This is a genomic window from Sporomusa sphaeroides DSM 2875, from assembly GCF_001941975.2.
Taxonomy (GTDB): Bacteria; Bacillota; Negativicutes; order Sporomusales; family Sporomusaceae; genus Sporomusa; species Sporomusa sphaeroides.
Map to the genome: position 1 here is coordinate 1 of NZ_CP146992.1, position 55921 is coordinate 55921.

Annotated in this window: 75 protein-coding genes (1 of these 75 cut by a window edge); 43 read left to right on the top strand and 32 right to left on the bottom strand. The window is 37.8% G+C overall.

The window, feature by feature from the left end; all coding sequences use genetic code 11:
- From SPSPH_RS23065 to SPSPH_RS23220, 32 genes are all read left to right on the top strand, one after another.
- Complete coding sequence (locus tag SPSPH_RS23065) at positions 1-780, top strand: ParA family protein (RefSeq protein ID WP_075758141.1); 780 nt, start codon at positions 1-3, stop codon at positions 778-780.
- A complete protein-coding gene (locus tag SPSPH_RS23070; RefSeq protein WP_075758142.1) occupies positions 773-1111 on the top strand; it encodes a hypothetical protein in 339 nt (112 codons plus the stop codon). The genes SPSPH_RS23065 and SPSPH_RS23070 overlap by 8 nt, the downstream gene beginning before the upstream one ends.
- Positions 1112-1133: 22 nt before the next feature.
- Positions 1134-1691, top strand: coding sequence for a lytic transglycosylase domain-containing protein (locus tag SPSPH_RS23075; RefSeq protein ID WP_158027122.1), 558 nt, complete (start codon positions 1134-1136; stop codon positions 1689-1691).
- A 445-nt stretch (positions 1692-2136) separates the two neighbouring features.
- Positions 2137-2634 (top strand): DnaJ domain-containing protein, encoded by a 498-nt coding sequence (locus SPSPH_RS23080; RefSeq protein WP_075758144.1) that lies wholly within the window; start codon positions 2137-2139, stop codon positions 2632-2634.
- 58 nt (positions 2635-2692) lie between these two features.
- Positions 2693-2959 (top strand): hypothetical protein, encoded by a 267-nt coding sequence (locus SPSPH_RS23085; RefSeq protein WP_075758145.1) that lies wholly within the window; start codon positions 2693-2695, stop codon positions 2957-2959.
- 18 nt (positions 2960-2977) lie between these two features.
- Positions 2978-3169, top strand: a complete 192-nt coding sequence (locus SPSPH_RS23090) for a hypothetical protein (RefSeq protein ID WP_075758146.1) — start codon at positions 2978-2980, stop codon at positions 3167-3169.
- Positions 3170-3195: 26 nt separating this feature from the next.
- Positions 3196-3456, top strand: a complete 261-nt coding sequence (locus tag SPSPH_RS23095) for a hypothetical protein (protein ID WP_075758147.1) — start codon at positions 3196-3198, stop codon at positions 3454-3456.
- A gap of 115 nt (positions 3457-3571) precedes the next feature.
- The gene (locus SPSPH_RS23100) at positions 3572-3742 is read left to right on the top strand and encodes a hypothetical protein (protein ID WP_181382957.1); all 171 of its coding nucleotides are present in this window, start codon (positions 3572-3574) and stop codon (positions 3740-3742) included.
- A complete protein-coding gene (locus SPSPH_RS23105) occupies positions 3706-3906 on the top strand; it encodes a type II toxin-antitoxin system RelE/ParE family toxin (RefSeq protein WP_338738346.1) in 201 nt (66 codons plus the stop codon). The genes SPSPH_RS23100 and SPSPH_RS23105 overlap by 37 nt, the downstream gene beginning before the upstream one ends.
- Positions 3907-4092: 186 nt before the next feature.
- Positions 4093-4455: a DUF6573 family protein gene (locus tag SPSPH_RS23110; protein WP_075758148.1), complete on the top strand. Its 363-nt coding sequence runs from the start codon at positions 4093-4095 to the stop codon at positions 4453-4455.
- A gap of 47 nt (positions 4456-4502) precedes the next feature.
- The gene (locus SPSPH_RS23115) at positions 4503-4883 is read left to right on the top strand and encodes a hypothetical protein (protein WP_075758149.1); all 381 of its coding nucleotides are present in this window, start codon (positions 4503-4505) and stop codon (positions 4881-4883) included.
- A gap of 201 nt (positions 4884-5084) precedes the next feature.
- Positions 5085-5426, top strand: a complete 342-nt coding sequence (locus tag SPSPH_RS23120) for a hypothetical protein (protein ID WP_075758150.1) — start codon at positions 5085-5087, stop codon at positions 5424-5426.
- Between the two features lie 414 nt (positions 5427-5840).
- Positions 5841-6359 carry a hypothetical protein gene (locus tag SPSPH_RS23125; protein ID WP_075758151.1) on the top strand — a complete coding sequence of 173 codons (519 nt, stop codon included), beginning with the start codon at positions 5841-5843 and terminating at the stop codon, positions 6357-6359.
- Between the two features lie 404 nt (positions 6360-6763).
- Positions 6764-6979: a hypothetical protein gene (locus SPSPH_RS23130; protein WP_075758152.1), complete on the top strand. Its 216-nt coding sequence runs from the start codon at positions 6764-6766 to the stop codon at positions 6977-6979.
- 670 nt (positions 6980-7649) lie between these two features.
- Positions 7650-8012 (top strand): hypothetical protein, encoded by a 363-nt coding sequence (locus SPSPH_RS23135; RefSeq protein ID WP_075758153.1) that lies wholly within the window; start codon positions 7650-7652, stop codon positions 8010-8012.
- A gap of 63 nt (positions 8013-8075) precedes the next feature.
- Positions 8076-8318 (top strand): hypothetical protein, encoded by a 243-nt coding sequence (locus SPSPH_RS23140; protein ID WP_075758154.1) that lies wholly within the window; start codon positions 8076-8078, stop codon positions 8316-8318.
- 35 nt (positions 8319-8353) lie between these two features.
- On the top strand, positions 8354-8596 hold the full coding sequence (locus tag SPSPH_RS23145) for a hypothetical protein (RefSeq protein WP_075758155.1): 243 nt from the start codon (positions 8354-8356) through the stop codon (positions 8594-8596).
- A gap of 72 nt (positions 8597-8668) precedes the next feature.
- Complete coding sequence (locus tag SPSPH_RS23150) at positions 8669-8905, top strand: hypothetical protein (protein ID WP_075758156.1); 237 nt, start codon at positions 8669-8671, stop codon at positions 8903-8905.
- A 279-nt stretch (positions 8906-9184) separates the two neighbouring features.
- The gene (locus SPSPH_RS23155) at positions 9185-9445 is read left to right on the top strand and encodes a hypothetical protein (RefSeq protein WP_143559051.1); all 261 of its coding nucleotides are present in this window, start codon (positions 9185-9187) and stop codon (positions 9443-9445) included.
- Positions 9442-9582, top strand: coding sequence for a hypothetical protein (locus SPSPH_RS23160; RefSeq protein ID WP_158027123.1), 141 nt, complete (start codon positions 9442-9444; stop codon positions 9580-9582). The genes SPSPH_RS23155 and SPSPH_RS23160 overlap by 4 nt, the downstream gene beginning before the upstream one ends.
- A gap of 94 nt (positions 9583-9676) precedes the next feature.
- Positions 9677-10189 carry an acyltransferase gene (locus SPSPH_RS23650; RefSeq protein WP_083945762.1) on the top strand — a complete coding sequence of 171 codons (513 nt, stop codon included), beginning with the start codon at positions 9677-9679 and terminating at the stop codon, positions 10187-10189.
- 275 nt (positions 10190-10464) lie between these two features.
- Positions 10465-11745, top strand: coding sequence for an IS110 family transposase (locus tag SPSPH_RS23170; protein WP_075758159.1), 1281 nt, complete (start codon positions 10465-10467; stop codon positions 11743-11745).
- A 392-nt stretch (positions 11746-12137) separates the two neighbouring features.
- Positions 12138-12404 carry a hypothetical protein gene (locus tag SPSPH_RS23175; protein WP_075758160.1) on the top strand — a complete coding sequence of 89 codons (267 nt, stop codon included), beginning with the start codon at positions 12138-12140 and terminating at the stop codon, positions 12402-12404.
- A gap of 113 nt (positions 12405-12517) precedes the next feature.
- Positions 12518-12784, top strand: coding sequence for a hypothetical protein (locus SPSPH_RS23180; protein ID WP_075758161.1), 267 nt, complete (start codon positions 12518-12520; stop codon positions 12782-12784).
- A 20-nt stretch (positions 12785-12804) separates the two neighbouring features.
- Positions 12805-12990, top strand: coding sequence for a hypothetical protein (locus SPSPH_RS23185; protein WP_075758162.1), 186 nt, complete (start codon positions 12805-12807; stop codon positions 12988-12990).
- Positions 12991-13013: 23 nt separating this feature from the next.
- Entirely contained in the window at positions 13014-13235 is a 222-nt protein-coding gene (locus tag SPSPH_RS23190; RefSeq protein WP_075758163.1) for a hypothetical protein, read from the top strand.
- A gap of 430 nt (positions 13236-13665) precedes the next feature.
- Positions 13666-13956, top strand: coding sequence for a hypothetical protein (locus tag SPSPH_RS23195; protein WP_075758164.1), 291 nt, complete (start codon positions 13666-13668; stop codon positions 13954-13956).
- Positions 13957-14121: 165 nt separating this feature from the next.
- The gene (locus SPSPH_RS23200; protein ID WP_075758165.1) at positions 14122-14460 is read left to right on the top strand and encodes a hypothetical protein; all 339 of its coding nucleotides are present in this window, start codon (positions 14122-14124) and stop codon (positions 14458-14460) included.
- A gap of 89 nt (positions 14461-14549) precedes the next feature.
- Positions 14550-15131 carry a hypothetical protein gene (locus tag SPSPH_RS23205; RefSeq protein ID WP_075758166.1) on the top strand — a complete coding sequence of 194 codons (582 nt, stop codon included), beginning with the start codon at positions 14550-14552 and terminating at the stop codon, positions 15129-15131.
- A gap of 683 nt (positions 15132-15814) precedes the next feature.
- Entirely contained in the window at positions 15815-16285 is a 471-nt protein-coding gene (locus tag SPSPH_RS23210; RefSeq protein ID WP_075758167.1) for a hypothetical protein, read from the top strand.
- 57 nt (positions 16286-16342) lie between these two features.
- Complete coding sequence (locus tag SPSPH_RS23215; RefSeq protein ID WP_075758168.1) at positions 16343-17011, top strand: SprT-like domain-containing protein; 669 nt, start codon at positions 16343-16345, stop codon at positions 17009-17011.
- Between the two features lie 220 nt (positions 17012-17231).
- On the top strand, positions 17232-17807 hold the full coding sequence (locus SPSPH_RS23220; RefSeq protein ID WP_075758169.1) for a site-specific integrase: 576 nt from the start codon (positions 17232-17234) through the stop codon (positions 17805-17807).
- Between the two features lie 378 nt (positions 17808-18185).
- Here the strand turns inward: SPSPH_RS23220 and SPSPH_RS23225 are convergent, their stop codons facing one another.
- From SPSPH_RS23225 to SPSPH_RS23255, 7 genes are read right to left on the bottom strand one after another with little or no spacing between them, the layout of a single operon-like run.
- A complete protein-coding gene (locus SPSPH_RS23225) occupies positions 18186-18665 on the bottom strand; it encodes an ATP-binding protein (protein WP_075758170.1) in 480 nt (159 codons plus the stop codon).
- Positions 18658-18990, bottom strand: a complete 333-nt coding sequence (locus tag SPSPH_RS23230; protein ID WP_075758171.1) for an STAS domain-containing protein — start codon at positions 18988-18990, stop codon at positions 18658-18660. The genes SPSPH_RS23225 and SPSPH_RS23230 overlap by 8 nt, the downstream gene beginning before the upstream one ends.
- Positions 18983-19705, bottom strand: a complete 723-nt coding sequence (locus tag SPSPH_RS23235) for a PP2C family protein-serine/threonine phosphatase (protein ID WP_075758172.1) — start codon at positions 19703-19705, stop codon at positions 18983-18985. Before SPSPH_RS23235 ends, SPSPH_RS23230 begins: the two co-directional genes overlap by 8 nt.
- A complete protein-coding gene (locus SPSPH_RS23240; RefSeq protein ID WP_075758173.1) occupies positions 19674-20612 on the bottom strand; it encodes an HD-GYP domain-containing protein in 939 nt (312 codons plus the stop codon). Before SPSPH_RS23240 ends, SPSPH_RS23235 begins: the two co-directional genes overlap by 32 nt.
- Positions 20613-20628: 16 nt before the next feature.
- Complete coding sequence (locus SPSPH_RS23245; RefSeq protein ID WP_075758174.1) at positions 20629-21243, bottom strand: prepilin peptidase; 615 nt, start codon at positions 21241-21243, stop codon at positions 20629-20631.
- Positions 21244-21253: 10 nt separating this feature from the next.
- A complete protein-coding gene (locus tag SPSPH_RS23250) occupies positions 21254-21637 on the bottom strand; it encodes a hypothetical protein (RefSeq protein WP_075758175.1) in 384 nt (127 codons plus the stop codon).
- Positions 21638-21646: 9 nt separating this feature from the next.
- A complete protein-coding gene (locus SPSPH_RS23255; RefSeq protein WP_075758176.1) occupies positions 21647-22000 on the bottom strand; it encodes a hypothetical protein in 354 nt (117 codons plus the stop codon).
- Between the two features lie 92 nt (positions 22001-22092).
- Between SPSPH_RS23255 and SPSPH_RS23260 the strand changes: the two genes are divergently transcribed.
- Positions 22093-23202 (top strand): tyrosine-type recombinase/integrase, encoded by a 1110-nt coding sequence (locus SPSPH_RS23260; protein ID WP_075758177.1) that lies wholly within the window; start codon positions 22093-22095, stop codon positions 23200-23202.
- Positions 23203-23446: 244 nt separating this feature from the next.
- Here the strand turns inward: SPSPH_RS23260 and istB are convergent, their stop codons facing one another.
- Both istB and istA read right to left on the bottom strand, forming a co-directional pair.
- Positions 23447-24244: an IS21-like element helper ATPase IstB gene (gene istB / locus SPSPH_RS23265; RefSeq protein WP_075758178.1), complete on the bottom strand. Its 798-nt coding sequence runs from the start codon at positions 24242-24244 to the stop codon at positions 23447-23449.
- Positions 24244-25461 (bottom strand): IS21 family transposase, encoded by a 1218-nt coding sequence (istA, locus tag SPSPH_RS23270; protein WP_075758179.1) that lies wholly within the window; start codon positions 25459-25461, stop codon positions 24244-24246. The genes istB and istA overlap by 1 nt, the downstream gene beginning before the upstream one ends.
- A 152-nt stretch (positions 25462-25613) precedes the next feature.
- Between istA and SPSPH_RS23275 the strand changes: the two genes are divergently transcribed.
- The 3 genes from SPSPH_RS23275 to SPSPH_RS23285 all read left to right on the top strand — a co-directional run bounded on the left by SPSPH_RS23275 (position 25614) and on the right by SPSPH_RS23285 (position 27217).
- Complete coding sequence (locus tag SPSPH_RS23275; RefSeq protein ID WP_422397045.1) at positions 25614-25994, top strand: glycine-rich domain-containing protein; 381 nt, start codon at positions 25614-25616, stop codon at positions 25992-25994.
- A gap of 375 nt (positions 25995-26369) precedes the next feature.
- Positions 26370-26801, top strand: a complete 432-nt coding sequence (locus tag SPSPH_RS23280) for a phage tail protein (protein WP_269147963.1) — start codon at positions 26370-26372, stop codon at positions 26799-26801.
- 41 nt (positions 26802-26842) lie between these two features.
- Complete coding sequence (locus tag SPSPH_RS23285; RefSeq protein ID WP_143559053.1) at positions 26843-27217, top strand: phage baseplate protein; 375 nt, start codon at positions 26843-26845, stop codon at positions 27215-27217.
- An 869-nt stretch (positions 27218-28086) separates the two neighbouring features.
- Here SPSPH_RS23285 and SPSPH_RS23290 read toward each other — a convergent pair.
- The 21 genes from SPSPH_RS23290 to SPSPH_RS23390 all read right to left on the bottom strand — a co-directional run bounded on the left by SPSPH_RS23290 (position 28087) and on the right by SPSPH_RS23390 (position 46795).
- Positions 28087-28563 carry a hypothetical protein gene (locus SPSPH_RS23290; RefSeq protein ID WP_338738342.1) on the bottom strand — a complete coding sequence of 159 codons (477 nt, stop codon included), beginning with the start codon at positions 28561-28563 and terminating at the stop codon, positions 28087-28089.
- 18 nt (positions 28564-28581) lie between these two features.
- Positions 28582-29013, bottom strand: coding sequence for a hypothetical protein (locus SPSPH_RS23295; protein ID WP_075758107.1), 432 nt, complete (start codon positions 29011-29013; stop codon positions 28582-28584).
- A gap of 20 nt (positions 29014-29033) precedes the next feature.
- Positions 29034-29492 carry a type II secretion system protein GspG gene (locus SPSPH_RS23300; protein ID WP_075758108.1) on the bottom strand — a complete coding sequence of 153 codons (459 nt, stop codon included), beginning with the start codon at positions 29490-29492 and terminating at the stop codon, positions 29034-29036.
- 16 nt (positions 29493-29508) lie between these two features.
- Complete coding sequence (locus tag SPSPH_RS23305; protein ID WP_075758109.1) at positions 29509-30624, bottom strand: type II secretion system F family protein; 1116 nt, start codon at positions 30622-30624, stop codon at positions 29509-29511.
- A 3-nt stretch (positions 30625-30627) separates the two neighbouring features.
- On the bottom strand, positions 30628-32262 hold the full coding sequence (locus SPSPH_RS23310) for a GspE/PulE family protein (protein ID WP_075758110.1): 1635 nt from the start codon (positions 32260-32262) through the stop codon (positions 30628-30630).
- 13 nt (positions 32263-32275) lie between these two features.
- Positions 32276-33511 carry a type II secretion system protein GspD gene (locus tag SPSPH_RS23315; protein ID WP_075758111.1) on the bottom strand — a complete coding sequence of 412 codons (1236 nt, stop codon included), beginning with the start codon at positions 33509-33511 and terminating at the stop codon, positions 32276-32278.
- 14 nt (positions 33512-33525) lie between these two features.
- A complete protein-coding gene (locus SPSPH_RS23320; RefSeq protein WP_075758112.1) occupies positions 33526-34110 on the bottom strand; it encodes a hypothetical protein in 585 nt (194 codons plus the stop codon).
- A 15-nt stretch (positions 34111-34125) separates the two neighbouring features.
- Positions 34126-34686, bottom strand: a complete 561-nt coding sequence (locus tag SPSPH_RS23325; RefSeq protein ID WP_075758113.1) for a hypothetical protein — start codon at positions 34684-34686, stop codon at positions 34126-34128.
- Positions 34687-34697: 11 nt separating this feature from the next.
- Positions 34698-35225 carry a hypothetical protein gene (locus tag SPSPH_RS23330; RefSeq protein ID WP_075758114.1) on the bottom strand — a complete coding sequence of 176 codons (528 nt, stop codon included), beginning with the start codon at positions 35223-35225 and terminating at the stop codon, positions 34698-34700.
- Positions 35188-36111: a hypothetical protein gene (locus SPSPH_RS23335; protein ID WP_075758115.1), complete on the bottom strand. Its 924-nt coding sequence runs from the start codon at positions 36109-36111 to the stop codon at positions 35188-35190. Before SPSPH_RS23335 ends, SPSPH_RS23330 begins: the two co-directional genes overlap by 38 nt.
- Positions 36112-36540, bottom strand: coding sequence for a M23 family metallopeptidase (locus SPSPH_RS23340; protein ID WP_075758116.1), 429 nt, complete (start codon positions 36538-36540; stop codon positions 36112-36114). It abuts the gene before it with no gap.
- Between the two features lie 350 nt (positions 36541-36890).
- On the bottom strand, positions 36891-38306 hold the full coding sequence (gene trbG / locus SPSPH_RS23345; protein ID WP_075758117.1) for a P-type conjugative transfer protein TrbG: 1416 nt from the start codon (positions 38304-38306) through the stop codon (positions 36891-36893).
- A 12-nt stretch (positions 38307-38318) separates the two neighbouring features.
- Positions 38319-39302, bottom strand: coding sequence for a type IV secretion system protein (locus tag SPSPH_RS23350; protein WP_075758118.1), 984 nt, complete (start codon positions 39300-39302; stop codon positions 38319-38321).
- 320 nt (positions 39303-39622) lie between these two features.
- On the bottom strand, positions 39623-40351 hold the full coding sequence (locus SPSPH_RS23355) for a hypothetical protein (RefSeq protein WP_075758120.1): 729 nt from the start codon (positions 40349-40351) through the stop codon (positions 39623-39625).
- Positions 40344-42869 carry a hypothetical protein gene (locus SPSPH_RS23360; RefSeq protein ID WP_083945757.1) on the bottom strand — a complete coding sequence of 842 codons (2526 nt, stop codon included), beginning with the start codon at positions 42867-42869 and terminating at the stop codon, positions 40344-40346. Before SPSPH_RS23360 ends, SPSPH_RS23355 begins: the two co-directional genes overlap by 8 nt.
- A gap of 19 nt (positions 42870-42888) precedes the next feature.
- On the bottom strand, positions 42889-43146 hold the full coding sequence (locus SPSPH_RS23365; RefSeq protein WP_075758121.1) for a VirB3 family type IV secretion system protein: 258 nt from the start codon (positions 43144-43146) through the stop codon (positions 42889-42891).
- A 14-nt stretch (positions 43147-43160) separates the two neighbouring features.
- Entirely contained in the window at positions 43161-44102 is a 942-nt protein-coding gene (gene trbB, locus SPSPH_RS23370) for a P-type conjugative transfer ATPase TrbB (RefSeq protein WP_075758122.1), read from the bottom strand.
- An 11-nt stretch (positions 44103-44113) separates the two neighbouring features.
- Complete coding sequence (locus tag SPSPH_RS23375) at positions 44114-45505, bottom strand: TrbI/VirB10 family protein (protein WP_075758123.1); 1392 nt, start codon at positions 45503-45505, stop codon at positions 44114-44116.
- A gap of 11 nt (positions 45506-45516) precedes the next feature.
- Complete coding sequence (locus SPSPH_RS23380) at positions 45517-46215, bottom strand: VirB8/TrbF family protein (protein WP_075758124.1); 699 nt, start codon at positions 46213-46215, stop codon at positions 45517-45519.
- A gap of 17 nt (positions 46216-46232) precedes the next feature.
- Positions 46233-46556, bottom strand: a complete 324-nt coding sequence (locus tag SPSPH_RS23385) for a TrbC/VirB2 family protein (RefSeq protein ID WP_083945758.1) — start codon at positions 46554-46556, stop codon at positions 46233-46235.
- Between the two features lie 2 nt (positions 46557-46558).
- Positions 46559-46795 (bottom strand): helix-turn-helix domain-containing protein, encoded by a 237-nt coding sequence (locus tag SPSPH_RS23390; RefSeq protein WP_075758125.1) that lies wholly within the window; start codon positions 46793-46795, stop codon positions 46559-46561.
- Positions 46796-46956: 161 nt separating this feature from the next.
- Here SPSPH_RS23390 and SPSPH_RS23395 point away from each other — a divergent pair, with 161 nt between their 5' ends.
- Entirely contained in the window at positions 46957-47262 is a 306-nt protein-coding gene (locus tag SPSPH_RS23395) for a helix-turn-helix domain-containing protein (RefSeq protein ID WP_075758126.1), read from the top strand.
- A gap of 68 nt (positions 47263-47330) precedes the next feature.
- On the opposite strand, the gene SPSPH_RS23400 is transcribed toward SPSPH_RS23395, so the two are convergent.
- Both SPSPH_RS23400 and SPSPH_RS23405 read right to left on the bottom strand, forming a co-directional pair.
- A complete protein-coding gene (locus SPSPH_RS23400; RefSeq protein ID WP_075758127.1) occupies positions 47331-47714 on the bottom strand; it encodes a hypothetical protein in 384 nt (127 codons plus the stop codon).
- Positions 47715-47909: 195 nt separating this feature from the next.
- Positions 47910-48218, bottom strand: coding sequence for a helix-turn-helix domain-containing protein (locus tag SPSPH_RS23405; protein WP_075758128.1), 309 nt, complete (start codon positions 48216-48218; stop codon positions 47910-47912).
- 316 nt (positions 48219-48534) lie between these two features.
- On the opposite strand from SPSPH_RS23405, the gene SPSPH_RS23410 reads away from it, so the two are divergent.
- From SPSPH_RS23410 to SPSPH_RS23435, 6 genes are all read left to right on the top strand, one after another.
- Positions 48535-48810 (top strand): hypothetical protein, encoded by a 276-nt coding sequence (locus SPSPH_RS23410; protein WP_075758129.1) that lies wholly within the window; start codon positions 48535-48537, stop codon positions 48808-48810.
- Between the two features lie 290 nt (positions 48811-49100).
- The gene (locus tag SPSPH_RS23415; RefSeq protein ID WP_075758130.1) at positions 49101-49958 is read left to right on the top strand and encodes a replication protein RepA; all 858 of its coding nucleotides are present in this window, start codon (positions 49101-49103) and stop codon (positions 49956-49958) included.
- Positions 49959-52024: 2066 nt separating this feature from the next.
- Positions 52025-52738: a hypothetical protein gene (locus tag SPSPH_RS23420; RefSeq protein ID WP_075758132.1), complete on the top strand. Its 714-nt coding sequence runs from the start codon at positions 52025-52027 to the stop codon at positions 52736-52738.
- Positions 52739-52759: 21 nt separating this feature from the next.
- Complete coding sequence (locus SPSPH_RS23425; protein ID WP_075758133.1) at positions 52760-54937, top strand: type IV secretory system conjugative DNA transfer family protein; 2178 nt, start codon at positions 52760-52762, stop codon at positions 54935-54937.
- Positions 54938-54949: 12 nt separating this feature from the next.
- Positions 54950-55165, top strand: coding sequence for a hypothetical protein (locus tag SPSPH_RS23430; RefSeq protein ID WP_075758134.1), 216 nt, complete (start codon positions 54950-54952; stop codon positions 55163-55165).
- A gap of 667 nt (positions 55166-55832) precedes the next feature.
- Positions 55833-55921 carry the 5' end (the start) of a single-stranded DNA-binding protein gene (locus tag SPSPH_RS23435; protein WP_075758135.1) on the top strand. It continues 304 nt past the right edge of the window, so the window shows 89 of its 393 coding nt (coding positions 1-89); its start codon is at positions 55833-55835; the stop codon falls past the right edge of the window.

Consider the following 55921-nt stretch of genomic DNA (forward strand, 5'->3'; position numbering starts at 1 on the left):
ATGGCTAAAGTATATACTTTTGGAAATCGCAAAGGTGGTGTTGCTAAAACTACTACAACGGCAGCTTTATCTTATTTATTATCTCTGCGGGGATATCGTGTGTTAGCTACTGAAGTAGATAGTCAGGGACATTTGGCCGAAATGCTTACTTTGAAATCAAGTAAAGATTTTGCTGGTATGACGGTGTTTGAAGCAATCCAGGCAGGCAATGTAAAACCGTATGTTCACAATGTAACTGAAGGTCTCGACTTATTGCCTGCTAATAACTCGCTTGCGCAGCTGCAGGACTGGCTTTATAAAAAGGGTAATTTGCCCAGAAACGTGAGGCCGCAGGAAGCACTTAAAAGAGCTTTGGCACCTGTTCAGGAGGAATATGATTATATTCTGATTGATACGCCGCCTGCTTTGAATGATGAATTGATTAATGCTTTGACTGCAGCAACGCATATTATTGGGTGCACTGAGACTTCTAAGCCATCTATGACCGGCTTAATTAATTTTTTTGAAATCGTAAAGGAAGTTAAGGAAAGTGTTAATCCAGATTTGAGATTATGCGGCGTTTTAGCTACCATGCTGGACGCTAGGCGCACTGACGCACAGACTGTTTTATTGCGGTTGGAAATGGATTATGATAATTTGCTTTTTAAGACGATAATAAAACGCGGTGCAGCGATAGGCCGTTTGTACATGTTGGGTTTTGATGAAACAAAAAACCATGAATTGCATGCCGCGTTAAAGCAATTTATACCACTTGTTAAGGAGGTTTTGGAACGTGAGTAAACTAAGGGAATCTTTAAATAAGTCTTTGGAAGGATTACCGCAAAATACAAACGCAGCTGTGAAAGCTATCGTAAACCGCGGTGCAGCTGACGATAATTCTCAACCGAAGAATTTACAGACAGAGAAAAATCCGGTCCCTAAACTTAGTAAACCATTGAAGTTTTCGGATACGCATAAAAACGCATCTTTATTATTGCGAAATGATGTGATTAAGAATATTGATGATTTGGCAGAGGGCGCCGGAAAAGGCTTTAAGACAAAACTGGTAAATGAAGCATTAATCCGTATTTTAAAAGAATATGGAATTGAGTTACCCGATTACGGAGGGTAAGTTTATGGTGAGCAGGGTATTGATGATTTGTTTAGTTTGCTTGTTTTGTTGGGGGAGTATCTGCTTCGCAGATGAGAATGAACAAGAAGATTCAGAAGTTTACCGTTACTATGTTGTAATTTATAATGATGTGCTACGGGCGAACCCACAACATGGAGCTGTTTGGGCAGATTGGTCGGCCAGGGCGATTATATATTTTTGTCAAAAATGGCAGGTAAGTCCCTTGTTAGCTGCCGCGAATTTTCATATTGAAAGCAATTATACGATGGAATCTATATCTAAGACCGGTGCGCGTGGTGTTGCACAGCTTATGCCGGGTACGGCAAAAATGTTAGGGATAACGAATATTGACGATCCGATGCAAAATATTGAGGGTGGAATTATGTATTTGGCGCAGCAATTGGACACTTTTAGGCAGTATGGAGATATGCGTACTACTTATGCGATTGCAGCTTATAACGCTGGGCCGCAGGCGATAAAGGACTATCGCGGCTTACCACCTTACAGAGAAACGATAAATCACGTTGAGCGAGTCAGGGTGGTATTAGAACGGTTAGTTTTAGAGTATAACGGAATATAACAAAGGGAGTTTATTAGAACTAGGTGTAATGCCTAGTTTTTTTTATTTCGGTTATTCGGACGTCCAGCGGGGTTAGTGGCTTTTAGCCAGGCTTTCTGCTCGCCGTTTTTATTGGACAAAGGTAATCAATTTAGCACGGAAAGGTATGGGTGTATCAGATGGCTGCTTGTCGCCCTAAAGGTGTGTTGGCTGCTTTTTTTTAAAAGAGTTTTGGCCCCAGGGGGATACCCCCTGAAACCCCCGCTTTTTAAAAGTGAATTCCTTTGACATAAATGTAAACTTAAACCTAAACCTAAATCTAAACCATTATAAATTAAGTTATTCGGCAAATTTCTGCTGAATAACTTTGTTTGTTGTTGACACTTAAACTTGATTAACGTCTATTGACAATCAAATTGATTTATAGTATAATTAAATCAAGATAAAGATTGCAGGAGGTTAATATATGTACTTTCAAGATATTCACACTATCGACGAATTAAAAAAGGCTTATCGAAAATTAGCCTTTAAACATCATCCAGACCGTGGCGGCGATACTGAGATAATGAAGGCTGTAAATGCCGAGTATGAGCAGCTTTTTAAAAAGCTGAATGTGACTGATGAAGCCACCGGCAAAGCAAAATTCAATATGAATGACGGTTTCCGCGAAATGATTGATAAAATTATCAACTTGGACGGCCTGGAAATTGAAATCTGCGGCCTGTGGATATGGGTAAGCGGTAACACTAAAGGACATAAAGAAGCTTTGAAGGAAGCCGGTTTCTTTTGGGCAAGCAAGAAAAAAATGTGGTACTGGCGGCCAGAGGAAGGAAAGGTAAGATACAGCACCGGCATAACCGATATGGATTACATACGCAATATGTACGGTTCAGAAGCCATAAAGACAGTCATCAAAAAGGAAAAGGAAAAAGAGGGGCAGCTGCCTAGGAGGGGGACAGCGTAGGTTAAACTCATAAGGCCAGCCGGGAGCCTTATCCCGGCGATATAAGGAGGCGGCAAAGATGGAATTTGTAGAAAGATTGAATATGGATGCTGTAAGGAACGCCTGTATTAAAAACAATTTTTGTACACGGATGAACAATGAAGCGTATTCAAGCATGTTGATGGTTGCAGAAAGAGAAATCAATAGCCATGAGGAACTAATCGATGCTATAAAGGAAATGGCAAGCCGAATATATTCCTGTTCAGCAGACCCTAATAATTATTTAATGCTGGAAAATGTGACAGGTATCCTATTTAGAGAATGTGTCGATAGATTTGTAAAGTAAAGGGGCGAAATTAAAAAAATGAAAAAAGGCGATACCGTTTATACTCCAAGATTTTGCACTGTTGTAATTACCGAGGTTTACGAAGATCCTTGCAAAGCTTTTCAGGAGGGATACAAGGAGCCAACGCATTATGCTAAAGACCCTGAATATGAAATTCTAGGTAAAAATATTGGAGATAACCGAATGGCATTTGCGGCAATTCGAAAATAGCAGAATTTCGAGGGGAGAGATTAGCAATGTGGAAGATAACGAAGGATAAGATTTTTGATACCAGTATGGGCGAGCGGTCAGCTGTAGGGTTTTCTTCTCAAGATTATGATGGAAGGGCGCTGCCGTATCGATTCCGGATGTTGGACGATGATGGAGAAATTTATTATTATGGTCTTTCTAGTTCTGATAGCAGTTTTGCACCTCTTGATAGCTTCGGGATGCCAAATGCTGGTTGCACTATGATAGAGTATTATAATGTAAAAACAAAAAAGTGGGAAATTCTTTAGGTGTTAAGTCAGCCGGGACCGGTTCCCGGCTGACTATGGTAAGACTACTCTGGTGTATAAGCTGGTAATTATGTTATACTGTATTTATATATCAGGTAGCAAGGGAGGTTTTTATATGCGTCTGATAGAGCGTATTAAACAAGCGGAAGAAGAGATCGCCAGGGGTGAGGTTATAGAGTGGAAACCGGGAAGTACAGAGTTTACATTACCAAAGGATGCAAAAAAGACATTGACAAGACACCGTATCACATCCAAAAAGCGGTTAACAAAGCGTTTGAAGTTTTAAGTGCAGACCCTTACCATGGTATTAGAATAAAGCCGCTCAGTGGGGAGTTACAGGGATATTATAGGTATCGTATTAATGATTATCGGCTAATTTATCGGGTTGATGATAGTATAGTGACAATTTATGCTGTGGGTTTTGGGCCGCGTGGAGACATTTATAAATAGCAGGATAAACATTAACCGGCTTTAATTAGCCGGTTTTTTTATACTTGAGATAAGCAAGTTAAGTAAAAGAATACTTAACTTGCTTTATTTTTTTGAATAATACCTATTGACAATCAAGTTGATTTATATTATAATTAAATCAAGATAAAGATTGCAGGATATCAGTAGAAGGGGGGATGGATATTAATGTGGGAAACTGTGGCTTCGTTTTATGGTAGAGAGGATGCCATACAAGACGGTGTACTTGTTGATGTAACTAAAACTGCTAGGGAAGCTGGTTTTAAATTCCCGGTAGCGGTTACTCAGGCACTGTGGAACAATTATATTATTCCACATTCGACAATGAACGGACAATCAGAGCAGGAAAGGTTATGGGACGTTTTATATGTGGCTGCTCAATATGCAAAATATTCGAAAGATGATTCAATGTTTTTTGGAATTGATTTTCTTATGGGTACAGTTATAGAACAAGTTGATTTAAAGTTGCTGATTTTTCTGGGGGATAGAAGGGAGCCAGTTATTACGATCATGCTTCAACAGGAAGATTAAAATCAGTTGAGCTAGCATTTGGTTGATAAAAAGGATGTGAAATGGTAATGAATTTTGTAATTCAAATCATATATTGGCCTGCTAATGGGGGTGAGTACATTTTGTACGAATATCCGGCAGAAAAAATGATAGAAAGTGAAGCTTACAATAAATGCATTGAAATTGAGAATACCGAGCCTTTGTTGCCAAATGGTATATATTTTGATTATGGATGCATGTCAGCTAGTTATAGAAAGGAAGAACAACAGTCTAAAAAATGCCGGGCTTTCAATTTTGGTGTAATAGCTTTCGGGGATGGTAAAAAGGCAATTCCGGTACTTGATAAAGACCTTTTGGAACTCCTTCGGGGCAACAAGGTAGGCGAAGGGCTTCCGATAATCAAAAGTTGGTTAGCCGGTTGGCACAGTGCAAATATACTCGCCAACTAACAGCCAATAGAATAAATTTGTTTAAAATCAGGAGAATTTCGCGCAACAAACGACCTGTAAAAAGTTCAAAGGTAAAAAATGTAAAGTAGCAAGAGATATGCAGAATGGTTTGTAAATAATACAATGCGGTTATCACATTGCTAATGACCGGTAACTTAGACTATAATTTAAGATGGAATTTACTTTAGTGAGGTGTTTGTTGTGCGCGATGAGGAAAAAAATTGGGGAGGTAGTCGCGAGGGGGCTGGACGCGTTTCGGTAATCGAACGTAAAAATTTTTACTATCGTTTATCGGAAGCCGAGCATGTTATAGATAAGCAAGTCATTTCGGCATTTAAGAAAGTTGAAACAGAACTTATTAAAGAACTGGCAAAAGCTAGGAAATGCAAGCAATATGAGGTTGTGGAAGATGTTCATAGACAAATGTTACAAGCTAGAGAAAAAATTATGGATGCTGCCAAGGAAGCTATTATGTTAGAAAAAAATGTCATTAAGGATAGATTGTTAAATAGTTCATTTGAGAAAGTTTCTGATACACATTAGTAATCGCATCCTTTGGGGTGCGTTTTTTTTGCAAATTAATTATGTTCGGTTTATTCGGACGTCCAGCGGGTTTAGTGGCTTTTAGCTAGGCTTTTTGCTCGCCGTTTTTATTGGACAAAGGTAATCAATTGGGCATGGAGTTGGCTGCTTTTTTTTAAAAGAGTTCTAGCCCCAGAGGAGACCCCCTGAACCCCCCCGTTTTTTAAATGGGTGGATTCATAGCGATTTAAATGTAAACCTAAACATAAACCGTTTTAATTTAAGTTATTCAGCAAAAGTCTCTTTATAAAGGTAAATCTATAGGTTTACCTTTATAAAGAGACAAATGTAACAATTTTTTTGTTAAAAAAATATATATATTTTACACGATATATGTTATAATATAAGCAATAAATTACAATGGAGTTGTTGATCTTGAAACCTAAAAAAATAACTGCGTGGCACATGTCGACCAATTTGGACTATCGAGTTTGGCAAAATGATGAAAATAATTATTTTGTAAGCACTACAAAAACAATAGCTACCAAATTATTATTAAACCTATTTGATGAAGATACGGATAACAAAATGCATTATGGTCTAGTCCGTGAGATTTGGAACATAGGTAAAGTTAAAGCTGCTGAATATGCAAAGCAAATAATTGATGCAAGTATGGATGGATTTTTATCCGCTCCCGTTGCCGCGATTGCAATGTCTATACTTACGGATCAAGTTGGTTTTTTATATCCAGATGAGTTTTTAACTGAAAGGCTAGTCGGTAAAAAGCGATTACAATACTGGAAAGAATGCTTGGAAAAGTACACAGTTAATTATGAAGAACCTGCGATTTATGCCATTATGAATATGTGGGGAAATGATAACAAAGAATTACTTGTTTTTATCAAGGATAACCACAAAATTATAGACCGAATTATTAAAGACTGTGAATATTAGTTGTGGGGGGAGTCAAATAGATTGAATTGACTATAGTAAAAACTCTTAGAATCGCATAAAACCTAGAAAGTTAGAGTAGTCAAAATGGCTTTTACCCAGAATCAGAAGCTGGGGTCTCGGCATGAGCGCCAGGGCAAAATAATATAAGCAATTAGCTTAAAGCTTATTGCTTATAGTGGCCAGCCACTGGTGCCAGTACCGGCATCGAGGGGCCAGGATGAAGCCAAAAATAGGATTGCCAACGCAAAGGAGTGATTTCTATAAAACGTAGTACTATGGATAATATGTTTTATTGGTTCATCACAATATGGCTTATATTTTTTGCTTATTGTTTTCATGGATCATTCGGCAATATCTTTTTTAGGTAATGTCAAAATGGAAAAATTGGTTTGGGAGGATTAAGGATGACAAATGCATTAGCTCAAGTATTATTAGGTTCTTATATATTAGCTTCTATTATCGGCTTACTTTACATTGGGGTAGATAATTATATATATAAAATCAATAGCTTATTGATGAATAATTTACCGATGTTGGATTCTTTTGCATTAATTTCATATTTAAGCATTGGATTATTATTGTGCATCCTTGCATTTGTTCCGATTCGTAGAGGCAAATAAAGCTACGCGGCAGAGGTTGTCAAAATGGACTAGCCTACCTGGTTGCTTCCGGAATTAGGCCATTAAGAATCCCTGATTTATAAGGCTTTACAAAGCGTAATGGACGTGCTTGGCTACAAACATGGTCCCGGCCATGGCCGCGACACCCGGTGCGAGTCGGCACCGGCATCGAGGAGCCAGGGCGCAGCCGTCAAAATGAGTTTGGGAGGTTATAAAAATGCCTAAGCATATTCGCTGGCAAATCAACCTTAAAGTAGTCAAAATGGGATCGGAGGGATTTATATAAAACGTAGTACTATGGATAATATGTTTTATTGGTTTATCACAATATGCCTTATATATTTTGTTTATTGTTTTCATGAATCCTTCGGCAATATCTTCTTCAGGTAATAGTCAAAATGGTTGCTGCAGCTGTCCAGCGGTACCGGCACCAGAGCTACCGGCGCGGATCAGCAGCATGATGCCGGGATATAGTGGTATATGTACCAGCCAGGCGCTGCCGGCCGAAGATCCGGACGTGATACATATACCAAAGCGCCGAGCAGCTGCCGCAAGAAGATCCTGATATATATCTTGCGTTGCCGCTCATGACCGGGACCCTGGCACGGTCCGACACCGGCATCGAGGGACCAGGGCGTAGACGATCAAACAATGCTAGGAGATGAATTTAATGCGTAAAGTTATTAATCAGAAATTATATGATACTAATACAGCTGAAATTATTTATAAAAAAATCTACGAGTTACCTCCTAAGTGGAAAGTCTTAATCGCTAGTTTCTTTTCTGGATATAATACCATGTTTTATGTAGGAAAGGCTGCCCTTACTCCCATGGACGGCTATACCTTAATTAAGAGAATTAGTAAAAAGGAATTATATAAGACGGAAAAAGATAATTATTTTTTATTGACATCATATGTTAAAAATAAAGAAGAGCAAATAACTCCTATGAGTATTGAAGATACGAAAAACTTTCTTTTAGGAGAAAGTGAAGATGCGTATATATCAGAATTTGGCAAACTAGAGGAAGCCTAAAGTATAGTCAAAATGGTGCCGGTCTCGGACATGAGCGCCGTAACGCATAAGGAGGAATAAATAATGCTTGGAAATACCGACGAAGAATATGAAATTGAACACTTACAAACCTCAACTGGTATTGTGTTTGAACTAGAAAAGGATACTGAATTACCGAATGGTGATAAGGTAAACGTTATACGCATTACTAAAGGCAAAGATTCAAATTCCTACATAGTGACCGTACAAAGAGGTCTGCCACCGTTCCATATAGTGGTCTATAACCCGGCGTATGTATTCTTTGATGTAAGTGTTACATTAGATTAAACTATCGGTGTCAAAATGGAAATGGAGGGGTTTAGATGTTAAGCCATCAGGAAATTGATAAACTGGCTGAAGAATACGCACAGACTTGGCGTGATCCCGGCCCCAAATTTATAGAATCAATAAAACGTAATGCCCAAAAATTAATTGGAAGTCTTGGGGATGTGGAATTAACTGATAAGGAAATAAGATCTTTACTTTGGATATCATCGTGCGAGAATCAAACCGTAGATAACCTAATAAGTGCCATTAATAAGGCAAAAGCAAGTGTCAAGGCGTAGTCAATTTGGTTGCGGTCCCGGCCATGAGCGCCAGGGTGCTGCCGATCAAACTGGAAAAGGAAGGGATAAATAATGTACAAAGCAATAATCAGTTTAGATAAAAATGCAGATTATGAATTTTCAACCATTACCGGTGAATCGCCTACCGGATTAGAAGTCCACAATTCAACTGCAGGCATTATCGTAACAGCTGATGAAATGTTTCTTGTCTCAATTTTTTATAATGGTCATAGTGTCGCTGTAGTGACAGGCATAGATTGTGGTGAATGGCCTAAAGGAACAGGAGTTAGTCTTTCAAATTATAGGTAGTCAAAATGGCTGCAGCTGCAGCGACGGTACCTGCGCGGACCGGTACTGGCATTGAGGGACCAGGCGCTGCCGGTCATTGAATTGGAGGAAAGAAAGCGGATATGAGATATTTCATAATAGTACTAATGAATATACTTTTATCTTACTTAGCATGGTTACTTTACAATCATGTAGCACAATTTCAATTTACAATTGCTTTTTTAGGCGGAGCAATAACTGCGATATTAACCTATTGTAATATACCGGGCATGATGTCAAAATGGGAGGGAGCGAAAGTCCGTGATTGAAATAAACAAATGCCATGTTTGTGGGTCAGAAAGAATCGTAAAAGATGTAAAAAATGCTAGCGGAGGTTCAAGCTTAAATAGTTGCTTTTTATGGTGGTATGAAACTGTTAAAAGTACTAGTTTTTTTTCACGTAAAGAAAACTATGAGAAAGATGTACATTATGCTCCTGTTCATGCTTCGGTATGTAGAGACTGTGGGACAGTTAGATTTTATGTTAATGACGGCGACCAAGAATGGATGATAGCGGAATGATAGGACTTGTAGTCAAACTGGTTAAGGGTATCGGCACTAGAGCCACCGGCGCGGATCAGCTCCATGGGCAGGGCAGTTCTTTTGCTCAATTTAATTCAGTAGTCAAAATGCCGGGAGCTGCCGCAAGGAGAACCTAGGGGGCAGCCGGTAACCAGGTATTCTGGAAAAACATGATAAAAGGTAGCACTGGCCAATGCAGATGCTAAAGATGATATTGGAGGAATTTTACTAATGTTAAAACGCATAATTGAATTTATTTTAAATTTTATAGCCGCATCGCCATTGCTTGGCCGTCGAGGCCGATATTTACTTTATCGACTTTGCGGTTGCAATATAAAGACAAAAAGGATTAGTCCAGAATGCATTATTACTAGCAATAGGATTAGCATTGGGAAACATACTTATATTAATTATCGTTGCATCTTCGATAATGAAGATCACATTGAAATTGGGGAGCATTGCTTTCTTGCCCAAGAAGTTCTACTTGCCGGGGCTACCCACCCAATAACAAATCGTACTTATTGTAGAGCTGGTAAAGCTTATGGACTTCCGATAAGAATAGGCAATGGTTGTTGGATAGGAGCAAGAGTAACCGTTTTGGCCGGTGTAACAATTGGGGAAGGAACTGTTATAGCGGCAGGCTCATTAGTAAATAAAGATTGTGAGCCAAATAGTCTTTATGCAGGAGTTCCGGCAAAAAAAATAAAAGATTTGCCTTTAAATGGTCGGGAGGTTACTTCATGAAAAAGAAGGTAACAAATGTTCAGTGTCCTCTATGTTTACAGGTACATGGTAAAACGGTTAGACCATATTCCCTGTAGCCTACTGGACCGGTACCAGCACCAGAGCCACCGGCGCGGATCGTCGGAGCCAGGGCACATAATAACATAACAGGAGCATTCCTGTAACGAACAAAAAAGAGTTTTGAACAAAAAAGTACCTCCTGTTAGAATACAGGGTGTAAGGCTTCTGCAGAGCTTACCCCGAAATAATCAAAACTAACAGTGGAGGTACCTAAGATGAAGTGTAACCAAAATCAAAGAATTTTGCAAGTATCAGAAGCAGTACTGATTGTCGGAATAGATGTGGCCAGTGAAATACATTACGCCCGTGCGTTCGATAATCGCGGACTTGAACAAGCCAAGGTATTCCACTTTACCAATGACTTAGAAGGATTTAAAGCCTTTACGAAATGGGCTGAAGCAATCCGATTAAAGGCTGGTAAAGAGGGAGTCATCGTTGGACTGGAACCTACTGGGCACTATTGGTTTAACCTTGCTCAATATAGTAAGGGTCATCGCATGAAGATTGTGCTGGTGAACCCGTTTGCAGTGAAACGGAGTAAGGAACTGGACGACAATAATCCAACCAAGAATGACCGGAAAGACCCCAAAACGATAGCATTGTTAGTCAAGGATGGCCGATACATGGAACCGTATATCCCCGAAGGGGTATATGCTGAGCTGCGAACAGCGATGAATACGCGCTGGCAGATAGTGAAGAGCCTCAACGGAATCAAAAATCAAATTAACCGATGGCTGAGAATCTACTTTCCAGAGTTTTTACGAGTATTCGCTGACTGGGAAGGCGTGGCAGCGCAAGTCATATTGCATGAGATCCCAACACCGGCGCAGATCATTGAAAAAGGTGTCGAAGGAATAGTGGCACGATGGAAGCAAGATAAGATTCGTGCAGTCGGCAAAAAACGTGCCCAAAACCTTGTAGAAGCGGCGCAAAGCAGCACAGGAATAAGCGATGGACACATGGCTGCAACTATGGAACTTAGTATTCTCCTTGAGGATTATGCCAGAAAGAGCAAGCAATATGAAACGGTCATGGAATTGGTAGAAAAGCTGGTTGAGCAAATACCAAGCGTTGATAAGTTACTAAAGATCAAAGGTCTAGGCTTGGTAACCATAGCAGGTTTTCTTGCTGAAGTTGGCGATATCAGCCGATTCTCCCATCCGAAGCAGATACAAAAGTTTGCAGGGCTAAACCTCAAGGAAAACAGCTCGGGCAAGCACAGAGGTAAGATGACCATTAGCAAAAGAGGGCGAAAGCGACTGCGCGCCATACTGTTTCGAGCCATGCTGCCATTAGTAGCTAAAAATGCTGAATTTCGAACTATACATGGTTACTATACAACTCGTAAAAATAACCCGTTGAAGAAGATACAATCGCTAATATTGCTGTGCTGTAAACTGATCCGAGTTATCTATGCTGTACTAACGAAGGGAATTGGGTATGAAGCCGAAAAGCTGCTTTGCGATATGAAAAAAGCAGAACTACTAGCAGTCTAAAACGAGAAGATTCTACTGTAACGAGAATAGCACATTGACAAGACGAGCCGGGATAGTTGCTAATTTTTCCATTAGGGCATAGACCCCGTCGAGGAGCAAACCAAACATCCACCATGCGGATAGGCAGAACGAGGGAATTTAGGGCTGGCATTATGCTAAGACCCCGTGAGACATAGGAGGGTAGCCACCGCAGGTTATGTGGATTCCAAATAGGCCGCAATAATCTGCTTTTTTAACCTGATAGTACTCAGGCTGTAGAGGTTATCCCCTTTTTTATCTTTTTCGGTTCCCCAATTCTTCATATCCCATAAAGACGAGTCTTAAATATGTGAAATGCTATGTAAAACTGAGAATTAAAGAGATTCTTTAAGATTATTGAAGGAGGTAACAATATGAATCTTCAAATTGATTATGATGAGTTAATGAATTTAATCAAAGAAGGGATACTTCAAAATAATAAAGATGAAATTATTGGCTTACTTTTACAAAAAGGTTTAATTAACACATGTAATCAAGAGAACTGGGATAAACAAGCATACTCATATTTAGATTCAGTAGCTTATAGCATAATAATTAGTCTCAAAAAGCATTTTAAGGACGAATTAAAAATTATTGAAGAAGATGCTGAAATTATGACAATTTTATCTGAGCTTTCTTGATTTTTAATGTAGTCAAATCGGCTGCAGTTGCAGTCGATGGTCTCGGTCATGGCCGCAACCACCAGCACGAGGAAGCAGTGTGCAGTCAGACAAAATGAGTAGGGAGGGTTTCAGTGGAGAATATCTCAAAGAAAATCAGTCTTCTAGGTATGGCTGGAATTACCATCTATTTGTATTATCAATTTGCTTTCAACGAATCAATGCAAGATGCAATGAGCAATGTCGTAATAGTTGTTTTGCTTTACAATTGCCTTTTAATTATAGGTGGCAATATAAAGCACCGTAGAAGTAGTAAGGCCGATATTGCTCTCTGTTTCATTGCTTTTGTAATGGCATCAGCAGGTACTTATTGGTGGTTACAAATTAAGGGTTTTATATAATAACTGGTGGAGGAATTTTGATGATACCAACAGAGATTATTAAAATTATTGAGTATGGGATTAAGGGTAATACCGAGGCTGTACGAGCCTATGCCGGGGTTTATGCTAATAAGTGTAATGAGATTGATAAAAAGCGTATTATGGACGTGCTTAATGGTACGAAAAGCGACTTAAGCGTGTGTTTAGATTCGCGTCCTGTAGAATAGTCAAACTGGTTAGGAGGGATAAAATGTATCAAATATCTTTTAGCCTTGTAAAAGGACTGGAACTTAAATGTACCGCTATAGGCCGCGATGTAGAACCGGAAGGCTTGGATATAGAAGGTAAGGAAAATGGCGATTCAGCGTTGCCTATGGTTTACTACAGCATTAAAGCTAAAGAAAGTTTTACGATTACGATTAAAACATCTGATGGCAGTAAGTTAATAGGCTTTTTTTATTCGTCCGAATAGCGTGCAAAATGGGTACCAGTCATGAGCGGCAGGGCACTGCCGCTCACTGGTGCCCGGCACAAGAGCTATCGGCACGGATCAACGCCATGGACAGGCCAGTAATGATATATTTATCAATCAGTATCACAGTACTGATTTACTTAAAGTAAAAAAGCTCACTCCCCAACCAAAATGGCTAAGAGTAAGCTTTGTTTATATGTTTTTGTCTTAGGCTTATCATTTGTAAAACAAATACACCCTGTGTATAGGTTACACCTTCAAGTTAATAGCAAAATAACAATTTCAATACATCTAATGTATGACAAAATAATACTACTGAATTCCATTTTTGTCAAGCACAATAGAATTATAAGTAATGATTTGGCGTTTACCCGAACGCTAGACCTAATGGTAAGGCTGGAAGGCGAATTGGGAGTAATAACGTGGATGAATGGATAAAACCGATATATCTAGCAACCGGCAACCAGATCATTCCGGAAAAAATATGATAAATGTAGCATTGGCCAACGCAGCTGCAGGTATTAAACATGATAAAATATCTACGATGGTTCTTATGTCGGTATTTGATTTATTCAGACGTCCAGCGGGTTTAGTGGCTTTTAGCCAGGCTTTCTGCTCGCCGTTTTTATTGGACAAAGGTAATCAATTGGGCATGGAAAGGTACATATTGTATCAGATGGATACTTGCTGCCCTAAAGGTGTGTTGGCTGCTTTTTTTTAAAAGAGTTCTAGCCCCAGGGGGAGACCCCCTGAAACCCCCGTTTTTAAATAAATATTGAATAATATCAATTGACAATCAACTTGATTTATGTTATGATTAAATCAAGTAAAAGTTGTCATATAAGCAGGGAAGCGCAAGTATCGGCCCGAAAGGAGAATTTGATCGATGACTCCGGATGAATTAGTTAAAGATGCTCTTGAAAATCCTTTTATTGAAAAAAGTGTCAAATTACCACAAGGAGCTTTAAATCTACTACTTGATATAGCCGCGAATAAATTAGAAGCAAAGGATGCAATTAATATTCTTTATTCTAAAATTGAAGATTGGCGCAAAGAATACCCTTATTGGTTTTGGCATGGTCAGGTAATTGAAGATAAAACAAATCACTATTGCTATCAAGGAACGGATACCATTATTAATCAATATGGTATCAAATATAAAAAACTATTGTTAACTGTTCAGGTTTTTGTCGGTGTTGCTACGATCCTAGCTCAGAAAAGATAATTTGAAATGGTATCGACATTTAAGTGGAGAATATTAAATAATAAAATGACCGCAGTCAGGACCGGCTGACAGGTGAAAGGAAATGTGAAATGGAAATAAAATTAGTGCAAACAGAGCGCAAGTTCGAATCATCTTGCATTTTTGGAGGTATAGAATTTAATGGGGTTGACTACGCCATACATAGCATGGAACGTGCAAGAACAGGAGCAGTTCAGGATATTTTATATAAAATTAGCAATGTTGAACACAATGACGGTTTGAAATTTGAATATAATTTGCAAGAAAAAACTTGGGAACTGGTCAAGTACAACGAAGTATACGCACCAAAAAGAGGGTTGTATCCTGGTCGTACAGTTGTAGGATCTGGAAAAATAAAAATAACAGAGGTAGTTGCTGCACCTATTATTTCGCCCGAATTGTTACTCTTGGTTAAGGAAATTAGAAAGGAAATGCAAAGTAATCATTTTTTAGTTGTTTGTGATAATGGCGATTTTTGGGGTACACAAGCATCTGTATCAGCGGTTCTTTCTGGTGGTGGTAAATCATATATCTTCCGTTGTGTAGACCTAACATATGAACAGAGTGCGTACAATCTTATTCCTGGCCAAGAGTCATTTTTAAACATTGAAGAAATTGCTAAAGAAGTTTTCCGGCTAAAAGGTGTCAAATAAGGAGGAACTAAAAAAGTAGACCGCAAAATTAGCAGTCTACTTTATCTACACCTTGTGTATGGGGTATACTCAAACAGCAAAATAATGGTTTCAATACATTTAATGTATGATGTATAATATTATAATAGAATATAAATTTTGTCAATTATAATATCTATATAGGGAGCTGTTTTCATGCATGATAATATTACATATGCTACATGCGCCGTCTGTGGTATAAAATTAAAATGGAAATACTGTAGGGTTTGCAAAGAACATCAGGCTGAGTATTATCGACTACAGCAAAAAAAACGATACGAGTATAGGGCGGCAAACGGACTATGTGTAAGGTGTGGAGCCATCGCTATCCCTAATAACGTGCGATGTGAAAAACACGTGAAAGAAAACAAGAAACATTGCGCTGATTATTATGAAGCAAAGTTAAAAATATGAATAGTCAAAATGGTTGCAGCTGCAACCGGAGTCCCGGTACTAGAGCCAACGGCGCGGATCGGCGTCAGTGTCAAAAAGGTACCGGCGCCAGGGCGCGGCAGCTGCAACACCTGTCCTGGTCCGGGTCGGTACCGGCATCGAGGAACCGGGCCGCAACCGCTAGAAATTATAGTTAAAATGGTACTAGTTTCGGACATGAGCGCCAGGCGCGGATGATCAGCAGCACTGATTTGTACAAATGAGGGAGAGGAATGATTATATTGAAAAAATATCTGGTATTACTTATATCTCTGATTTTAATAGGTATTCTGACCGGTTGTGGGCAAGGTAATGAGTACGAGGGTAAATGGATTACAAGTGTTGCAAGTAACTGGGATGGTGCGAAAATATTACGGAAATTAGAAATCAGAAAAAACGGAGAAAACTATATTCTTAATTTAAGTATAGAAGAATATAAAGATACAGGTAAAACATTAGGTCAAATGGGGAAAAGGGCTGCCTGGAAAACAGTCTCGGCCACTCCAATTAGCGCAACACTAAAAGATGGAAAACTCATAATTGATTCGTCCACAGCTTTTACTTATATCAAAAGTGATGGAACTATCTTAGGCCCCAAAGGTGAAATATACAAAAAGGAAACTACGGAAGAATATAATCGACTAAAGAGCGAATCCGCAGCAGTTTTTAAGCAAAAATATCCCAAGGTTATTATTGAAGAATAGTTCAGGGGGCATTCCCCCGAACTATTTTAAAATACAGAGTAAAGAAGGGGATTAAATATGTATAGTACGATACAGAAAAAAGAGCCAACTCATGAGCAATATACTAAATATCAGGAATTATATAACTATTTTAATCAGCAACTTTTTAATAGTAAATTACCATGTATAATATTAAATTTCTCACGAAAGGCAAATGTCGCTGGCTTTTTTGCACCAAATCGTTGGATATCGTTGCAGGGCAAAAATAAAACTCATGAGATAAGTATTAATCCTACATATATAGCAAGTGTTGAATTTATTGAAGTTTGCCAGACTCTTGTTCATGAACAAGCTCATTTATGGCAAATGGTATTTGGTAAGCCGTCCAGAAGTGGATATCACAACAAAGAATGGGCTAATAAGATGGAGAACATTGGCTTAATGCCAAGTAGTACTGGACAAGAGGGAGGTAAAAAAGTAGGGCAAAAAATGTCTGATTATGTAATTAAAGGCGGTAAGTTCGAAAAGGCTTTCGTTGATCTGCCAAAAGATTTAACATTACCATGGATATCAAATGAGTTTGATAGTGTTGTTAGTAACGACGAGGACGGGAGTGATCCAAAGCCACCTAAGATAAAGAGCAAAATAAAATATTCTTGTCCTGGCTGCACTCTCAATGTATGGGGGAAACCCAACATAAAAGTTTATTGTAAAAGTTGTGAAAGTTATTTAGAGCCTATTGAATAATTAATTTATGTATCGTACTATACATAAATTAATATTTTAACACACCTTCCATGAATCATACAAAGAAATATTTTGTATGATTCATGGAAAACCCCTGAAGCCTTATCTTATATAAGCTTTAGGGGTTTTCTTATTTAAACTAATTTATTTTTTATTTTTTAAATCATTTATATTTTGTGTTATAATATCATTATGTATGATATATTATTTGGAGGTTAACATGGAGTTTGTACAACCTATTCGTGATAAAAGAAAAATTGATAATATGAAAAAAATTTTATTATCTACTAATATTCGAGACTATTGCCTTTTTACTCTTGGCATTAATTCAGGATTGCGTATTAGTGATTTACTGTTTCTTAAAATTTCTGATGTATTAAATAATACTGGAAAAATTCGCGAAAGAATTACGATCAGAGAAAGAAAGACGAATAAAACTAAAAACTTTCCTATAGCCGATATTGCCCAAAAAGCAATTTTAGAATATTTAAAAACTAGAACTTATCAAATTGATGAACCTTTATTTATCTCAAGAAAGAAAAATAAGGGTATAAGGGCATTGCAACGGGATCAAGCCTATAAAATTATTAATAATGCTGCCCGAGCTGTTGGGATTAGGGAAAAAATTGGCACTCATACTTTGCGAAAAACCTTTGGCTATCATGCATTTAAGAAGGGGATAACAATTGAAGTAATACAAAAACTTTTTAATCATTCTGCGTCTTCAATAACACTTAGATACATTGGAATAACTCAGGATGATCTTGATCAAGTTTATTTGGACCTTAATTTATAGCTTGCAATATCTGGCGCTTACTCAAGGTGCGGCCGCTTCTGCTAAGAAGAAAAAGTGAAACAAAAATCGCCCTTTTAATAAGGGCGATTGTGATATAATATGTAAGGGCAGAGATACCAGCTCTGCCCAAGACAACTGAAAGGAGGTGTCCCTATGCTCCAACTCATCTTAGAGGTGTTGTTGTGGGCGCTTAAGGTTGCATATGCACTACTGACCTTAGCGAACAAACATACACCTAATTAGGGAACTTCTCTCAGTTTACAAATGCCCTTGTTACCGCAGGGGCATTTGCTATTGGATTATACTTTTATTATACCCAATTTAGAACTTTATACAAGAAAAAATGTATACATTTACGATTTTATTGCTTCTTTATTATTATTGCATGCAATTTCGTTGCAATGTTGATTTGAGTTCGCATCCTATTTCATTACTATCACTGATATTTAAAACTAACAGTACTTGATTTCCAGAGTTATTAAACCATACTGCAGAGCATACGCTGGCCATAATTGGTAGTCCCCGACCTCTTATATTTTCAATGTCCCATTCGTTGAGTACCAATCGCTGATTTACTTTATTAATCTGATCAATTACGTCAAAACCATTATTATTGCTGACAATTCGTGCGTACATTTTTTTCCCTTTACGTTTTAAGGAAACTTTTACTTTAGCATTATTATAGCCTCCATTGCCATAATTAAGAGCATTAGATACAGCTTCATGCAACGCTAGTATAAAAGCAACAGAAAATTCTTTTGCATGTACCTTGAGAAATTGTTCAACAATCGGTAAGTTATCTAAATAACCATTAATACCGTTACATTGTATGGTGTATATATTAATGTTTTTATGCACGTTCAATACCTCCCAGATTAGGTTTAATACAAAAAAGCTTTTCCAAATGCGTCACGCGAAATAACATTTGTATGTGATCGGGCATATTGTAAACATATACGCTCCCTCCCCTATTAAGGGCTTTTTTGCGCAGATCAAGAAAAATCCCAATACCGGTAGAATCAATATATGTTACTTGACTCATGTCAAATTGAAAGTGAATGATATTATCATTCAATAATTTACCAAATTCATCATTAAACGTTCTTCGTTTACTTCCTTCAATTTCGCCGTAAACTGTCACCTTAACCGCTTTATCATCTTCTGATTTTATAAAATTAAACATTAGTATCCTCCTTAATTGTAACTATTAATGCTGATGCATCATCCCTTCTCAGAGGATCATGGCCGATCCTTTTCATGGCTGAAATTGTTTTTTGAGGCGGTAGTAGGCTCTTTGATAGTCTGTCGGAAAATCCATCTGTCATAAACATTATCCAATCCCCCTTTTTAAACCTTAAACATGATTCTGCATAATCCGCGGAAGGTATCATGCCAAGTAGATAACCCGGCATATCAATATATCGTGATTGTCCATTTAGATGGACATAAACCGGACTAATGCCTGCAGCTGTATAACAAAGTACTCCATCTGATTTTAAGCTAAACATAAGAGCGGCTGCATGAACCGGATCATTACGATCATCCCATAGTTTTCTATTAATCCACTCCATTCTTTTGCCAAGATTTTCAGATACATCAAAACTGCATCTAAAAAGTTCACGCAAAGAAAAAACCTGCAATGCGGAACAAATATCATGGCCTGTTGCATCAATTACATAACCATGCAGTGCATCATTCTCTTGATCATACCAGGTATCATAGAAGTCACCGCTGATCTCTTGTAATGGATAAAATAAAGTTTCAATTTTAACCCTTTCATTTTCGAAGGGCTGCGGTAATAAGGAAACTTGTCTGTTGTAAGCATCCTCTAATTCTTTAAGTATTTCAATACTTGAACGTTTTGGTTTAAATAGCGGGATTACTGCCTTTGATTGCATTTTCTCGACTCCCTTGCAAATAATCTGTCTTTCTTATGCTTTCCGTAAATACGGTGATCAAATTAGGATCAAACTGTTTTCCTGCTTGTTTTTTTAATTCATCCAATGCCTCAGATATATTAAAAGGCTTTTTGTAATGCCTGAAGCCTATCATAGCATCATAGGCATCTGCTATAGCTAAAATCCGGGCTTCCAAAGGGATATTATTGCCGCTTAAACCATATGGATAGCCGAAACCATCCCACCTTTCATGATGATAAAAGGCTATATAAGCATCTTGAATAAAATCAGGAAAAGATATCAAATATTCAAATCCAAAATAAGGATGATTTTTCATAATCTGAAATTCACTTTCTGTTAAATGTGTTTTCTTTTTTAAAATTGAATCAGGAATCGCCAATTTGCCGATGTCATGTAGTAAAGCGGAAATACTTAAAGCATTTAATTGTTCACTAGATAATCCAACAACTTTACCCAAATAAACTGCATATTTTTGAACTTGTTTTAAGTGCAGATAGGTTAGTGAGTCTATAATGATAAGATTGGTTAGCATAAAGCTAATTAACTCATTTCGACTAGATTTTAAATATTTAAGTGATACTAGATTTTTTATAAGCTTACTAATTTTCATTGTTTTATCTGCTATATATAAATAGTCGTTAAGGTTAATGTCTGAAAAAAACACTTTAAGCGTACCTATATCTCTTGCATTATCTGATAATTTAAAACTTAGATAAGGACTTGCATTAATAATTCCAATTTCGTACTCTGCAAAATAATCTGAAATAAAGTTAAGACTAACTCCAATTGATCCAGTATTTTCGATAATATCATTCAGCTGGTTAGTAATAGCCTTATTTACTAAGGGATCACCAGTAGTAACGTTAAAATAGCGTAAACTATCCATCACATTTTCACCTCAATTACATAAATAAATAATCAAGCATATTAACATAAAGACTTAGAAAACCTCCAGGAATAAAGAAGTTTATAGGAATAGCTATCCCCAAAAAATGACAGAATGGAAAAGGAGAAGTAGGAGTATTGCCTATCCCATTAATTATAAAAGCTAAAATACTAGCACAAAAAAGTACTGATATTGTGTCATATACACCTAAAACGGATGACATTAAGAGAATATATAAAACATCACCGAAGCCGAAAACTTCTATAAATAGGTTACGATAATTAAAACTTTTGTCTTTTATTTTTTGACAAATCACAGCTAATACTATAAATATGAAGCAGAAAGATATAGTTAAAAATAAGTCATACAAAATAACTAACAATTTTCCCATAAAAAATTGACAGAGTAATGAAATTAAAAGGTTTACAAAAATCATCCAATGATAGACATACTGTGTAAGGTAATCAATTATCATAATCATAATGGTGAAAATTGTAAAACTTGCATACAATATAAATTCTGGGCCAAAACCAACGTAGTTATAAATTACTAACCAAGTAATGCTACTGATTAATATCGTCGTTCCGGTTAATATACACAGAAATATAGCTGACAGATAGAATATGATCATAATACCCTCATTATTGAATTATATACTGATAGTTTTTCCCTGCTTTTTGTTGACTACTTGCACTAAGTTCAATAATCATTTTATTATTCGCAACTGTTATCACGATAGCATTATTCCAGGAGTCCAAGAACTGCGAACCATTCCACATCTTGAAGTCAGTGAAAAAACCTTCACTGACAATCTGATCATTAGTAGCAAAAGAATTATTTTCTAAATAATAAGCCGTATGTGCAGTTCCTAATGTATTTATACGATAAGTTGATTCAGCAATTTTCATTGATTTATGATAACTGAGAACACCAGCTAATATTAGTGAACTAATGAGTATTAATGCTACGACATTAATAATAGTGTCTGTTGTTAAAATGCCCCCAATAGATTTAGTTTTTAACATAAGTTCCTCCTATTGTTTGCTGCCAGCAGATTTTATAGTCCCATTACTTGGAGTTTTAATTAAGAGATTATATGTATCATCCATATTGACTGAATAAATAAAATTATTAATATCAATTGATTTTGGAATATAATTAACGTCATATAATTTAGTAAGATTATCAGGATATTCTTTGCCTTGACTTTTGTACCAGCGATTTAAAGCAAGATCAATAGCATATGCCTCCAATTTAAGCTGATCCATATAAATGTTATTTTTTACTCTGTGATGATCGGCAGGGCTTATAAATGTAACCGTACTGATAGATATAATCACTAGAATACAGATAAGCACAATTAAAGCTGTATTACCTTTAGATTTCACTGCTTTACCTCCATTTTGTTATGTATTATAATCTAGGGATGTATATCTTGCTTTTTGTCAAAATGTTTCTTAAATTATCAAGGAAGTGATATATGAGAAGAAAAAAATTACCAACGAGAGTTATTGGAAAAAAATTAGCAAAAAGGTTATTTCGTGGGAGAAAGGATAAGCAAAATACCGGTAAATATTATTGGACGGTTGGCGAATGGGTGACTCACTGGTATAGTCTATATAAAGAGTCGAAGCATTCAATAACAACCAGGCAAGTCCAAATGGTATATATAAATTCACACATTATACCTTGTATTGGCGATATTCTTTTGCATAAGATAACTGCTGCAGACTTGCAAAAATTTTTTAATACTCTAAGTAGAGAAGGGAATCGCTGTAAACTCAAAAATTCTAATAAATATGGAGGGCCATTATCTACATCGTGTTTGGAAAAAATCAGGTCCTTATTGCAATCCGCTTTTGATGCAGCTGTACGGGAAGGGCATATAGAAAAAAATCCAGTGCGTGAAACCGAATCAATCTCTGTTCGAACTCTTAAGATTGCTTTTTTTACGAAAAAACAACAATCCGTTTTTTTAAAGCAAACAATTAAACATAGATTCCACGTTGCCTATCAGCTGCTGTTTTACACCGGTTGCCGGAGAAGTGAAATTTTAGGCTTATCTTGGGATTGCGTGGATTTGGAAAGGTCATTTATACGCATTACACAGGTACTTGTAATTGTTAATGGCGTTCCAGTACTTAAATTTTATCCTAAATCAAAAAATTCAGTACGATCCATTCCCTTACATCCTTCCCTTACAAAATTATTGAAAGCTCATAAGAAAAAACAAGACCTTGAATCTCAAATATCGGGGTGGCGTAACGAGCATAATTTAGTCTTTACTAATAGAGATGGAAGTCCACACAATCCAAACTATTTTTTGCGTAACTTTAAAAACGTTATAAAAAAACTTGGGTTTTCTGATAGTCTACGAATACATAGTACACGACATACGTTTACAACAAATATGTTACAAATACCAGGTATTTCTATAGCTGATGTTCAAAGATTAGGTGGTTGGTCAGATACCCGAATAATACTCGAAGTTTATGCTCACACGGTTAATGAAACTCAGAGAAAAGCTGTACATAAGCTATATGAGCAAAATCATCCAATTGAAAAAAAATCTCGCAAAGGAAAGCTTTGAGCTTTCTTTTTTTTATATAAGCTGCCCAAGGAAACGGTACTTATAGGGCAGGTAAAATATTATTTACCACTGTAGGGACACACAGTTGGACAGTGCCGGACATCGGAATAAATACGGTATATGTTTCTATGTCTGGTGGCGGCGGCGGCGGTGCCTTGTCAACGCCGGATTTATTTTGACCGAATCGCCGGTTGAAAAATGACCCACTCGCCGGAATTAAAAACGCCGGGTATGCGAACGCCGATCAAAGTGTCACCGTTTTGTCCACGCCATTGATGTCAGCCGGTGGCACGGTCTTAACGCCGGTTTTCAATCTATCCTTAAGCCTGTAAGTGTCTCCACGTATGTTGATGACATGAGCGTGATGTAGTAGTCTATCCAATAAGGCTGTTGCGATAACCGTGTCGCTCATTAATTCGCCCCAGTCGCTGAAGAACTTGTTGCTTGTGAGTATTATGCTGCCTTTCTCATACCGTGAGCAGACCAGTTGGAACATCAATTCTGCTGCTTCGCGGTCAAGCTGTGCATACCCAACTTCGTCGACAATGAGTATGTCAGGGCGAAGATAAACCCTCCATCGCCGGTCCAGTCTGCCAGTTAGCAGCGATTTTTTCAGATCAGCGATGAGCTGAGATAAGCTAACAAAATATACGGTAAGCCCTGCTCTGAGCGCTTCAACTGCCAGTCCGACGGCAAGATGCGTCTTACCAACACCAGGCGGACCGAGAAACACCACGTTTTCGCTTCTTGCCGCGAATGCCAGCGTTGACAGTTCTTTAATCTGTCGCCTATCAATACTTGGCTGAAAGCCAAAGTCGAATTCATCTAGTGTTTTACGGTGCGGAAGACGAGATAATTTCATTCTTGTTTCTTCGCTACGCCGTTTTCGTTCGGCTTTCTCTACTCCGAGAAGCCCTCCGAGGAAGGATAGATAAGTTAGTTCACTGTGAGCCGCAGCCTCAAGCCGTGCATCAAGCAGCTCGGCGGCGGTACTAAGTCCTAGCTCTTTTAAAAGGTCGCGGGTATGTTCAAGTTCAATCATCAGATGACCCCGGCTACCTTGTCATAAATGCTGAGCGGCCTAATTTCAACCGAAGGTTTTTCAGTTTGCTTAGCGTAAGAAAGCGGTGATGCAATGCCGTTTCTTTCTGCCAGCCCTTCATACTGACCCTTAAGCCAGACGATCCTGCCAGATGTGTATACCACTTTATGATGAGCGATTCTCACTTCGCCGTCATAAGCCTCAAATTCGTCGCCGGAAATTCGCACTCTAACTTCACGCCCACTATACTGCCAAGGCACACCGTACTTTGCTCCGTCAAAGCTGACGAAACCATCCCTCGTCACTTTTCGCATCTCCCATCTGTATCTGTCGCGAACAGCTTTGTCCGGGAGAGGCAAGAGTGGCTCCTTCTTTAAAGTGATAAGCGGTATTTCACCGGTAGTACCATGTCGTTTGCTATCAACTTTACGGCACCACACAAGCGCCTGAAGATTAAGGTCATCGACATCGCGAAACTGTCTGCCTGGAAGGAAATTATCTTTTACATAGTTCACGAGACGTTCGACTTTCCCTTTAGTTTGGGGTCTTCTCGGACGGCAAACTTTAGGAAGGAAGCCCATATCTGCCGCAAAGTCTTCAAATCGCTTATTCCACAGCGGTTTGCCAGCCTCGCTGCCGTTGATGACGGTCTTCATCCTGTCGGTGAGAACAATCTGGGGAACGCCGCCGAAATACTCAAAGGCATTTACCATGCATCGGAGGAGGCTGTAGAAGTCACAGCGTTTAGTGAACTCCATATACTTACTTCTTGAACTACCCATGATCATAACAAATACTGGAGTTTTATGGACTATGCCGTGCTCGTCTATGTAGTGAGTTATACCCCAATCCATCTGGACCTGTTTACCTGGAGGCGTTTCATACCGTCTTACCGCTGGTGAACTCCTTGCCGGGCGCATGTCCTTCACATAGTCCTTGATGATGGTAATGCCGCCTGTATAACCTAGTTCCTGCAGGCGCTCATAGATTACCACACAGTTGAATATGCCGCTTTGTACCATCTTGTCGATGGTAGGCTTAAATGGATCAAGTTTAGAAGGCCTTGTCCGGCCTTTCAGGCGATGCTGCCCAGTATCACCGGTAGCATATTTCTTCGCAGTGTTTTTTGATATACCTAATTCTTTACCAATTGAATACGGGGATTGACCCGCCAGAGCCTTTTGTTTTATCATTAATATCAGCCCACTCCTTAACATTTGCTACCCCCTGGTGATCTAGTCAATCCCAATGGTAGCTTATGATTTTGGTGTGGGTCAATTCTTTTCCGGCTTTATGGGTCAATTATATCCCGGCGGTGACAGCCTCAAGTTCTGGCTCCGCAGGCGGTGGTGGTGGTGCTGCTTCTGTTATGGCTAAAGAAGTAACTGTAACTCCTGGCGAAACAATATCTATTACTGTTGGAGCTGGTGGAGCTGGTGCTCCTGGTAATGGTTATTCCGGATATAATGGTGGTGCATCTTCTTTTGGCAGCTATATTTATTGTGCTGGTGGATATGGCGGTGCAGCCGGAAGTGGGCGCGGTGGTAATTCCGGTGGAAGTTATGGAACTCGCGGCGGCGATGGTAATTATACATTTAGTGCAGGTGGTGGTGGTAGTTTATTTGGTGGTGGTGGAAATTACTCTTGGCAAGGACGCGGTGATGCAAGCGGTTTTGGTGCCGGTGGTGGTCCTGGTGCCGGTGGCCAGGGAGGCTATGGTTCACAAGGATTTGTGTTAGTAGAATGGTAAGCTGCCCAAGAAAACGGTAAGTCTATATCTGTCTTATCCGGCCAAATTTGGCATGGCCAGCAAATTCCTTTGCCAGCGGGCTTTACACAAGAGGAATGTACATGGTTTGTAAGTCCGGCTGATACTAATCCGTCAGGATATTTAATGGATATAGACGAGGGTTATAACGGTTATCACAGTAGAATAATATGCCAAGTAGATAGTAATCGTATTGTAAATAGCCAATGGCTTATAAGAGGTCATATACCAGGATTATCTTCTCCATCAACAAATCATATCCACTACTTACCAACGAGGGCAAATTATATAATCATCGGAATAAAAAAATAATAAGCTGCCCAAGAAAACGGTAGCGTACCGATTGGAACAATTATTATTTGGGCTTCTAATATTATGCCTAGTGACGGTACCTGGCTAGAGTGTAACGGGCAATCTACGGTATCCTATCCAGAGTTAGCCTCTATTATAGGTGCAACTGTACCGGATTACCGGGGCGTTTTTTTACGTGGTCACGGTAGTACTTTAAGTACTCATTACGGCACAGTTACACATAGTTCAGGTAATCTAAATGAGTTGCAAGGCGATGCTATTCGTAATATATGGGGATCGGTTATATACGCTGGCACAAGTGCTTTATATAATGCTACAGGTGCCTTTTACGTCGCGGGTACTAATTGGGGTTATTATCATCAATCCGACGGAACAAATTATGGATACGCAAGTTTTGATTCTTCTCGCATTGTACCAACATCAAATGAAAATAGGCCAATTAATAAAGCTGTTAAATATCTTATCAAAGCTAAATAGAAACTGCCCAAGAAAACGGTAATGTACCACCAGGTACAATATTGCCTTGGTATGGTGATTTAGCTGATATTCCGGCAGGATTTCTTTATTGCGATGGTACTAACGGTACACCGGACTTGCGTGGCCGGACGCTAGTCGGAACTGGTCTATGGAATGATGCTTACGGTTCTACTATTTATTCCCTGGGTAGTTTTGGCGGTGAACGTGTGCACAAACTTACCATTGAAGAAATGCCGGCACATGATCATACAACATCATTAACAATAAATAGTGGTGATGGATATGTAGCTCGTGGCTTATATGCTGGCGGGAGAAATGACGGATCAGTTAATAGAGTATCCAATTTATCTGGAGGTGATCGGCCTCATAATAATATGCAGCCATATATGCCTGTCCACTGGATTATAAAGCTCTAAGGAATGGTAAGCTGCCCAAGGAAGTGGTAATAAAGTCGCTGTACTTACTGGTGTTATCAGTCATGGTCAAACCGTACCACTACCGGAAGGCTTTACAGAATCGGAATGTACATGGGTACTTATACCAAGAGAGTTTGGCATAACTCAAAAACCTATGGCTATGACAATCAATTCTATTTTAATGGCCGTAAAAGCTGTGGTTGAAGCAAAAGAAGGAACGACACCCACCGCTACTTACATAGTAATTGGAAAAAAAATAATTTAATCTGCCAAAGGAAACGGTTATTCAATCGTTTGGGGACAACGGATGGACCAAATTACCGTGGGTCTAATTATTCAATGGGGCGGGGGGCCAACCTCTGAATTTACTACTACCATTAAAATAGAATTGATTCCCATTTCCTAATAGGTTTTGAGTCAATGTCAAATTCTTGGTATGGCATTCGGAAAAATCATCAAGTGGACTTGATTATGGTTTATTCTGTATCCAAAACAAGTTTTTTTTCATCTGTAACATGGTTGGGGAGCTAATTTCTATTGGTTTGCAGTCGGATATTAAGTTAATTTTTTTGCAAGTCTTATAACCCGTATCTGCATGAAGATAAGTTGGATACACTTAACCCAAGATATTAAAATTACCATTTGCCACTATGTTACATATTTCCCGCGACAAAAATTTATATTGCCAGACGGAAGTAACTGGCGGCGGTTTCAATCCGGCATTTGAAATCATTTTTTCCGCCTAAAACGTACTCAGGATAACCACCATTGTCCCCAGATATAGCACTAGCGTCCGGCCACTGAACGTAATAACCGGGGAAGGGATTAATAAAAAAGTCAAGCGGAAGTTTAAAGATATCGTTCCAACGTTAATAATATTTGGCCATTTCTAAATTACCGTTTTCTTGGGCAGTTAACGGTTTCAAATACGTTAATTTGAACAGTGGGACTGTACCACTTGGCTTATAAACCTTTACAGTGATATCACGTTTTTTAGTATTTTCATCTATTTCTACTTCATCACCGATGGAAACTTCAGTTTCAAAACCGGTATCAGCATAAGCAGTTCTACTTTCAGCTGCTAAATCCAATTTATCATAATCAATTGCTTTAGCCAGTTCCATTTTAGACTGAGCAACATATAAAACCTGGGCGTCAGTTTTTGCAGCTGCAGTACCGACATGTACAGCACTAAGATATTTTATACCGCCAGCTACAAGGCCAACCATTAGAGAAGAAGCTAAAAGTAAGCCTACAACTATGCCACTTATACCTTTTGACTTATGCCTGAAAAAATTCATAGTCCCTCCTTTTTGGTTTTTGTAGGTGAGTAATTTATTACTCACCTACAATATCATCCAAAATTAGAATGGCCTCACAATTGGAGTTTTACCATTTCCTGTACTTGTAACATTTCGATCTGCACCTGTTCGCGTATATTGATACGGAGCATCCCAGTAATCAGTAATTGTTGTTGGATCAGTAGTCCATCCCGGTACTTTAACATAAGGGTCCCTCGCTTCACCATCAATAGATTGCTCTGCGGTTAAACCAACCGTCAAATCGCCAAGAGTGGCCGGAGGTTCCCCACTTTTACTTTCTACTGCATATTGTGCGCATGCACTAGCAAGCTGGTAAGTTTGGTAATGTGTCAGCCCTCTTTTTACAAGGTCAATTACCTTGGGACCGGTATAAATTCCAGCACCAAAAACTAAAATAATTACCATAACATAAATAATAGTTTCTGTAGAGAAAATACCCCCAAAACTCTTTTGATTGCGTAATTTTTTAATCATTTTTAAATCCTCCCTTTTATTTATTCTGAAATAATTCCTACATCATCGCCGGAGAAATTTGCATTTGGCAAACTTGAACCACTTCCACCAGAATTATTCTGCTTATCTCTGCCAATAGACCATACTGCAAATCCCTTTTCAGTCCGTGCATAGCAATAAGCACTTATCCCACCCGTACCATTCACTCCAGTATTAGTATTTCCCCAAGGATCTCTCTCCGGCAGTGAAGTCAATTCTGGTTCGTAACCTCCTACACTTACCAGTAAAGCTTGCTGATTTACTGGATATTCGTTTGTTCTTGACTTATACCGCGATATTGCACCAGATATCCTAGATATATCAGCCATCGCCTCACCCTTTTTCCCAAAATCATACAACTTATTAACGGGAAGCGTTGGTAGAGAAGATACTAATATTAGGAAGGCAACTGCAAGAATAATATGCAACCCGACTGCTCCCTTGCTTTTTTGCACTATCATGTTTGGCTCTCCTTATCTAACCTATTTGCTCAGTCAGCCCCATTAGCGAAATTAGTAACGCAGCTAGAATCAAAAGAGCAAATGACACACAAATGACAATACCTAAAATCATAATATTATCGGTATAATCATTTGCAGCTTCTGTTCTCGCATCGTCATAATCATCGGCCGCAAGCAATAGTAATTCTGGTAAATCGGATCTGCCGGTAGTCTCGCAAGTCTTGATAAATTTAACAATTTTTGAACTGATCATTTTATTAGTATTGGCATTCTTAAGTGCTTCAGCGATTTGTTCACCTTGGCTTATTTGATAATCAACATATTCAAGCATTTCGTTGACTGCCTTATTTTTAATAACTGCAGATGTTAACATTATCGCATTTGTTGGCGTTTCTCCCATTTTGATAAATATTGCCATTAATTTTGAAAAAAGATATTGAGTGTTACTCCAATAATACTTCCGATATAATGGCAGCTTAAATTTTAAACGGCCAACAAAAACCGGAAATTTCTTTTCGATAAGCTTTACAGCCTGTGGCAAAAACAAAAAGGGAATAATCAATATATAGATATGTTCCATGCCGTATTGAACAGTTTCCATAAGCTGAAGCATTGAAGGTGATATTTTAGCGTTTAACCCCCTATACAATTCAAACAAATTAGGGATAGCAAAGTAAACAAAGATACAGAGTGTTAAGAGAACGATTGACATCATGAAGTAAAAATTCCTCATGGCTCTGTTTATCTTGCGATAAATCTTTTCATTATTTTTGAGATATTTCATGATTTCCACAAGTTGTTCTGACATACTGTCGGTATCCTCACCGGCTCTTAGAGTCTCAATGACAAATTCCGGGAATATATCATGATAACTAAACGCATCGGCAAGAGTTACCCCATTTTCTAAGTCAGTAATAATCACAAGGAGCGCATCACGGAGCCGTTCATTTTCAACATCATCAATTAACATTTCAATAGCGGTTTGCCAGTTAACATCGTTTTTATACGATGATGTTACTTCTCTGAAAAAGTCAGTAAGTTCACCATAGGACGGCTTGGGGCGTGAAATATTCTCAAAAAAGGCTCTTACGTTATAACTAGAATTTAGCAATAATTCGCTAATCGCAGACATTCCTTATCCCGCCTTTGTCTGTTCTCTTATGGCACGAAGTTCTTCATTGTCATCCTCATTACGATCTAATTCCTTTACCAAGTTTTCCAATGAAATTTCGCCTTCGGCAACCATATCAATGCCTTTTTCCCACATAGATACAAAACCTTTTTCTTGCTTTAGATATTCCATCATTTCAACAATGCCTCGTTCTCCGGCCATATAATCTCTTAGCTCATTATCAAAAAATAGAAATTCAGCCAACGCCTTTCTACCGTACTCAGAACATCTAGGGCAGCCCTTACTTCTTTTAGGCGTACCATTAAAAACTTTTTCTTTTTCTTTGCTAGTCAGATGTATTAATGCAGCCTCAGTTGGTTCATATGCCTCACTGCAATGAGGACAATTGACCTTTATAAGTCGTTGAGCAACAATACAAAGCATTTCAGACAAGATAATTTTACGATCTATACCCATAGTGAAAAGTCGAGGTATAGCCATAATGCTATCGCGGGCATGCAATGTAGTTAAGACCAGATGTCCTGTTTTAGAGCCTTCAAGTACAGCCTCTGCTTCTTTGGCCGAACGAATTTCCCCAATAAGTAAGATATTTAAATCATTTCGTAATGTAGCCTTAATTGCTTTAAGATAAGTCCAACTTTTCGATTCATCCTCATGTTCACGAATCGGAATTTGTACAATACCCTCAACCCTGTATTCGGGTGGATCTTCAATTGCAAAGATTTTATTCTCTTTGATACCGCAAGCTTCCAATGTCGCGTACATCCCGGTTGTTTTTCCACCACCAGTAGGAGCTACATACAATATAAGACCGCTTTTTCTTTTATAGCGTTTTCTATAACGAATTAAGTCAGATAATTCATAACCCAAATCTTCGAGAGATAACACAATCTTTGCCGGGTCAAGTATCCGAATTGTTATTTTTTCCTGTCTGATTGAAGGAATAGTGGCTACACGGCAATCATAATATTTACCCTTATTGTCGTGGTCCTCAATAAAAAATTGTCCCTTCTGCTCCATATGTTTAAGTGTAATATTTAAGCCAGGCTTACACATATTCTTGATAATATTGATAACACTACCTTTTTCTTGCTTTGATATGTAATATCTATCAGATACATCAATTATGTCACCATTGATGCGAAACTCAACTTTACTAGTGTTATCCCATGGATCAATGTGGATATCGGAGGCACCAGTTCTAATTGCCTCCTGGATGAGAGCATTAACTTTATGAACGGTTGGCGAACCGGTATCCTCAAGGGCTTTGCTAGCATTTATATCCTCTCGCTCAATCTCAGCCATACCTTTGACAGTTAGGCTGGTACCAGCATATTTTATTTGCAAATCAAGATAATAGTAAGCTGCTTTTTCTAAAACATCCCGCTTGACTTCTTTAAGAATAATTGGCAGGCCAAGTAAATTTTCTAAAATCGGAATGCACTTTAAATTTTCTGTATACTTTGAAGTTGCTAAAATTAATGTGCTATGTAAATCATGCCGTCTTTGATAAATCATTACCGGAAACACATGAAAGTCATTAACAATTGATTTATCTACTAAATCGATAATATCTTGCGGAATATCTATTTTAGTCAAATCACTCAGATCCGGTATTTCAATAAACTTGTTATCCATATTTATCCTCCTCTTAGATTTCAACAGATGATATTTGAGCATCAACATCATTTACTGGCAATTCTGTTGACAATGATTGCTCTGTTACGGTAGGAGCTTTTTCCTGCGATTCTTTGTTCTTTTTAATTATTTTTCCGTTTTTATCCAAGACATAGGGAGTTACAAAAAACATAACCTCACTTTCTGATTTATTTTTGTCCTTGCTTCTAAAAAGAGCACCTAATATCGGCAGATCCTTTAGAATAGGTATACCAGATAAGGATTTAATATCTTCCGTCTTTATTAAACCGCCAATAACGATTGTTTCGCCGCTATCTACTCGAACAGTAGTTTCAGCTTTCCTGGTGCCAATTTGTGGAGCTTTAGAACCGCCATTATACTCCACCCATTTTGTAATACTTGATATTTCTGGTTTAAGATCCACTGTAACAAAATGAGCACCATCATCATCGATATTAATTCTTGGTGTAGCTTTAAAATTTACGCCAACCGGCTTAAACTCAACCGAAGAACTTCTGGAGCCATCGGAAAAAGAATCAGTTTTAATTACCGGTACTTCTTCACCAATTAGAATTTCAGCTGTTTTACCATTTTCAGTAATAGTAAACGGCTTTGCAATTATTTTCCCACGTGAAATAATAGATTCGGCATTCAGAGTTGTTGCGTATGATATATTTTTATTTTCAGATGTATTGCTATAGTTACCCCAAACATGGTTAAAACCTAATTTTTCAGAATCAGATTTTGATATTTCAACCATCTGAGTCATAATTAATACCCGCTGTGTAGGTATATCTAATTCACTAATTGTCTTTTGTGCTTTTTTAATTTGCCAAGGTGTACCGTCTACCGTTACCGTTGAGTATTCAGGGTGTATTGTTATATTGGCTTCAGGCATATATGCTTGCAACGCAGTTTTAACCAAGCTTAAATTCGCATAACGAACATTAATTGTTTTGGAAAGAGAATTAATTTTAGCTGGACTTACGATTAGATAACCATCTTCAATTTTCCAGTTAAAGTCATACGACTGAGAAATTTTATCCATAATTTCTTCTAATGACGTATCAGGAATAGTCATATTAATCTTTCCTTGGATTTCATCGGGTACAATAGCATAAAGCCCTGCGTTCTTGGCAAGCGTATGGATTGTCTTGGGAAGATCAGCACCTTTGTATTCGGCAGCATGTACAGGTGCGGTGATGATCATTAAACATATTGCACATACATAAATTAATAGTTTTTTCATGCTTCTACCTCCATCTACTGTATAATAGCCGGTATTTTAGGGCGAATAGGCGATAGTCCAAACTTTTGGGCTGTACTCTGTCCATTAACGGATACGAAATTACCATTAAGTGTTACTCCTTGTTTGCTAATGTCAGAAATAAATCCCCATTTCGAATCGCTATTTTCGTCAACAATCAATTGCTCTGATCCATTGCTTAAAATAGCTTGTCCCTTACCATTTGCAGCGGGTATTAAACCTACAATCTGGATATTTGCAGTTAATGCTTGTCCCTGATCCGTCATCGAACCTTCTGGAAAATTGAATGGAATTTTCGTAGTAATCTTTGGTAGAGAGCCTTGTAATATATCCAGATTTACGCTAGTTGACGCTTCCGGCAAATTTGAAAAAGGAGAAGGGAATTCATTAACAACAATATCCTCATGATTTACCGGTGCAGCGCGAACCTCTTTTTGAGTAGCTACCTGTTTACTTACTGTATTTACCGGCTTATTATGTACAGGAGGTTTTTCATTAAATAAACTGGCATAATAATAAACAAGAATCACACTACCAGCTATCACCATACCAATAAGCAGTCGGCGCTCTTTTGCTTTCATAGCGGATATACCCTCCTATTCTGTAAAAACTTTATACTTTAAGGTTGTTACGACTGATGTACTTCTTGAAATTGTATCCATTTTGAATGCAGTAACATTTAAAAAGACATCACCATTCTGAAGATAACGTATAAATCGCATCGAGTCGGCCCATGAACCAGTAAACTTAATTTCATATTCAGCGCCAGGAGCTGGACCAGCTTCGCCAGCCGAAGCTTTCGATTTCGTATTATTATTAACAGTATGTATGGTATCTAAGTTCAAATTTTCGGATCGCATTTTTTCAATTAACTTACTTTGAATTTGATCCAGTTCAGTTTTATCCACTGGTATTCGATTTTGAGCTAATTTTTTCATATATACCTGATTGTTTGTTTCAGCAGCAAGCAAGTATTGGTTAATTTGCTGTATTTCTTTCTCAACTCTATCTACAGCAATCTTAGCAGTATAGACCTCCACATAACCGAATACAGTTAATGGAAAAATAAGCGCAAACATTATTAAAAGCTTTTTGATTAAAGCAAGTCTTTTTGACTTATCCTTTTTTGATTGCTCCAATTGAGTTTTTAAGTCCACGATATACCTCCTTACTGCACATTAGCCCTGATTGATGCTTCCTTAATATTGAAAGAACTATTATTTTTAACAGATGTAACCTTTTCAACCTGCCCCTGCTGGAAAGAACCATGTAAATTAATTTTGTTCGTAAATTCATAAAAAATTTTAGGATTTTTACTAAAGCATTCAATATTGACTTTATTATCATTAATGATCAACGAAGTGAATTTTATATCTTCCGGCTTTACAATCAGAAGCTGATCAATTGTATCCGTAATATCTTTTTTCTCTTTTTCAGCTTTGGCGATTTTCTGTACTTTAATATGAATTTCCGCTTGTTTAGTTATCGCTTCCTGATACTGAGTCTTAAGAGCAACCGGGGTTTCTTTTGGATACATGGCATAATAGCTGTAAAAACCAATTTCAATTGCTAGGAAAATTACTAACATAGCAGTAATAGCTAAGAGTATATAAAAAATTTTGTCCCGGTTCCTTTCATACTCGATTTGTTTTATTGCATCACTTCCTAACAGATTTACTGCTGCGTAACGCTTCACGTTTACTCCTCCTTTCGTAAATTGTTGAAAGCAATAGCCCGATAGGAGCAGCATTAGCCGTTAAATCCGCCGGACCATAACTTTGAGATATAACATAGTCAGACATTGGCATTATTTTAAAACGGTCCACCAACTCAGATTCGTCTATAGTTTGCATAAACGTTTTGTGAAAACCTTGCAATTGTAAGATATTACATGCATTGTAGTTCACTTGCCCAAAGGTGTCCGCAGCAATTTGATCAAATTGTTCTACAGCCTCACTAAGACCCTTCTGTTGATTTTCTTCATCTAAATATCTTTTGATAATCGTAAAAATTCCAATTTTAGGGTGAGAACCTGATAATGTAAAAGTAGTCTGAGCCACATTGTTTTCAATATAGCAATAAGTATCGTTGAAACCTTCGAAACGAAAGGCAGAAATAGCTTCATTTTCAATTGACAATATTTTTAAATCGGCACCGGCTGCAGCGTTACTTAGTAATTCAATATATTTCTTTTTGACGGCAACACCTGTAAGCCATACATTTTTATGCGTTTTTACTATTTTGCCTTTATCAATTATAAAAGCTTTCGAGTCCTTTAAACCCAGGCTATTCATTACCATTCTGTCAATTTCTTGTTTTAAATAATTATTGTTAGGTACATTTTCAAAATACTTGCAATTCATGATAGTAAGGTCCGTCGGAATTGTAATATGTATATAATTTTCCTTAACTTGACTTGCTATTTTCTCAAACAAATTCTGAATTGGCGTAATTTTATCTGAAAGTAAATATTGTACAACAGGTTCAAAATTTACAATTTTTTTAACCTCAAGTCGGCCTTTACTCTCTTTGCCAATCACAACTTGCGTACAATCATGTTTTAGCGTTATCGCAATGTCCATTCAATCACCCCTAAAAATAATCATAGGATCTACATATTGACCGTTTTCCCAAAGCTCAAGGTGCAGATGTGGGCCGGTGGAATATCCTGTACTACCTACAGCCGCTATCACTTGTCCTTCTTCAACATATTGACCTGCAGAAACGTATAGCTCACTACAATGAGCGTATAATGTATAACGGTTGTTTCCATGATCAATTAAGACTATATTTCCATATCCTCCATATTCACCATAAAACACGATCTGACCAGACCACATTGCCGGAATAGGAGCACCATAATCGGCAGCTAAATCAATTCCACTGTGAAAACTTTTTTTGCCATTAATCGGATGCTCACGCCAGCCAAATTCCGATGTAAGAGTAAAGGCATTACATACCGTAACGAATCCAAATATGAACAGGATACAAAAGACAATTATTCGCTTCATATGTTTTACACTTTCCGCTTCCGCTAATAGCTGTTTGATGGGGCGCCGGGGAAAATCATCAAATCATTACAAAACAATTTGAAGCCCCATGATCAGATATTCTTTAAAATTTTTAATGCGAGGAAAAAAACTCAAACTACTTGTTGACAATTACAAAGAGAAAAATTATTTCCCTTTGTCTAAAATAATGCGAGTGCATTACATTTAAAAAGGTAAGATACTTCTACGGAAGATATGCTACCTTTGCAGATATCCGGACTTATCTTTAAAGGTTAGCCAATTTTGATAAAGGTTGATATATATATCTTTGGCCGACACAGCTGCCGCGGTTATTTTATGATAAATATGATTTAAGCAGCGTTATTATTTTCAACATACTTAGCTTTTCGTTTTATTTTTACAACGTCTCTGCCAACACGCAATTCCGCTTGATTAAATAATCTATCTACCATATAATAGCCATTTCTGACTCTGTAGTTTACAATAGCAACCTTACCACGCGAATCTTTAACCACAAGAATGGGCGCTTCACTTGTTGCCATCGAAGCAGGCATTTTTATAAAAGTCTGAGCACCATCATCAAAGACGGTAGTAGGATTCCAATCATATTTTCGGCCGCTGATTTTATAATCGAAATTGAGTTTTTCCGGTGCCATTACTTTTGTCGGGATACTATTTGCAGCCAATTGTTGTTGCCTTTGTTCGGCCCGAAAGAATGTTGCTTGTTGTTCTGCTGGATATGTCCAAGTTACAATGGGATTATGCCAGCTGGTAGCGACTACATGTAATTGATAGCTGTGCTTATCAGTAAGGATAATAATGTTAGTTTCCGCACCTGGTTGATTAGGCTTGATATAGACATGCCAAGTTTTATTAATTCCACTTCCAGACTGCGCATAGGACACTTGCCATCTTAGAGTATCTCCACCAGATATGTGCTGGATTTCTTCTCCCGGCTGCAGCTGAATATCTGTTAAAAAGTCAATTCTGGTGTAAATTTTATATAGAGCTGCCGGCGAATAGAGAAAGGTTACATCGGCTTCACGACTTATTGCTTCTTTTGCATCTTGCGTATTATCGGCAATATATTGATGAATTGTTTTTTTTGCATAATCCGGATCATCCAAAGAAATAACTTTGGATCTCGGACGCAAATCTTCAATAGCCTCAAGAAAAGCTTGCTGCTGCTCTTGCTGTCGGAGAATTTCTAACTGTTTTTGCTCCGTATCTTGCTTTTTAAAGTTATCAATTAAGGTTAAAAAATGCTCTTGTTGTTGTTTTTGCTGTTCTACATTCTGCTTTTTTAAATCCTCGATAATAGTAAGCCATTTCTGATTTTCTTCATCTTTTTGCTTTTTCTGTAAGGCACTCATTTCAGCAATAATTTGCTGACGCAATTTTTCCTTTAAAGCCTCTTCGTCTGCTTTCTTTTTTGCAAGTATTTCCTGCTCTTTTTGTTTAGCCTCTATTGAAGCTAAAAGAGCATCATCCTGCTGCCGCCTTTGTCTAATTTGCTCTTTGATTGCATCTAATTCGGAAGGTTGAGACAGATTTACAATTTTAACAGGATTATTTGTCTGGACTGCAGTATCGCTAACGGGCTGAGTGTGAGTGTCTTCTATAACTTGCATAGACTTCCACATAAGCATAGGCTGAATATCATTTTCTGCTTCTGCATGTACCTTGGCAGGAGTAAATAATACAGTAATAAAAAAGACTAAAGTCAATAATATAAACCTCTTTTTAGCATAAGAAACCCAGTACATAGTAAGTCCTCCTTATTTGGGTTTAATCATATTTCTGATGGTTTGCCCCGAGATTTTAGCACCAGACATACCTTTAGAAGCCATTCCTCTAACTGCTCCATATCCTCTATGTCCCAGATAAGCAGCTCCCATTGCTGTTCCTGTAGCTGTAGAAGCACTTAAGCTTGGTCGCCCATTCATCATACTGCCTAGAAAGTTTGGTCCGACCCAACTTAATAATGCAACCCCTCCAGCTCCAGACAATAAGCGCAGGCAATCTAATTGTGTCGGTGGACTACCTGGTATTGACCAACCTTCTATCAGCGGGATAGAGACTGACATAATAGCAGCTAAAAGCATAATTTTAGAACCAATACCAATAACTGAGCCTATAGCACCTTCGGCCATAAAAGCAGTTTTACTAAATACGCCAAAAGGTAGATAAATAGGTATTAACATCATGACTAAATGACATTCAAGCAAAGCTAGGAATACTTGAAACGCTATTATATAAAAAGCCAAGCATATTAAGAGGGAAACTGACCAGTAAAAAAGATTTGGAAATAACTTAGCAACAGTCAATTCACCGGTAGTTGCTGCCCAAATCAAATTTATCAAGCTTGATCCGTCACCTGCAGTTTGGGCATCCACAAAAGCATAAACTTTATCCATAAGATGGAAACCAATTTCGCATATATAACTTGGATTAAAAATGTCTGAGCTACCACCGCCACCAGCAGAGCCAGCCTGTGTGCCAACATAGATAAACCCTTCAATGATCTCACCTTTAAGCCAAATATAATTTTTCAAGAAAAATAAATATGTACCATATTTTAAACATTCCCGAATTAGGAGTGAAATGTGATCTTCATCTTTCAAGTTCAATCCGTGACTAATTATCAAATCAATAATGAGTAAAAATCCTAGCAGACCAGTTCCCATCGTAACTACAACTGCCGTTCCTGCGTCAAAGCTATTAACAAAAGACTTTAAAAGACTCGTAAGTAAACCTTCCAAATTATCACCTCATTTTCAGAAGCACATACTAAATATTGATAATAAAAAAATATAAGCAGACACTTCAACATATCGATCATATTTTTTATCGCGCATTTTACAAAACAACAAGGCAGCTAATGGTAAAAAAACAAATAGTATAGAGGTAATAATTAAATTGTTTTCAAGAGAAATAAACGATGTTATGAAAACAACCAAAATAATTGTCATAATACCTGAAAGATAAGGTTTAAATTTAATCTTTTCACCGTTCTTTCTTTTAAAAAGAACGGTGAAATAGACAATTGCAAGTATGGTAAGATAAACATGTGGCCAGGACACTATTCAATGTCCTCCTCATAAGAAGCGGAGGAATTATTGGAACCATATTTGTAACCCTGGCCTTTGACAGCCTCCGGATTAGGTTTGCCATGAGAATTTAAGGCAAAAGACATAACTCTTTGGTCATCTTGATTTTTTTGTTTAAGATAAAGCAACTGGGCTTGGTTACTGGTAGACAGCATCTGTTGAAGTCTAGCCATTTGTTGCGCCTGTAACAGCAAAATCATATTCGCGGCCTGCTGAACCTGCAGCGAGCCTTGCGCACTTTGCGTAGCGCTAAGAAGCTGATTCATTGTATCTTGATCATTGCTTATCTCTGAAACAAAGCCTTGTGCCATCAAAGCCCGTTTCTGAGCTTCATTTGTTGCATCTAAAACCTTTTGAATATCATCGATATAATCTTGCCCGGTAACTCCGGACCACTCTTTATAATCTGTAAAAATGCTATCCCATTGAGATTGCATTTCCATATAATCATTCAATAGACCAGCAATCCCCTGCTGAGTCTGTTGAATATCTAATAATTGCTGCTCTAAAGCAGTTTTATTAGATGGATCAAGAGTCATAAGTTGCCTTCGGTTATACTCTAATTGCTGCTCCCATTTATTTAATTCGGTATCAAGTCTTGAAACAACAGTATTATCGATAACTGCCATAGCAGCTTCCGATACAGGGCAATTGATTAATGATAGAACCAGAGCACCAATAACGAACTTTTTCTTAAGCATATGAATAGACCTTCCTTTCGTTATTCTTTATCCAATTTGCAGCATCTGGGAACCCTTTGTGCCGTAGCCATATATCATTAAAAGCTTTCTTCCCATGTTGAGCCAAAATTTCTCTAATAACTCTCTGATCTTCTGTCGAACTTGCACCACAATAGGCTGCTGCAAAGGGCCGTAATGCCAATTGGAACATGCGCGAATTTTTATCAGATTTATAAAAATAGTCGCGTTTCCCTTTGGCTTTAGCAATGTTTAGGATTTCACGCTTATTCAATCCCAGACTTTCATAACAAGCAAATTCAGCAGGATCAAGGGCGTTTGGATTAGGTAAAAATATTTTTGATAAGCAATTGCTTGTGATCGCTGGTGCGATTGAACAAGTTTTTACGTCAGTAACAGCTTGCGTGAAAAAATGGATACTGCCATTTTTTTTCCGAAATGTTCTAAGCCAGTCTTCAATCGTATTGGCAAAAAGCTGATAAGCTAAAAACGTCCATACTTCATCCAGGTAAATGAATGTGGGAGGACCGGTAAGCCGTTCCTCAATTTTATAAAATAGATACCGTAAAGCCGGAGCAGTTGGAGTTTGTAATTTCATCAGTTGACCCATTTCAAACGTTTGCCAACGGGAATACTTCAACATATCTTTATCTGAGTTGAACATTCGTGCAAATGGTCCATTATCGATATAAGGAGCCAAGGCTTTACTAATTTCAGGTGCATGGGGTTGCGCAAATCTGGCTAAACCAGAGAGCCGTCTTTCACTGACCGGATGTTCGGCTAGATATTCCAAGCCTTTATTAAGAACTTCCTTAATGTGCGGATCATCCTTAATTCCTTCGCTTCGTAAAATATCTAGCGTCCATTCATACGCCCAGGTGCGAGAATTTTTCTTATGAATATCAACAAGCGGTTGGAAAGCTAACGCATCGGGCGATTCATCGCCTAAATCATAAAAGTCACCGCCAACACCGGCAGTGATAGCCCGGCTGCTGCCATACTTATCAAAAATATAAACTTGCGCATCTGGATATCTTAATGACTGTACCGCCATAAGTGATAATAAAACGGATTTGCCCATACCGGTAGGGCCAATCGTCATACTATGGCCTACATCACCAATAAAAGGATCAAAGCGGAAATGAGTAAAGCCATTACTCTCGCAATGCATTAAAACCGGCGCTTTAAAATATTCATTTCTTTCCGGTCCGGACCACATTGCCGATAAGGGAAAACAATGAGCTAAGTTTAAAGAACTTAGTAAGGGCCGTCTGACATTAGCTCTACAAAAACCCGGCAAACTGCTAAACCAAGCGTCAACAGCGTTTGTAGTCTCAAGAATAGTACAAAAACCAAGACCATTTATCACTTGTTCAACTTCCAGGACTTTGTTTTCTAACTCGTCCTTATCATAATCCCAAACGGTTACAGTAATAGTGCAATACCCATAACTTACGGTATCTTCGGCAACATCTTGCATTGCACCGTCAGCATCTTCAGCTTTATTAATAGCATCATTATCGACCAGAGCACTTTCCTCACCAGACAACGAACTAATCGCATACTGCATGGCACTAATACGCTTCGAGAACCATTTCCGACGATAAGTGCTAATTTCTTTAACGGCGTCTACCTTGTCAAGTGGTATAAATCTTGTTACCCATCGGTATTCAATATTCAAGCGGTTAAGCTTATCAAGTATACCGGGGACACTTTCTCCAGGAAAACCCAAAATGGTTAGCGTGCGTAAATGTTGACCATTTAGGACAGGTTTATAACCACTCAACAGCCATGAGTCTCCTAATATACCATCAAGATACATTGGGATTTTGGGCATTTGCACCGGATGATTTTTTAGTGACACGCAGCTGTGCAAATAAGTTAACGTTTCTTCATGATCAAGTGGACGTGCCTCCGGCATAACGTCCTTGAATAATTTCACAATGCGTTCAACTTCAACATCAAAGGTTTTTCGGTGTTTTTCATAAGCAATCATTTCTTTCCGTTCATCACGCTTTGTAAACCATTCTTCAATGCGGTTGATCCGATCACTTGGTGGTAAATAGACTAACGTAAAATAGTAACGACTTTCATAATGGTTGCCTGCCTGAAAGAAGTCTTTTCGTTCAGCGTCAATCAAAAAACTTACCGGATCAGGAAAAGAGGACTCTAAGTAGTTTTCGCTTGGCATTCGTCTAGCTTCTACAAAAAAAGCCCACCCTCCGCTTAATCGTTTTAAAACATTATTGACCTCTTCTGCAGTGTTAATCAATTCGTATTCAGTAGCACTGTCTAAGTCTGGACCGCGAAAAACAAATGATTTTTGGAAACTGCCATCTTTGTTAAGAATGGTTGCAGATTTTTTATCAATCATAGCCATCCATGGTAGGAAATGCGCCAATCTGGTTGGTTTTTTAACATATTCACGTATGTCAAGCTTTCCGTATACCATCAAAGCCATGAAAGCAAAAAACATAACAAAAACAGCAAGTAAATATATTTGGGAAATATATCCTGTCACTTATAAACCTCCTTTGAGGCTATGAAGAATAGTATTCTTTTTGCTTAAAATGCCTTCTAAAGCATTCGAAAAACTGCGGATCTTTTTTAGTACGCACATAAGCCACATAATGAATCAATAAGTTAATAACCACCAGATAAACGGCTCTTAAACCGAGTGCAAAGACTGCTGCCAGAGTTACATTGAGTATTGCAATCTCACGCGGTACACCGGCATAGAGAATTTGTTCTGTCAGAGATTTTCGAATCGGTATTGAAAAACCTTGTGGCTTTTCCATATTGCTGCTCCTTTCTACACAATGGATGATGTAATATAGTTTTTGCCGTCAAAACCGTGAACCTTGATAATTTCAGGAATCCTCCGGCCTCCTTTATACTCTTCTATATAAATGATTGTTTTGACAGTACTTGCAATAGCATATTGCTGGGGAGATACACTTGCCCTGCTGATAAGACGTTCCAAGCGGGTTAATGCTTCCAGTGCCGGTGCTTGAGAGTGAATTGTACATAAACCGCCACTATGACCGGTACCCCAGGCATCAATCAAGGTCAGTGCCTCAATGCCTCTGACTTCACCTAAGACAATTCGTTTAGGGTAGTAACGCAGCATTTTTTTTAGCAACATATCATAGCTATTAAAATCATTAGCCCTAAATTCGAACTTGTTTTCTGCATTACATTGCAATTCATTCGTATCTTGGATAATCCCGATTCGATCACCAGTTTTTGCGATTTCCGCTAAGATGGCATTTCCAAAAGTGGTTTTACCGGAACCGGTATCACCGGCAATTAAAAAATTGTCTTTCTCATAAACCCCTCTAATAATCTCCTGCTTTTGTTTAGGCGAAAGTATATTCATCGCAATATAATCGTCAAGAGTAAAAACAAACCGGGAATGTTTGCGAATAGCAAAAGTCGGATTGTCAGTAGCATCCCCCATCGTACCTTCGAATCGGTGTTTATATCCTGGAATTTCAGCCGTAACACCCGCATTTTCTCTAGTAATTACAGAGTTAACAGAGCTTGCTACCAACGTGATAATTCGTTCTGCTGTCACCGGCTGAATGGTAAATCCCGCATATTCCCAATCCATACCTAACCTTTTGATCCACAAACGACTGTCGTTATTCAAAACAATGTCAGTCGTTTTCTCATCATCAAAGAGTAATTTAACTTCAGGACCAATTGCGCTTAAAAAGAGTTGTAACGTTTCGTCAGTTTTGTTTACTTGCATATAGTTCTCCTCTAATCACAATAAGGCTTAAGAATAAAATCTTTATTGACAATGATACTGAATTTTTCACCTGGATCAATGGTAATGGTGGGTTGCATATCCAGAGCTTTTTGCATTAGACGATCACCGGCATTTGCTATTCCGGCAGCTGCATTACCAATAGCAACGTCCCCAAAGGATATTACATTTGTGTTATATCGTTTTGTGACAGCGCCAAGTATTGAAGTTACCAGTACCGCGGTGGTGATTCTACCTTCATGATTGTCGGTATGTCCGGATAAACCGCTATAACCTGCTTGATCATACCCTCCCATTCCTTCTAAATTTAGCGAATCTCCATTAGGAAGTGTTAATCGATCCCAAACTATGAGTATACGATTCTCTCCATACGCGACCTTACTATCATAGCGACCGATAATTTTAGTACCCTGTGGAATAAGAAGATATTGTCCACTTATGCTGTCAAAAACGTTTTCACGCACTTGTCCGATTATTTCTCCTGGTAGATCCGACTTAATGCCGCTTACCATGATCCCAGAGATAATAGTGCCCGCCTTAATCTCAAAGTTTGAAATCATTGGCTGCATGCGCTGTATAGAGTAAAAACTTCCATCAACTTGACTATTAAAAAAAGCTCTTTTTTCATCCTGGGCATTTTGACTATACTGTGAAGCTGCAGCTGACGAAGTTGCAACAGGTGATGAAACAGAATCTGCACCACCAGTAAGCATCGACTGCCTCAAATCACCAGTTTCGGGCCGTTTAAAATTAAAACTAATAGGACTTTTATTTTCTCTTGCTGCCGGCGCGGTTCCAGGTCTGTTTGGTACTTCAATCGTCTTTCTTGATGCATTCCCCGATGAAAACGCATTTTGATTAGGGATAGGCTTTATTTCAACCACATCTTTTTCTTGTGTTGGCTGTTGCTGTTGCCGGGAATTATATGACTTTGGCTTCTCATTCAGTTCATCTGGAATTCGCGCTCCTGTTCTTACCGTTTGGCTCGAGGAAGTGTTTAAACTATTCTTCTTAGTGGGAGTAGTTGCAAAGCTTAAGCCAATAACAATAAAAATAGTTAACAGAATTACAACTAAAATCCCAACCTTACGATTAAACCTAACTCCCTTTGGCGGCGGCGCTTCAGTCTGCAGCTCTTTATGATTTTCCGCCTGGTCAGCCTTGATAACAGATGGTGGCGACGTAGCATTGTCTTTAGGTTTAGGTTTAGGTTTAGGCTTAGGTAAGGGTTTAGATTTAGGAATATCTTCTGCAAGTTCATTACCATTTGCCTCATGATTAATAGCAACGTTTGCCGATTCTTCCTTCTCTGTTTCAGCAGCTTCAACAACTGGATTTGAGGCTGATCCTGGTTTGTTAATTTTTTCAAGAAACTCCAACGACATGCTAACACCCCTTACTGCTCACGCCGCCAACTAAAATCCTTAATAGAAATTCCATAAGGATTTCCTTTGACTTCTGATAACGTCTTGCCTGGTATAATATCAACAGTAAATAATGCTGTCATATTATAGGAATCTTTAAGTCGACCATCTATTCCAAAAACTTGCTCTCTCCAGCGTACTTGATAAGTATTTTCAGTAACAGGCGCAACTACTTTGATATTAACTGAGCATAATTCTTTTCCCCATCGGTCAAAAGTTTTATCATTTGTGGTATAAACATCCATGCGGTTAGCGGCACTATCCTGAAGATATGTATAAACTTTCTCCCATTTCTTCCTGTTCTCTACATCATCCCGAGTAATACTGCGAGTCTTGTCTACAAACTCTTCCAAGAAATGCTCAATTTGCCGCTGAGTAGGTGTGCGATTTTTTTCAATATCCATAAGCTCAACCCTACCGGAACTATCTTTCTCAAAAAAAACAGGAACAACTTTAATTTTTGTAGTTTCATATGCGAAAGCGCCTGTTACTACTAAATTTAGAAAAAACAGACCGAATGCCATTAAGCGCCAGTTAAATGCAGCCTTTCTGAAAGTTCCCATAACACCAAAATACATAGATTCCGCTTGTTCAAAAGGATTAAGCGGAAGCTTATCCGGTGAGTAGCCATCATGGTTAGGTGGTGCTAAATGTTCTTTTGTACTCCCCATGTGTAGGCCCCCTCATTCTATACTTCGAATATATCCAAAAAGGATACGGCAAGTAGAATTAATGCACCACCCATTACTACACCCATAAGATATCGAATCCAGCTTCCACCTTCGCTAAACGCAATGGCGCAACCAGCACTTACAATTGCAAGTATTAATAATCCTCTTGCTATGGGACCAGATAGACTATTTACAACCATTTGAAAGGGTTTTTCCCATGGTACTGCAGCTGCATGACAAACAGCAGGAAAAAGTAAAACAGTAAGTGCAATAAGGCAACCAGTAAGTAAGTCACGGCGTCTAAAACCTGTGATTTGACTAATAATAGCTATAATTTGCATAATTAACTCCTTTCTTCTATGGTTTCCGGCTCATACAGATAGGAAATAGGAACCTTAAACTCTTTTGCAATTCGCTCAAGCGTTGAATATGATCCATTACTTTTGTTAGTTTCAATTTTTCCTATTGTCGTGGGTGATCGGCAAATTTTTACTCCAAGTTCTTGTTGCGTTAAATTGTTATCGAGTCTCAATTTTCTTATTTTGCGACCAAGAATGTTTTCAATATCGCGACTATGCATTAAATTCATCACCTCCTGTGAATTTAATTCTACTGAATTAGATTCAACATGTCAATATAGATTAGATTCATAGTTTATTTTTCTTTTAAAAGGCTATATAATGAGGATTAGAATTAAAATCAATACTCATTTAGAATTTAATGCTAATGTGGTGGTGTACAATGAACTACGGACAACAATTACGCAAAATCTTAAAAATTAAAAATCGGACTCCAAACTCTCTTGCAACTAAAATACAATGTGCTCCTTCAACGATATATAAAATATTAGGTGAAAATTCAAAACCTTCGTTAGATTTATTAGAAAAAATATGTGCCGAATTAAAAATTACCATGGCTGAATTTTTTACTATTGAGCAAAATGAGGAAGATATTTTAATTCAAGAGGATTCAGAGGATTTACCAGAAGAAGCTAAACAAGCTCTCCAGGAATTTGAAGAATTTCTCAGACTAAAATTTAAAAAGTAAGCAAAAGCTTAAGTGATATCCTGCATAACAAAAAATAAAAAAGCGTATGACCAAAGTCATACGCTTTTTTATTTCGCTCTAATGATTCTGAGTATAGTTAAAAGCTGCTCTAATTCTTCCAATGTAATATTATGCTGACTCATAAATTCCCAAATGGCCTTAATTGTAGTAACAGCTTCATCATCAGTTTTAAGACTACTTCTTTCCATTGCCGAACAAGGAATATGACCAGCAGCCATCATGAATTGTTCATAAGTAATATCGTTACGTGCATGATTAGAAATTTTGCGGATAATTTCAGGACTCGGTGGATCAGGCAATAGCTGGCGTAACAATCGTGAAATATATGAAGGGCTAACCATGGTTTGCCTGCCGTATTCGTTGATCGTTCGGATATCCATACTTTTTTTTAATAAAGTAGCAAAAAGCGCTTTATCAAATACTCCAAGCATGTTGTGGCAACACCTTCCCTCATGCTTTTGTCGTAATTTGTCATGAAATGCTTGTCTTGAAAATGTTGACATTAATTAATAATTAATTTAGTATTGAAACATATCAACGGAAAAACGACTTTCGTTGATATACTTCAACAATTTTATGAAGGAGTGAGTAGATATTTAAGATATTACCATACCGGTATTAGCAGATTATTGCTTTTTAAGTCGAATATTTAAATAATTTGCCAGTGCTTCTCTTTCTGTATGACTTAACTTGCCAGCAAGCGATACCAGCTGTACTAATATCGGATCGGAAGGAAGCATTTCAGGCGAAAAAAATTCTGCAACGGTTATTTCTAAGGCATTACAAATACGTTGCAGATAATCCAAATCAATTGGCTGCAAATTATTTTCAAGTCGACTAATGACCGGCTGACTTATATTGGTCATTACCGCTAATCTCTTTGTCGTAAGATTTTTCAATTTCCTTAATTCTCGTAATCGTGCTCCATAATCCAAATCTAATCACCCAATTATTCAGAAATAGAATAGAATTTAAAGTTATATCAACCTTTATATTAACTTTTAAATTAACATAAGCCAATATAGTATTCTAACACAGAATATTTAGTTGATAATTACCGATATTTATTCTGTTAAAGAATAGAATTTTATTCTATAGCCGAATATCAGGATTAAATTACCAGTGTTAACATTTTTTCTCTAGCTAATTTTAACATCTATACATAATTCAGCCAACTTTAATTTGAGATAGAGTAATTGACGTACTAATATTCGCCCTTATTCGCATTATAAAACGAAAAGAGTGATAAGTATGAACGATTTAATCGACATTGCTGTTGATCATGGACTTACTATCATATATCATAAGTTTAAAGATCCCAGCATTAAAGGTATTTACTATCCATTGTCAAATAACATTCCACCAGTCATTGGTTTAGATGAATCGCTAAAAGACAATGCATTTCTGGCTAGAAGCATTATTGTCAAAGCGTTAAAATATCATCTTGTGCCTAAAAATGACATAAAAAAAGCGTGTGTATTTTCTACAAATTCACACCCACTTTTGTTAGCTACATGCCATTTATAACAATTTTCAACCAAAAAGAAGGAAATTAATTCTAAATGTCAAACATAATAATTTGATTACAATTCCACATAATAAAACCCCGTAAGTGCTACCAACACTCACAGGGCGTCTACTGACTGTCCAGAAGCCAGTAGATTTTTGAAAGAGTTCTATATTCATTATAGCTTATTTTCCTGTATTTTTCAAGGATTTTAAGGACTTTTTCAGGAAATTGTTGTGCCTTTAACACACAGGGACAGTCAGTATTTCTTACTGATTTGTCCCTATTTTTGTTTAAAGGAGAGAGTTCGATGAAAACGAATAATTACTTAGACGTAGCTCTTGATGTCCAGGAAGACCTGCGTAAAGGCTTCATGGCCCGCAGTTGGGTACAAGCTACAATGCCCCATTCAAGGCCAAAAGAGCTTACTTTTATTCGCAAAAACGGCGAATATACGATGATGATGACCGGACATCCTGATTGCGGCCTGCCTTACGGATCTATCCCCCGCCTGCTCATGTCCTGGCTTACTACGGAAGCCGTAAAAACAAAATCACCTACAGTAGAGTTAGGAAAGAGTTTGCGAAGCTTTATGACCGCCTTGGACATGAAAGCTTCCGGCGGTAAAACTGGTTCAATTACAATGCTAAAAGACCAAATGAAGCGACTCTTTACCTGTCATGTGTCTCTAACTAGAAATGCTAAGACCAATTTCCAGACGCAAAACATAACGCCGATAAAATCGGCCAATTTATGGTGGAATCCAAGTGATCCGGAGCAACTATCCCTATTTAATTCAACGGTTACACTCTCCCAGGATTTCTTCGCAGAAATCATTGACCGGCCAGTTGTATTTAGATTAAAAACGTTACAGTTACTAAAAAGCTCATCCCTGGCTGTAGACCTATATATTTGGATTACATACCGCAATAGCTACACACAATCGCGCTCTTACATACCATGGGAAATGCTGCAGCTCCAATTCGGCGCAAACTATCCGGAAACAACGCGAGGCAAACTTGATTTCAAGCGGAATTTCCTGGCAACACTTAAAAAAGTTGCAATAGCTTATCCAGAAGCCAAAAAGCTGGAATGGAATAGCAAACAACTAATCTTCATTCCTGGATACCCAGACGTTCCAAAACTTATTTCAATACCAAAGCCGTGAATATAGTTCACGGCTTTTTTGCGCATAAATGCTCTCACTTTATTTTTTTGCGCATAATTACTCTCACTTTATTTTAGTACGCATAAATGCTCTCATCTTAATTAAGATACGCATAAATACTCTCAACCTGATTTACAGCTATTTTTTAATCTATCTGTGGTTAAACCTTGTGGATAAAAAAGTTATCCACGCATAAATGCTCTCATGCCTACGCATAAATGCTCTCATGCCTACGCATAAACGCTCTCACACTTACGCATAAATGCTCTCACTTTTACGCATAAATGCTCTCACGATAGTACCGCAAAGCCTTGTCACATATGGGCTGACAGGCATCCCCCTGTATACCCCGTAACCCCTATATTGATATACCAATATCTTACCTGTAGTAGAGCGGATTAATTTGTGGATAAGCTTTGATAATATCAAATAACATTAACATTACTAAAGTATACCTACTACTTATAACGAAACATGCCCTTATTTAACGTTATTAGCCTCAACACTAAACAAACCGACAGACCTTAATGGAATACACTGCATTATAATTTAAACCATACTATCTGCCTTGTATATTTTATATTCAGTAGATTAACCTAACCATGACTTAAAGAGAAATTACCATTTTTATAATAATTAATACTGGTTGATGGGGCGCAGATACCAAACCATCCATTATGACAAATCTTCATCAAGCCCCATGATTAAATGCTTTTAAAAAACTCCACTTACTACAACGTGAAATACTTTTAATTATTATCTTGCTATTTTACCATGAATAAATTATTTCCCTTGTCTGGTAAAACAAATCATAGTCCTTTATATAAATCTATACTGACATATTTGTTTTCCAAACTTTAAATGAGTATTGCCAGAACCTATATTTTACAATATTTTGCTGAATATACGATTGCGATATTCAGCTTTATTATTTATCATGTTCAAATCATTTTAACTGCTACTATCCTGGTATACACGCGATACTAATTGCAACTACAAAAAGAATGCATAATAACAACATTATCATTTATATAAGCAAACATAACTAAGACTATTATTTCTCATATTTATAATTGCGGTAAATCTATATTATAATTTACTCTCATTTTCTATTAACGATTAACTACTTTCTTAACTATAGAATGCCCTATTTACTTTCTCATTAAACATAATTAATTAACCTTAAATATAGTCATTGATACCTTTTATACATAGAGTAAAACCCTTTGTTATTGATTTGTTAACTATTTGGTGTCAATATATGCCGATAACAAACAGTTAACAAAGAAAATTCCAGATGTATTATAGGTATTTTATTTTTTCGCAAAACCCTGAAAAAGCAGCAAATTCAAGGGTTAGGAAGCCCGCGCCGCCGCCGCCATTCTCCTCGCTATCGCTCGTCGTGCCAAAACCTCAGACCCCTCCCTCTCAACGTACTATCGTACTTATGATAGGAAGGGGTCTGATCTTCTGGCACCATGTCGGCGGCGGCGCGGGGGAGACGAAAACAAAGTGAGAGTGAAAAACATGGGGTATTGTGGGGGTACGGGGGTACGGGGCTACGTCACATTTTGATACCTTCTTTTATGGGGAAGGTATCAAAATGTGGGTTACGTCCATTTTTATTGTTTCTTTTATGGGGAAACAATAAAAATGGGGAACGGGGGTTACGGGGTTACGTCACTTTGAGATACCTTCTTTTATGGGGAAGGTATCTCAAAGTGGGCTACGTCATTTTGAGTATTTCTTTTACGGGGAAATACTCAAAATGGGAACGGGGGCTACGGGGTTACGTTGCTATTAAGTATTTTTCCCCTAAAACACTTAATAGCAAACACTAAAACCGCAAGATACAAATTCATACTTGCATTCGCAAGATTTCATTTTTATTTTGCTTCAGCCAAAACAAAAGACACCAATTCTTTGGTGCCTTTTATTTTTTACTTCATTACCTCTTTTAAAATTTGCTTAAATCAATTATGATGTTATTGAATGACATTCACAATTAATATTGAATTTAATTACACAATTAACTTCAGCATACTGTACTAAGGAGGCACAGATTTATGGTTGCAGAGCGAAAAAAACGAAAAAGCGGTTATATGATGCTACAGGAACGTGACTTGAAAATGATTACTTTTGTCGCGAAGTTTGGCTATTGTAATGAAGATCATTTGCGCTGGCTCATCGGCTTAACCCAGGAGAAGGACAAAAATAATTTTAACTTACTGGTCAACAGATTAGAGCGACATGGTTATCTTGAAAAAATAAAGCTGATTGCCAAGCAACCTGCTTTCATATTGTTAGGCAAAGTTGCCAGTGAACTTTTAGCTATACCTAAACCTAAAGGTTTAGTTTTACATACGCTAAAACATGATATGTTGGCGATAGATTTATATATCGGCATGACCACAAAATATCCAAATTATGAGATTAAAACTGAGCGCGAAATACGGATTGTTGAAGGGTTAAGTTTGAACCATCGGCAGCAGGTTCCGGATTTATTGGTTAATAAATCTATCGCAGTAGAAATTGAATTGACAGCTAAGTCAAATGACAGGTTGCAGCAAATTGTAAATAGTTATTTGGTAAAAGATAATTATTCTCATGTGTTATATTATGTTCGGAGTAAGTCACTGGGATATAAGATTTACAATTACTCTGGCCGCAGCCCTAAGTTTCAGGTTTTCTATTTTGATGAAGACATAGTTTCGGCTACAGAGTTACCGATGGACGAAGCTATTGCTTCGCAATTTCTTTCAGATTCTAACGATGAATAAGATGCTTGGCGGTGAAAATAGATGTTAGCTGAAAATTCTTCAAAATTATCATTTTTTGACTTTTTGGCATTTCGGCCCATGCGGGCCTTATGCCTCTTTCTCAGCTTTTGTTTAATTATTTATGATTTTCCGCGATATGTATTTGCTGTTCTCTTTGGTTTCCTGGTATTTAAAATTATATATTTTCGCCGGGCGACAATTTATCAATTGGGTTTGTGCCGTATTTACCTGCTTGGTGGAATTTTTCTCTTGCCCTTTCTGCTGATTGCACTGTTGCCAGTTGAATTGACGACAATACAATTTCCTTCAGATGTTAACTGGAAGCAATATATTATCAATGATGATTATTTTAAGGATGTAAATTTGTGGATTTGGGATAATTTAGACGGCTTATTTTCGGTTAATTTGGGGATATTGCTAAGTATATCCTATGGAGTTTTGATTTATGTTTGCAGTGTGGAGCTAGATCGCAATGTTATTAAGCAGAATGACTTGCAAGGTTTAAAGGTGGATCGCAATAAATTATTTTATTTCGATGTAACTTGGCAAACTTATTTTGACTATTTCATGTTGTTGCTGCTTTTCATCTATAGCATCCCTTTATGCCTTATGTATGGGCTTTACGTGTATTTATTGACGCCGGTTGACAAAGCGGTCCGGACGGTAGCAGAAATAACGTTTTTAGCCATATCGCTACTACTCTCCTTATTCACCTTTCATTTGATTGATTTTCTGGAAATTCCAAGTTTAGTTTTTCAGTATATAATGAATGACGGCTTACTTTCTTTGATACATGCGGAGTTTAGTGAGTTTTTCGAGTTTACGATTTTGCGTGGTACCTTCTTTTTGTGGGTGGTTGCGTTTGGGTTACGGACAGTCTTTAATTGCATTAGCAAAGAAAAGGTGCTGATAGAGCAGGAAACGCATAAGGCAAAGGTTGAAGCGGTCAGTGAAATAAATGGCGTTTATGTTGGGGTAGATATGGAAGAGAATCCAGTAGTTATAGCCGACACCGAATTAAACCAGCATACGCTGATTATGGGCAGTACAGGCTCCGGAAAAACGTCCACGATATACAATATCGTGGACAGTGCATTATCGCGTAGTTTACCGCTTATTTTTCTTGATGGCAAAGGCAGTAAAGATTTGGTTGAGAAAATGGGTTCTTTGTGTAAGAAGTATGATCGTGAGTTTCGTGTATTTTCGCTTGACACTGAAAATATTACAGAGTTGAACGCATATAATCCGTTTAGCAGTGGTAATTTTACGGAATGGAAAAATCGGGTTATGAATTTATTTTCGATGGCATCGGGACGCGGCCAGGAGCACTTTGCGTTGGCAGAGGAATCATTTATTAATTTGGTATGTCAGATCCTATATAAAGATGGGGAGCTAATGGATTTGCGGATTTTATTGTTTTACTTGGAAAACCCCGAGCGCTTGATTAAAAAAGCGATAAAACATGATCGCAATTTAGCCATGAAGTTGCAAAAAGAGCTTGAGAAAGAAGAAAATGAAATGTTGACATCAGATGTTGTTAAACAGCTGGAACTTTTCTTTTATTCGAATTATGGTGATTTGCTGGATACAAAGGGTAAACCTACGATTAACATCAAAAATGTAATCAAAAATGGCGAAGTGGCATTGTTTTTATTCAATGCATCAAGCTATCCTCTTGATACACGAAAAGTTGCGAAAATGGTTATCAACGATATAAATAGCAGTTTTGCTGAGATAGCCAATGAGCAAGGTTTTACGAAAACATATTGCATCTTCGATGAGTTTGCTAGTTATGCGAGTGAGAATTTGAGCGAGTCAATTTCGCTGCATCGCAGTAATGGGATGCATGCGGTTGTAGGCACCCAGTCTTTGAAATCGGTTAGCTTGAAAAGTGAGGAAACGAAGCGGATCGCAGAAGAATTAGTAGCTTGTTGCAATACTTTCATTTGTCAGCCGATTAGCCATTTGGATGATATTGAATTGATGGCGAAAACAATGGGAACGCGAAAGGCTTATGAGGTTACAGCACAGGTGAATACGGTGGAAGGTGGACCAAGTGGTTTAGGAACAGTGAAGTATGTCGATGAGTTTTTAGTTAATCCGCAAGAAATTCGCGATTTAGCAACCGGTGAAGGATTTATTTATCGGAAAGCAATGAATATGAAGCCATACAAGGTTAAGTTTAATTATCTTTTGTAAGGGGGGGATATTGTGTCGGAAGACTTGATTTTTTGGGGGTATCGTTTCTATCAAAATGGCCGATATCACAAAGGTGTTGAGCTTAAGGGTGTTGAGGCTGTTTATGATTTTGTGAAGGAACATAAGGATTCTTTTTATGAGGTGCGTGTTGTTGATCGGTCAGATTTTACAGTGTTACAAACAATTGAAGGGCAAATAGTTTTTCCAATTGCTTTAAATATGGAGTAATTCAAATAAAATGTATAGTACGATACAGGAAAATAAAAGTTTATTCATGTTACATGCAAAGCTTTATCTAAACAATTACATAAAGGTTTATATTTGGGGTAAAAGTTTTTGGGCGTTGCCCTGCGGGGCCGGGCTGTCGTGAATCGAGCCAAACGAAAAGCATGTTTGTCTCGCCCCTGCGGGCTTCCATCCCTAACGCGGGTTCCGTTCCCTATTGGGTGGCTGGATTCGCGTTTTTTCTTCTCTCCCAGGTGAGTAAGGAACGAGGGAACGACGGAAGGAAGGAAAGAGAGAGGAAGGTTTTTTCATGCTGATGATAAGTTTGCGATAGCAGGATTTTGCGCCAGGGTGTTAGTGTATCATACTTGTAAATGCTAACGCATCCTCCACTGCGTTTCGGCCCTCTCGGGTTACAAGCATGATGCGTAGTATTCGGGGCGCAAAATCAACTAAAAAATCTTAGTTTGTGCCAATTCAAACGAGGGGTTAACTCTGCCATTATCATTTGGTACTGTATGAACTATGAATTTAATTCAAAAAAACTGTGAATTTAGTTCAAATTTTCCTTGTCTTTATTGGATTTTTATGCTATAATGAATTATAAGATAAAGATAAACCTTTATATAAAACATTACATAAAGGTTTATCTAAAATTAGGAGGTTTAATATGAATAAGGTTATATTAACGGGTAGGTTAGTTCGAGATCCGGAGGTAAGGTATACTAATTCAGGTAAAGCGGTTGGTACTTTTTCAAT

What these genes read in the sequence shown, in the direction of transcription:
- SPSPH_RS23080 (WP_075758144.1), top strand. Translation starts at nt 2,137, where the DNA reads ATGTACTTTCAAGATATTCACACTATCGACGAATTAAAAAAGGCTTAT.
- trbB (WP_075758122.1), bottom strand. Translation starts at nt 44,102, where the DNA reads ATGCAAGTAAACAAAACTGACGAAACGTTACAACTCTTTTTAAGCGCA.
- SPSPH_RS23400 (WP_075758127.1), bottom strand. Translation starts at nt 47,714, where the DNA reads ATGCTTGGAGTATTTGATAAAGCGCTTTTTGCTACTTTATTAAAAAAA.
- SPSPH_RS23395 (WP_075758126.1), top strand. Translation starts at nt 46,957, where the DNA reads ATGAACTACGGACAACAATTACGCAAAATCTTAAAAATTAAAAATCGG.
- SPSPH_RS23320 (WP_075758112.1), bottom strand. Translation starts at nt 34,110, where the DNA reads ATGAAAGCAAAAGAGCGCCGACTGCTTATTGGTATGGTGATAGCTGGT.
- SPSPH_RS23380 (WP_075758124.1), bottom strand. Translation starts at nt 46,215, where the DNA reads ATGGGGAGTACAAAAGAACATTTAGCACCACCTAACCATGATGGCTAC.
- SPSPH_RS23140 (WP_075758154.1), top strand. Translation starts at nt 8,076, where the DNA reads ATGCTTGGAAATACCGACGAAGAATATGAAATTGAACACTTACAAACC.
- SPSPH_RS23355 (WP_075758120.1), bottom strand. Translation starts at nt 40,351, where the DNA reads ATGCTTAAGAAAAAGTTCGTTATTGGTGCTCTGGTTCTATCATTAATC.
- SPSPH_RS23075 (WP_158027122.1), top strand. Translation starts at nt 1,134, where the DNA reads ATGATTTGTTTAGTTTGCTTGTTTTGTTGGGGGAGTATCTGCTTCGCA.
- SPSPH_RS23100 (WP_181382957.1), top strand. Translation starts at nt 3,572, where the DNA reads ATGCGTCTGATAGAGCGTATTAAACAAGCGGAAGAAGAGATCGCCAGG.
- istB (WP_075758178.1), bottom strand. Translation starts at nt 24,244, where the DNA reads ATGATTGAACTTGAACATACCCGCGACCTTTTAAAAGAGCTAGGACTT.
- SPSPH_RS23085 (WP_075758145.1), top strand. Translation starts at nt 2,693, where the DNA reads ATGGAATTTGTAGAAAGATTGAATATGGATGCTGTAAGGAACGCCTGT.
- SPSPH_RS23090 (WP_075758146.1), top strand. Translation starts at nt 2,978, where the DNA reads ATGAAAAAAGGCGATACCGTTTATACTCCAAGATTTTGCACTGTTGTA.
- SPSPH_RS23260 (WP_075758177.1), top strand. Translation starts at nt 22,093, where the DNA reads ATGAGAAGAAAAAAATTACCAACGAGAGTTATTGGAAAAAAATTAGCA.
- SPSPH_RS23385 (WP_083945758.1), bottom strand. Translation starts at nt 46,556, where the DNA reads ATGCAAATTATAGCTATTATTAGTCAAATCACAGGTTTTAGACGCCGT.
- SPSPH_RS23095 (WP_075758147.1), top strand. Translation starts at nt 3,196, where the DNA reads ATGTGGAAGATAACGAAGGATAAGATTTTTGATACCAGTATGGGCGAG.
- SPSPH_RS23335 (WP_075758115.1), bottom strand. Translation starts at nt 36,111, where the DNA reads ATGGACATTGCGATAACGCTAAAACATGATTGTACGCAAGTTGTGATT.
- SPSPH_RS23390 (WP_075758125.1), bottom strand. Translation starts at nt 46,795, where the DNA reads ATGCATAGTCGCGATATTGAAAACATTCTTGGTCGCAAAATAAGAAAA.
- SPSPH_RS23275 (WP_422397045.1), top strand. Translation starts at nt 25,614, where the DNA reads ATGGCTAAAGAAGTAACTGTAACTCCTGGCGAAACAATATCTATTACT.
- SPSPH_RS23375 (WP_075758123.1), bottom strand. Translation starts at nt 45,505, where the DNA reads ATGTCGTTGGAGTTTCTTGAAAAAATTAACAAACCAGGATCAGCCTCA.
- SPSPH_RS23295 (WP_075758107.1), bottom strand. Translation starts at nt 29,013, where the DNA reads ATGATTAAAAAATTACGCAATCAAAAGAGTTTTGGGGGTATTTTCTCT.
- trbG (WP_075758117.1), bottom strand. Translation starts at nt 38,306, where the DNA reads ATGTACTGGGTTTCTTATGCTAAAAAGAGGTTTATATTATTGACTTTA.
- SPSPH_RS23185 (WP_075758162.1), top strand. Translation starts at nt 12,805, where the DNA reads ATGATACCAACAGAGATTATTAAAATTATTGAGTATGGGATTAAGGGT.
- SPSPH_RS23115 (WP_075758149.1), top strand. Translation starts at nt 4,503, where the DNA reads ATGAATTTTGTAATTCAAATCATATATTGGCCTGCTAATGGGGGTGAG.
- SPSPH_RS23410 (WP_075758129.1), top strand. Translation starts at nt 48,535, where the DNA reads ATGAACGATTTAATCGACATTGCTGTTGATCATGGACTTACTATCATA.
- SPSPH_RS23315 (WP_075758111.1), bottom strand. Translation starts at nt 33,511, where the DNA reads ATGAAAAAACTATTAATTTATGTATGTGCAATATGTTTAATGATCATC.
- SPSPH_RS23415 (WP_075758130.1), top strand. Translation starts at nt 49,101, where the DNA reads ATGAAAACGAATAATTACTTAGACGTAGCTCTTGATGTCCAGGAAGAC.
- SPSPH_RS23240 (WP_075758173.1), bottom strand. Translation starts at nt 20,612, where the DNA reads ATGGATAGTTTACGCTATTTTAACGTTACTACTGGTGATCCCTTAGTA.
- SPSPH_RS23160 (WP_158027123.1), top strand. Translation starts at nt 9,442, where the DNA reads ATGATAGGACTTGTAGTCAAACTGGTTAAGGGTATCGGCACTAGAGCC.
- SPSPH_RS23215 (WP_075758168.1), top strand. Translation starts at nt 16,343, where the DNA reads ATGTATAGTACGATACAGAAAAAAGAGCCAACTCATGAGCAATATACT.
- SPSPH_RS23420 (WP_075758132.1), top strand. Translation starts at nt 52,025, where the DNA reads ATGGTTGCAGAGCGAAAAAAACGAAAAAGCGGTTATATGATGCTACAG.
- SPSPH_RS23200 (WP_075758165.1), top strand. Translation starts at nt 14,122, where the DNA reads ATGACTCCGGATGAATTAGTTAAAGATGCTCTTGAAAATCCTTTTATT.
- SPSPH_RS23650 (WP_083945762.1), top strand. Translation starts at nt 9,677, where the DNA reads ATGTTAAAACGCATAATTGAATTTATTTTAAATTTTATAGCCGCATCG.
- SPSPH_RS23245 (WP_075758174.1), bottom strand. Translation starts at nt 21,243, where the DNA reads ATGATCATATTCTATCTGTCAGCTATATTTCTGTGTATATTAACCGGA.
- SPSPH_RS23190 (WP_075758163.1), top strand. Translation starts at nt 13,014, where the DNA reads ATGTATCAAATATCTTTTAGCCTTGTAAAAGGACTGGAACTTAAATGT.
- SPSPH_RS23300 (WP_075758108.1), bottom strand. Translation starts at nt 29,492, where the DNA reads ATGATAGTGCAAAAAAGCAAGGGAGCAGTCGGGTTGCATATTATTCTT.
- SPSPH_RS23230 (WP_075758171.1), bottom strand. Translation starts at nt 18,990, where the DNA reads ATGTTTAATTTTATAAAATCAGAAGATGATAAAGCGGTTAAGGTGACA.
- SPSPH_RS23365 (WP_075758121.1), bottom strand. Translation starts at nt 43,146, where the DNA reads ATGGAAAAGCCACAAGGTTTTTCAATACCGATTCGAAAATCTCTGACA.
- SPSPH_RS23205 (WP_075758166.1), top strand. Translation starts at nt 14,550, where the DNA reads ATGGAAATAAAATTAGTGCAAACAGAGCGCAAGTTCGAATCATCTTGC.
- SPSPH_RS23210 (WP_075758167.1), top strand. Translation starts at nt 15,815, where the DNA reads ATGATTATATTGAAAAAATATCTGGTATTACTTATATCTCTGATTTTA.
- SPSPH_RS23340 (WP_075758116.1), bottom strand. Translation starts at nt 36,540, where the DNA reads ATGAAGCGAATAATTGTCTTTTGTATCCTGTTCATATTTGGATTCGTT.
- SPSPH_RS23425 (WP_075758133.1), top strand. Translation starts at nt 52,760, where the DNA reads ATGTTAGCTGAAAATTCTTCAAAATTATCATTTTTTGACTTTTTGGCA.
- SPSPH_RS23150 (WP_075758156.1), top strand. Translation starts at nt 8,669, where the DNA reads ATGTACAAAGCAATAATCAGTTTAGATAAAAATGCAGATTATGAATTT.
- SPSPH_RS23220 (WP_075758169.1), top strand. Translation starts at nt 17,232, where the DNA reads ATGGAGTTTGTACAACCTATTCGTGATAAAAGAAAAATTGATAATATG.
- SPSPH_RS23170 (WP_075758159.1), top strand. Translation starts at nt 10,465, where the DNA reads ATGAAGTGTAACCAAAATCAAAGAATTTTGCAAGTATCAGAAGCAGTA.
- SPSPH_RS23110 (WP_075758148.1), top strand. Translation starts at nt 4,093, where the DNA reads ATGTGGGAAACTGTGGCTTCGTTTTATGGTAGAGAGGATGCCATACAA.
- SPSPH_RS23175 (WP_075758160.1), top strand. Translation starts at nt 12,138, where the DNA reads ATGAATCTTCAAATTGATTATGATGAGTTAATGAATTTAATCAAAGAA.
- SPSPH_RS23310 (WP_075758110.1), bottom strand. Translation starts at nt 32,262, where the DNA reads ATGGATAACAAGTTTATTGAAATACCGGATCTGAGTGATTTGACTAAA.
- SPSPH_RS23235 (WP_075758172.1), bottom strand. Translation starts at nt 19,705, where the DNA reads ATGCAATCAAAGGCAGTAATCCCGCTATTTAAACCAAAACGTTCAAGT.
- SPSPH_RS23305 (WP_075758109.1), bottom strand. Translation starts at nt 30,624, where the DNA reads ATGTCTGCGATTAGCGAATTATTGCTAAATTCTAGTTATAACGTAAGA.
- SPSPH_RS23195 (WP_075758164.1), top strand. Translation starts at nt 13,666, where the DNA reads ATGGATAAAACCGATATATCTAGCAACCGGCAACCAGATCATTCCGGA.
- SPSPH_RS23130 (WP_075758152.1), top strand. Translation starts at nt 6,764, where the DNA reads ATGACAAATGCATTAGCTCAAGTATTATTAGGTTCTTATATATTAGCT.
- istA (WP_075758179.1), bottom strand. Translation starts at nt 25,461, where the DNA reads ATGTTAAGGAGTGGGCTGATATTAATGATAAAACAAAAGGCTCTGGCG.
- SPSPH_RS23145 (WP_075758155.1), top strand. Translation starts at nt 8,354, where the DNA reads ATGTTAAGCCATCAGGAAATTGATAAACTGGCTGAAGAATACGCACAG.
- SPSPH_RS23135 (WP_075758153.1), top strand. Translation starts at nt 7,650, where the DNA reads ATGCGTAAAGTTATTAATCAGAAATTATATGATACTAATACAGCTGAA.
- SPSPH_RS23065 (WP_075758141.1), top strand. Translation starts at nt 1, where the DNA reads ATGGCTAAAGTATATACTTTTGGAAATCGCAAAGGTGGTGTTGCTAAA.
- SPSPH_RS23250 (WP_075758175.1), bottom strand. Translation starts at nt 21,637, where the DNA reads ATGTTAAAAACTAAATCTATTGGGGGCATTTTAACAACAGACACTATT.